Origin of the sequence: Aquirufa avitistagni (assembly GCF_042715545.1) — a bacterium.
GTDB classification, from domain to species: Bacteria; Bacteroidota; Bacteroidia; order Cytophagales; family Spirosomataceae; genus Aquirufa; species Aquirufa avitistagni.
In genome coordinates this window covers 580068-637738 of sequence record NZ_JBBKXZ010000001.1, presented here as the reverse complement: position 1 = coordinate 637738, position 57671 = coordinate 580068, and the positions used below count along the sequence as shown (strand labels likewise).

The following is a 57671-nucleotide window of genomic DNA, read 5'->3' as shown; positions in this document are numbered from 1 at the left end:
GATTTCCTTTTCAGATGAATTAAAAACACTAGCTAAATAAGATGAATCAAGATCCGATCCGTGAACTACAGGCTAAAATCAATCATCAAAAACAATTGATTTCAGAAACACATACAAACAAAAACCAAACAATCGAATTAACGATTAATGGTCATTTCGAAATAACGAAACTGTATATCTTGCCGGAAGTGGCACACGAAACGTTGGCGATGGATTTACCGAGTGTCCTTACCGAAGGAATTAAATCTGTGAGTGAAAAAATTCACCAGGTATTGATGGAATTTCAAGCAGCCAACTCATAAGTTGGCTGCTTACATTAACTCCCGAACATCCACCTTAAAATAATCGGCAATTGCTTGCAATCTCTCTACGCTTAATTTGGTTTTTCCCGCCTCAATTTTAGCATACGTACTTTGCGTGATTTTTAAATTAAACGCAACGGCCTCTTGCGAAATGTGGCGTTCTTCCCGTAAAGTTCGTAGGTTAATGAGTAGCTGGGACATCTTCGATTTGGATAAAAACAAATCTACACGAATCTAGCAGGCATCAAAGCGAAAAAACTGATTATAAAAATCAGTTGACTTATAAATTTAGAAACTCATCCAATGAAACCACAGGGCTTAAACCTAATTTGGCACCTTCACGCACAAGTAAATCCCATCCTGAAGCTAAGTCATTTCGGATATGTCCCTCTAAAATTGCTTCGCGAATAGTGACTTTAATTTGACCAATTTCTTTGCCCGGTCCTAAATCAAACACGTGCATAATGATCTCTCCCGTAATAACAGGCTGGAAATTTCGCAATGAATCGCTCGCTTCAACTTCTTTCAATTTCAACTCGACGATATCGAAATTTCGTAAATACCGTTTGACTTTGTCTCCATTTTTTGATGTTATGTCGGCCCTACAAAGTGTCATTAAAGCCTCCAACTCCTCCCCTGCTTCGAACAACAAACGGCGTAAAGCGGAATCAGTAATTTCTTCTTTGGAGAGGGCAATGGGTCTTAGGTGTAAACGGACTAATTTTTGCACCAACTTCATTTTTTCGTTCAGAGGCAATTTGAAGCGCTTAAAAATCGCAGGAACCTGACGTGCTCCCATTTCTTCATGGCCGTGAAACGTCCAGCCTTTCCCCTGCACAAAACGTTTTGTTTGAGGTTTCGCAATATCATGCAAGATGGCCGCCCAGCGCCACCACAAGTCATTGGTATGTAAGGCAATATTATCCAACACTTGAAGTGTATGGTAAAAATTATCCTTGTGACCCTTTCCATCCTCTGTATCCACCCCCTTCAATTTCATGAATTCAGGAAAAATAAGTGGCAAAATCCCACAGGCATCTAATAACAAAAAGCCATAAGAAGGCTTTTGACATAAAATAATCTTGTTCAATTCATCCGTAATGCGCTCCATAGAGATAATCGACAAACGATCTTTCTCCGTTTGAAGTGCATCAAAAGTCTCCGGTAAAATATCAAAGCCTAATTGACTTGCAAAGCGAATGGCGCGCATCATCCGTAAGGGATCATCCGAAAACGTAATGCCAGGCGCCAAAGGAGTTCGAATGCATTTAGCCTCAATATCCGCTATACCGCCAAATGGATCAAGTAAATGTCCCCAATTAGCCTCATTCAATTGAACGGCTAACGCATTGATGGTGAAGTCTCGCCGATTTTGATCATCCGCTAATGTGCCTTCCATGACGAGCGGTTTGCGCGAATCGCGCTGATAGGACTCTTTTCGGGCACCCACAAACTCAAGCTCCCAATCATCTACCTTTAACATCGCCGTACCAAAATTCTTAAATATAGACACTGCGTGATCAGGCAATTCAAACTCCCGAGCAACTTGCTCAGCGAGTTCAATACCGGAACCAATACAAACAATGTCGATATCCTTACATGGCCGACCTAATATATGGTCTCTCACATAACCTCCTACCACATACGCATCGATGTTCAATCGATCTGCCGCTTGTCCAATCCGTTTAAATATACCTTCCTCGATGATGGCTAATCCCTGCATACTTACGATCTAATCATTGAAAATTCGCCCCCAAGCCCTAATTTGACTATTTTTGAGGGCTTAGTACCTGCTTGCTTCGCCTGAGGAGCTTGTAATATAAAATCAACCTGATCTTTTATTTCGGTTGAAATTGACGCAAAATCAATCGGAGATGGACTCCCAGATATATTGGCCGAAGTCGAAACAATTGCCCGCTGATACCGATACACCAAGCCCTTGCAAAATTCATCTTTCAGCAACCGGATAGCAATAGAGCCATCAGGACCCAATAAATGTTTCGATACATTTTTCCCTTTGGGATAAATAACGGTCAATGGATCCTCCGCAAACTCAACCAAATCCCAAGCAATTTCTGGCACCTCCTCCACATACTCACTTAATTGTTCAATTTTTGATATTAGAACAATCAATCCTTTCTCTGCGGGCCGTTGTTTAATTTGCCAAATTTTCTCAATCGCAGCATCTTGACGCACATCACAACCTATACCCCAAATGGTATCCGTGGGATATAAAATTACTCCTCCAGCTTTTAACGATGCAATGGCATCTTGGTACAGATTTTGCATAATGGGCACAAAGGTAGCAATGTTTACCCGTAATTGGCTACCTTTGCGGTTTCAAAATCAACACGCTATTTGATTTAAATATGTTGCAAATTCAAAATTCCCTATGTGCAAGTATCTGCCTTGGCCTTCGTCAATTGTTCGCTATTGAAGCTAGTGATCTAAGCTTACAAGAGACAAAGAAGGAGTTTGAAGGCACCTACACATTCGTCGTTTTTCCCTACACCAAACAAGCAGGCATGGCACCGCCCATGATCGCACAAAAATTAGGTGAATTTGTGCAGACCGATAATAACCTGGTTAGTGGTTTTCAAGTGGTTCAAGGATTCTTGAATTTAAGTTTAACAGAAGAAACCTGGGTATCAATTTTAGCGGAAAGCTTAGCGGACACCCAAGCGTTCCAGTTGGCTCCTAAAAAGGAGACCGTATTAATTGAATATTCCTCTCCTAACACCAACAAGCCTTTACACTTAGGCCATTTACGCAATAATTTCCTTGGATATTCCGTCGCGCAAATCATGCAAGCGGCTGGCTATGAAGTCATTAAAACTAATTTGGTCAATGACCGAGGTATTCATATTTGCAAGTCGATGCTCGCTTACCAATTATTTGGCCAAGGAGAAACGCCTGAATCAAGTGGTACAAAAGGTGACCACCTGGTGGGTAAATATTATGTAGCTTTTGACAAAGCCTACAAAGAAGAAATTGAAACGCTTAAAAAAGCCGGCAAAACAGAAGACCAAGCAAAGGCAGAAGCTCCAATCCTAGTGCAAGCGCAGGCCATGTTACTTGCTTGGGAACAACAAGACCCGGAGGTACTCGCACTCTGGGAACGCATGAATTCGTGGGTTTTTGCTGGTTTTGAGAAATCATACGCGCAAATGGGTGTTGATTTTGACAAAATTTACCGCGAATCAAATACCTATTTATTAGGAAAACAATTGGTCGACGAAGGCCTGGACCAAGGTGTATTCTATAAAAAACCAGACGGTTCTGTTTGGATTAATTTAGAAGCAGAAGGGCTGGATGAAAAACTAGTCTTGCGTAAAGATGGAACTTCCGTATATATCACTCAGGACATGGGGACGGCCCAGTTAAAATACGGTGATTTTGGCGCTAAACAGTCTATTTATGTCGTTGGTAACGAACAAGACTATCATTTCGAAGTTCTTTTCCACATTCTTAAAAAATTGAATAAACCATTCTCTACAGGCAATTTCCATCTTTCCTATGGGATGGTTGACTTGCCTAGCGGAAAAATGAAGTCGAGAGAAGGCACGGTTGTTGATGCAGATGATCTGATGGCTGAGATGGTTCAAACGGCCAAAGACCGCACCTTGGAACTTGGGAAGATAGATGGGTTTTCGGACGAAGAATCAAATGCTTTATTTAACCAATTGGGCATGGGAGCGCTGAAATATTTCTTATTGAAAGTAGATCCTAAAAAACGCATGCTATTTAATCCGGCAGAATCCATTGATTTTCAAGGGAATACGGGGCCATTTATCCAATATACACATGCCCGCATCAAATCAATTATTCGCAAAGCGACCGAATTGAACCTGAACACAACTTGGGCAGTTGGCCCAACGATTACCCTAGCGGCAGCCGAAAAAGAATTAGTCTATTTAGTTGCTCAATATAAATTGAAAATTGAAGAAGCGGCTACGCAATTAGCTCCTTCGGTCATCGCACAATACGTGTATGATTTGGCAAAGGAATTCAATAAATTTTACAATGAATTGAGCATCATTAATGAAGAAGATGAAACGAAACAAAAGATTCGCTTATCTTTAGTGGAGCTAACCGGCAAAACAATTCAGCAAGCCGCGAAGTTATTAGGAGTAATCGTCCCAGAACGGATGTAAATGAAACGTAAAAAACTAATTTTCACCATTTTAATCATTAGTATTATGATCGTAGGCCTTATGAAAATCGGATCACTATTAACGGCGTTAGCCTTACCATTTACCCAAAACATGGCTAAATCAAGACCAGAAAACACAGTTGCTGTTGCCGGCAAAAATTTCCACTCATTCAAAATGAAAGGAATTGATGGCAAAGAAATTGACTTCAGTCAATTTAAAGGTAAAAAAATCATCGTGTTAAATACCGCATCGAAATGTGGATATACACCACAATATGCTGACTGGGAGAAATTCCACAAAGCGAACAAAGATGTAGTTATTTTAGGTTTCCCAGCTAATGAATTTGGCGGACAAGAGCCAGGTAGCAATTCAGAAATTGCTTCATTTTGCCAACTAAACTATGGCGTTTCTTTCCAAATGATGGAAAAAGTTGTGGTAAAAGGTTCAGCAAAATGTGAACTATATCAATGGCTAACAGATAAATCACAGAACGGTTGGAACGAAAAAGAACCAAGCTGGAACTTCTGTAAATACATCATCAATGAAAAAGGTGAATTAGCCAATTTCTTTGCTTCGGGTGTTAAGCCAACTAGCCCTGAATTTATTGAAGCGTTAAAAAAATAAAAATGAATAGATGGGTGGAAGCGGCTCGACCGCGAACCTTACCGCTAGCTGTGTCTAGCATCTTATTAGGTAATTTTTTAGCATTCGCTCAGGGATCTTTTCACTGGGCGATTGCTATTTTGGCTGTATTAACAACATTAGCCTTACAAATTCTATCAAACTTCGCGAATGATTTAGGTGATTTCAACAATGGGATTGATACCCAAGACCGCAAAGTTGCTCTGCGTGCCGTTCAAACTGGTAAAATTAGCCAGGCCGAAATGCAGTTGGCCGTACGCATCACAGCAATTATTTCATTTATCCTCGGTATTTGTTTATTGGCCGTTGGCCTACAAAACGCTTCAATCCAAACATGGATTGGATTCTTGGGATTAGGCCTTGCCTGTATCGCAGCCGCGATTGCCTACACCGTAGGAAAACGACCTTACGGGTATATGGGTCTTGGAGATTTGTCTGTATTCCTGTTTTTTGGATTGACCGGAACCATCGGAACCTATTTCTTACACACTCATGTGTTCGAATTAGCTACCCTCCTTCCAGCCAGTGGATGTGGACTTTTATCTGTTGCTGTTCTTAACTTAAATAACCTACGCGACTTAGAAAACGACCGCAAATCAGGCAAGAATTCCATTCCGGTACGCATCGGAAAAACATTTGGTTTCTATTATCAAAAAGCTCTTTTGTTCGTAGGCGTTATCTGCTTCGCCATTTATCCCTTATTTCAGTCCTTACCTGTTCATAAAAACCAGAATTTAGTTTTGTTCTTGGGCTATTATCCCATCATCTTAATGATCCGCGAACTCAACGAAAAAATGACACCGGCTGAAATAGACCCCTATTTAAAGAAAACCGCGTTGCGCACCTTACTACTAATTTTAGTTTTTGGTTTCACACAAGTTTTCTTGAGCCGCTGATTTCCCTTATTTTTACAAAAAAATAATTTATGAAAATCAAATTTCTACTTGCTGTCCTTGTGTTCACCTGCCTTCAAACATCTTTGTTTGCGCAAGAAACCGTTGATTATTTGGAGTTCGGGCTTACCCAAAACAAAACAGGAAACTATGCGGATGCTCTTCGCAATTTTAGCTTAGAAATTGAAAAAAATACGGCCAACCCAAACCCAATCGCATTTTATAATCGCGGTTTCGCTAAATATAACTTGAAAGATTTCCGCGGGGCTATCTTGGATTTTGATAAAGCGATTGAGTTAAAGCCCACGTATTTTGAAGCCTTTATTGCCCGTGGACAAAGCTATAGCAAGCAGGAAAATCATAAGGTAGCCATACAAGATTACAATGAAGCTATTCGGTTGAATCCCTTGGAAGCAACGGCCTATTATAGCCGTGGTGTATCAAAAATGAAGCTAGCAAACTACCGCGGAGGACTCTCTGATTTCAACAAATCACTCGAATTAAATCCGGAATATGCACCCGGTTTAGCAGCGAGAGGTGAAGCAAAATCAAAGTTACTTGACTTTAAAGGGAGCATTGAGGACTTTGATAAAGCTATTGAATTAAGCCCTAAACGTTCCGGGTATTTCTCCAATCGGGCATTTGCGAAAATGCAATTAACAGATTACGCCTTAGCATTAAAGGATTATGCCGATGCAATCAAATTAAGTCCTGATAATGCAGACGACTACTATTTTGCCGGATTTTGCAAGACACAATTAGAGAATTTCCGTGGAGAAAATGGCGAAAAAGGCGCGCTTGAGGACTTTTCTAAAGCGATTGAAATGGATCCCGTTAAAGTGGAAGCCTATTATGGACGTGCATTTGTTAAGGCCAAGTTAGGTGATCAACGGGGTGCGATCGAAGATTACAGTAAATCAGCAGACCTAGGGAATAATGAAAATGCCAAAATTTTGTATGACACCAAAATGACGAAAGTGCTTTTGGATGAACTTCGTAATGGCGTGCCTGATAAAGTTAAAATTTCACCATTTAGCACGGAGCGTGCAGAAGTATACTTCAACCGCGGTGTTGCCAAAGCAAAGTCTGGTGATTCAAAACAAGCTATGGACGATTATAACCGAGCTATTGCATTGAATCCAATCTACGCGGAAGCCTATTACTTTAGAGGTGTAGCCAAATCTTCGTTAGGCGATCAACGCAATGCCATTCAAGATTGTTCGAATGCAATTAAGTTGAACCCCAAATATGCAGAAGCCTACTACGTTAGAGGCATCATCAAATTAGCCCTAGGAGATTCCTCAGGTTGCCTTGATTTAAGTAAGTCTGGCGAATTAGGATTTAATCAAGCGTATCAAGTTATCCGCGATCACTGTAATTAATCGAACCTTAAATGCTTCACGGATTCACCTGAACTAGCCAGTTCAATCAATGAATCTATCCCGATCTGCAAATGTGATTCAACATAACTAGTCGTCACTTTTCGATCAGAGACTTCTGTTTTTACACCATCAGGCGTCATGGGATTATCGGATACCAATAACAACGCACCGTGCGGGATTTTATTGACGAAACCTACCGTAAAAATGGTCGCCGTTTCCATGTCAATTCCCATCGCACGGATATCCGACAAATATGTTTTGAATACCTCATCGTGTTCCCATACGCGTCGATTGGTGGTATAAATCAAGCCCGTCCAGTAGTCTAACTCGTGCTTCTTGATCATGGAGGAAACCGCGCGCTGCAAACGAAATGAAGGTAAAGCTGGCACTTCTTTAGGCATGTATTCATCTGAAGTTCCCTCCCCGCGAACTGCGGCAATGGGTAAAATCAAATCACCTAAATTTAGATTTTTCTTTAGTCCACCACACTTACCTAAAAACAAAACAGCCTTAGGACTAATGGCTGAAAGAATATCCATAACCGTAGCGGCCATGGGAGAACCCATACCAAAGTTTATAATCGTAATATTATTTGCTGTGGCTGTTTGCATGGGACGATCTTGCCCGAATATGTCAACCTGGTATTTGGCGGCAAACATGTCCACGTAATTTTTAAAATTTGTCAATAAAATATATTGGCCAAATGATTCAATGGGCGTACCCGTGTAACGTGGCAACCAATTCTGTACAATCTCTTCTTTCGTCTTCATATTTTGATTAGGTGTAATGTAAATAATCAACAAATAGCTTAATTTAGTCCTTTCGTTGGCTAAAAACTATGCGCCCGTCGGCAGAACTGCAATTGCTCTTTCCTGAATTTGAGTATAAATTAACGCAAAAGGATGGAAAACTTTTCATTTATGATGGGATTGCAAAAAAATATAGAGCGTTAACACCTGAAGAATGGGTGCGCCAACACTGTTTAAATTACTTGACCCAACATCTAAATTATCCACCTTCTATTATACAAATAGAACGTGGGCACGAGATAGATCAAATGCAACGAAGAACTGATATTCAGGTTTTCGATAAGCAAGGACAGGTATATATGTTGATCGAATGCAAAGCACCCCATGTGGCGTTGACGGCGCAAACGTTTCATCAAATCAGTCAATATCAAAAGAAAAACGCAGCACGTTTTTTGGTATTAACGAACGGCTTAGAACATCAAATATTTGAAATAGATTACACCCATACAACAACAAACCAATTAACGGAATTCCCCCTTTACCTATGAAAAAAACCAGCTTATTTATCCTAACATTGATGTGTATGACCACATGGACGTACGGTCAAAAAAAATCCACTGAATCAAATCGTCCTGCTTTGGTTGTTGGCATTGTAGTAGACCAAATGCGCTACGATTATTTATACAAATATGCAGACCGCTATTCAAATAATGGATTAAAGCGCCTGATGCGCGAAGGAATGAATTGCCAAGATAACCACTATAATTACGCACCTACGGTAACCGCAGCTGGCCATGCCAGTGTGTATACCGGTACGGTTCCTGCCGTTCATGGTATTGTGGGAAATGAATGGACGGACGTTGCCACAGGCAAAAAGGTATATTGTACAGATGACAGTACCGTTAGTACCGTAGGAACCACAGGAAAAACAGGTTTTATGTCGCCGAAAAATATGTGGACAAGCACGATCACGGACCAATTAAAATTAGCTCAAAACTTCAAATCAAAAACGATTGCTATTGCGTTAAAAGACCGCGGAGCAATTTTACCAGGAGGTCATTCCGCTGATGGAGCCTATTGGTATGACTCAAAAGAAGGACGCTGGATTACTTCCAGTTTCTACATGCAATCACTTCCTAGATGGGTACAAACATTTAATGCGGAACAGCGTGCACAAAAGTATACCAAAGCCGGATGGAACACCCTCTATCCTATTCAAACGTATACGTTAAGCGGACCAGATGATTCGCCTTATGAGTCAAAAATGGCTGGTGAAACTGCGCCTGTTTTTCCACATACCTTACAAGGCGGCAATCCATTGGAATTAATTCGCACAAGTCCTTATGGAAATACCTTAACGAAAGATTTCGCGATTCAAGCGATGACCGAGGAAAAGTTAGGTAAGAATGGGACCACCGACTTTCTAGCGGTGAGTTTTTCTTCTACGGATTATGTTGGCCACAGTTTTGGTCCACAATCCATTGAATTAGAAGATACCTATTTACGTTTAGATCAAGATATCGCTGAAATCTTAACGTATTTGGATAAAAACTATGGTAAAGATCAAGTCCTTGTATTCCTAACCGCAGATCACGCGGTGGCGGAAGTACCAGGTTATTTGAATAGCCATAAAATGCCAGGTGGTGTTTTCGATCGTGTTAAAGCCATGTCTGATATTAAAAAAGCTACTCAAGAGGCTTTTGGCCAAACAGATTTAATCATCGGGGAAGACAACTCCCAATTGTACTTCAATAAAGCTGTCTTATCCAAAATGAATATCGATCGGGAAAAACTAATTCAGGTTGTTAAACAATCGCTTAAGAAACAAGCAGGTTTTCAGGAGTTAGTTGACCTACACAACATCGAAGCATCTACATTAAACAATCTATACACGACAATCATTCGTAACGGATATAACCAAGATCGCAGTGGTGATGTGATGATTTTATTGAAACCACAATGGTTTATTGGATACAAAACGGGTACCACGCATAGCACCTTGTATGCCTATGATACGCATGTACCCTTGTTATTTTATGGCTGGAAAGTGAAGCCTAGCGAAGTAACTGAGCGCACGAGCATTAGCGATATTTCGACTACGCTGGCGAATTGGTTGCATTGCATGGAACCATCTGGAAGTATCGGTCAAATTATCCCTTTAAAAAAGTAGCCGGCAAATTAAAAACTAGCATTAATTGAAGATATTTGGCTAAATTTGCAGTCAATTTTTGAACATTATAAAGAAGTCACTATGAAAATTGCGGTTGTTGGCACAGGGTATGTAGGCCTCGTAACAGGAACATGTTTTGCTGAAACAGGAAATCATGTCACATGCGTTGATATTAATGTAGCGAAAATCGAGCAAATGAAAGCTGGGATTGTACCTATCTACGAACCAGGCTTGGAAGATATGTTTCATCGGAATGTCAATGAAGGCCGATTAGATTTTACAACATCTTTATCTGAGGGAATTGCAGGAGCCAAAGTTATTTTCTTAGCCTTGCCTACGCCTCCGGGGGAAGATGGTTCTGCCGACTTAAAATACATTTTACAAGTAGCGAATGATTTAGGTCCATTATTGACTGAATATACCGTCATCATTGATAAAAGTACCGTACCAGTAGGTACGTCTGAATTAGTCCATGCGGCGATTGCTAAAAAAGCCCAAGTTGATTTTGATGTCGTATCAAACCCAGAATTTTTGCGTGAGGGCGTCGCGGTAGAAGACTTCATGAAACCTGACCGCGTGGTGATTGGGACAGAATCAGATCGTGCGAAAGAGGTAATGACTAGATTATATGCGCCATTGGTTCGCCAAGGGAATCCGATCATCTTTATGGACGAACGTTCTGCGGAGATGACCAAATATGCAGCTAACGCGTTTTTGGCCACTAAGATTACCTTCATGAATGAAATTGCGAATTTATGTGAGAAAGTCGGTGCTAATGTCGATGATATTCGTCGGGGCATCGGAACAGACTCCCGTATCGGAAAGCGATTCTTATTTGCAGGTATTGGTTATGGTGGATCTTGTTTCCCTAAAGACGTGCAAGCATTAGCTAAAACATCGGAGGAAAATGCATACCAATTTCACATTTTGGATTCGGTGATGCGTGTCAATGAATTACAGAAAACGAAGTTAATGCCATTGATTGAAAGTCACTTTAACAATGATTTGGCTGGAAAAACGATTGGAATATGGGGCTTAGCATTTAAACCCTACACGGATGATATTCGGGAAGCACCAGCATTGTATAACATTGAAGCCCTATTGGCTTTAGGTTGCAAAATACGCGTTTATGATCCGGAGGCCATGAAAAATGTCCAAGAGCTTATCGGCGATGTGGTAGAATATTCCAAAAGTCCATATGATGCGATTGAAGGGGCAGATGCCTTATTGATTGTAACAGAATGGCCACAATTCAGAACACCTGATTTCGATCGCATGGACAGCTTATTGAAAAATAAAGTCATTTTCGACGGCCGAAATTTATATGAATTGCCCCAAATGCAAGAATTAGGCTACACGTATTATTCAGTAGGCCGCAAATCTGTTGTTTAACTTATGAAACGAATATTAATTACCGGCGGAGCTGGATTTTTAGGATCCCATTTATGTGATCGATTCATCAAAGAGGGCTACCATGTCATCGCGATGGACAATTTGATCACAGGTGATTTGAAGAATATTGAACATTTGTTCAAATTAGAACATTTTGAATTCTATCACCATGATGTTTCTAAGTTCATTCACGTTCCTGGAGATTTAGATTACATTCTACACTTTGCATCTCCAGCATCACCAATTGATTACTTAAAGATCCCTATTCAAACCCTGAAAGTGGGTTCATTAGGAATTCATAATTGCTTGGGATTAGCGCGTGTTAAAAACGCAAGAGTCTTAATCGCATCTACGTCAGAGGTATATGGAGACCCAACGGTCCATCCACAACCTGAGGAGTATTGGGGAAATGTAAACCCAGTGGGTCCACGTGGTGTATATGATGAGGCCAAACGCTTTCAAGAGGCGATGACGATGGCATATCATACCTACCATGGATTAGAAACACGTATCGTGCGTATTTTCAATACCTACGGCCCGCGTATGCGCCTGAATGATGGCCGCGTACTTCCTGCATTCATCGGTCAAGCCTTGCGAGGTGAAGATTTAACGATGTTTGGTGATGGTTCTCAAACGCGTGCTTTCTGTTATGTAGATGATCTAGTAGAAGGAATTTACCGCTTGTTGCTGAGCGATTATGCCCAACCAGTCAACATTGGTAATCCAGATGAAATTACGATTAAGGAATTTGGTGAGGAGATTATCAAACTAACAGGAACGAGTCAAAAGTTGATTTCATTGCCATTGCCAACGGACGATCCGAAACAGCGTAAACCAGACATCACGAAAGCAAAAGCTTTATTAGGCTGGGAACCTAAAGTTTCGCGTGCTGAAGGACTGAAAATCACCTACGAATACTTCAAGTCATTAAGCCCGGAAGATTTACATCGAATGGCGCATCATAAAGAGTTTTAGTAAAAACCGGGGAAACCCGGTTTTTTTATGCCTTTTGTAGAGACGCGATGCCTCGCCTAAAATCCCCAGCCTTTAGTCTGGGGCTACTAATAACCCTAGGCTTTAGCCTAGGGAATCCTGAAAGGTTTGCCAAAGAAAACAAATAAAAAAGGCTGCTCTTTCGAGCAGCCTTTTTACTTCGGATTAGCAATATCTTAGTTGAAGATATAACGGATACCGAATTGTGCTTGCCAACGAGAACCAAGTCCGAAAGAACGTTGGAAAGTCTCCACTAAAGGCGTAGTACCTGCACGGTAAGGGAATTGGTAAACTGGTCTTCCAGTAGCCGCATCGTTTGTTACATAGTTCAATAAACCTGCACGCAATGGTGTTTGGTTTAAGCCCCACTGTGGAGACATGTAGTTACCGAAGTTAAATACATCCAATGTAAATTGTAAGGTATTCTTCTTACCTGCCACATTGATATAGAAATCTTGGATTACTTTGAAATCAAAGTTTGCAGCCCATGGTAACTCAGCACCATTACGCTCTGCATACTGACCACGACGAGAAGACAAATACTTATCTTGGTTGATGTACTTATCTAAATCCGCCCATTGCTGAGCTGCCGTATACGTTCCTAAATCACGTAATAAAATCTCTGATTGGCTACGTGGAACATAAATCAAGTCATTTGCATTTTGGTTATCTCCATTCATATCACCTGAATAGGTATATGAGAAACGACCTGCTGGAGCTACTGAATACGTGAAACCAAACGTCGTAGACGCTTTTTCATTCAAGTAATTCAAACGGTATGAACCATATGCGTTGATACGGTGTGCTTGCATATATGAAGAATATGAAGCCACATTCTCATTTGGATCACCAGAAACAACACGGTCTCTCCATTGCGATTGAGCAATAGATCCACCATCATTCACTGAACGTGAATCTGAATTCGTGTATGATAACGAAGCAAACAATCCATTATCAAACGCCTTTGATACCGTAGCAGTCAAGGCATATGAATAACCTAAATTCGTATTCTTGATTAAGATAGCATCAGAGATGTTTGGATTGTCTACCGTATTTCCAGTTGCAGGTGCATTCAAACCACGTGTACCACCATAAATTTGGTTGTTACGTGTATTTGTTGGAATACCCGTTGGAGAAGCTGTGAAATAAATAACACGATTGTCTGGACCAACTGCCTTCACCGTAGAATTCGGCAAGTTCACGTTCTCCAAGTATACCGCATTAATATCCTTTGTATAAATACCTTCCAAAGAAACTAACCAGCCATCACCCAATTGCTTATCCATCGCTAAGTTCGCACGGAAAACTTGAGAGAATTTAAAATTCTGATCCGTAACCGCTAAGTTATACGCAGTAGGTTGTAAGTTAGTCAATGTACTTGCGTTTGGCTTATATGCATCTACATTAGGTGTAAATGGATAATTTCTCAATTCTGCCGCCGCAGTAACTAAACGAGATCCGAACAATACACCGTTGTTAGACAACTGGTTCGACAACCATACATAAGGAACACGACCTGAGAATACACCCAAACCACCACGTACTTGAGTCGTCTTGTCATCTTTTACATCCCAGTTAAATCCGAAACGTGGAGACCATAAAACAGTAGTCTCAGGGAATTTGTTGGTAGCCAACTTTACTCCATCACGGAACGTTAAATTAGGAACAAATGAGTTTGTATACTTTGGCTCATCAAATGATGGGAACGAAGTCGCATCTCCACGTAGACCAAAAGTTAATTTCAAACCTTTTGCAGCTGTAATCTCATCTTGACCATAGAATGATAAGGTATTACCCTTCATCTCAGCAAATGGGAAGTCAGCATAATTTGACCATTGAACTTGGTAACGTACAGGTGAAACAGTTAAATCACCACTTGCAGATTTGATAAAGTCATCAATCGAACGGAACTGGTAACCACCATAATAGTTAGGAGCAAAACCATTCTTAAATGCATTTGCTTCATAAGCAGCACCAAACGTATATACATGCTTTCCTTTGTAGATAGTTAAGTTATCCGAGATTTGGAAAATATCAGAGTTCAACAAGTTATTCGCCGAGAATGGTTCGTAACCAAATGCAGTCATTTGGTTTAAGTTGTTATTTCCAATATCAACTGTAGGGAATGGATTGTTATTCACCGGTGACTCACGATAGTCACGCATAGCGGTATAACCAACTGTCAAGTTATTTGAGATTGTATTCGAGAATGTCGAGTTCAATTCAGCAATGTACGAGTCTAAGTTGTTGTTAATACGATACAATGAACCTTGGAAAGGTAACACGTTAACCGATGGCGAACGACCTCCAGATAATGAACCTGAGTTCGAAGGAGAAATATCAGCAAACGAACGTAAGTAGTTATACTTAATGTTCAATTTGTGCTTATCAGAAATGTTCCAGTCTAAACGAACGTTAGCTTTTTGTGAGAATTTCTCTCTGTTGTAGTTCTCGTACGCACCTGGATCATAGTTGAATTTCGACAACAAGAATGATTTCAAACGATCTAAATCTTCAGCTTTCGCGATCGATTTGTTCGGCTCAGTACCTGTACGTGTTGCCACAAAGTTAGAACCTGGATCTGTTTGTGTTTCTTGCTCAAATGATCCAAAAATAAATAACTTATTTTTGATGATTGCTCCACCCACACGTGCACCAAATTGTCCACGGTTGAATTTACCAAATTGAGAAGTTGCATCACCAATTTTATTTCCTACTAAACCTTCGTTTGTACCAAAATAATAACCTGAACCAGTCCAATTATTTGTACCAGACTTTGTTACTACGTTGATGTTTGCACCCGTTGCCATACCTTGACGTACGTCATACGGAGCAATCAATACTTGGAATTGGTCAATCGCATCCACCGAAATAGGCGAAGCACCTGCTTGACCACCAATTGTAGGTGATAAAGCGAACGCATTGTTGAAGAACGCTCCGTCAACAGTTACGTTGTTATACAATGCATTACGACCAGCAAAGTTCAAACCATTCGCACGTGGATCTAAACGCGCAAAATCACCTAATGAACGATTCAAGGTAGGTAATGTCGTAATGGAAGAGTTTGAAACGGTTGTTGCCGCACCCGTACGTCCTGAGTTAATCACCGAACTACGTGAAGCTACGACCTTAACTTCTTCTAACTGTGATTGACTAACTTCTAATTTGAAGTTTTGACGCAATTCAGAAGCCAATGTCAACACAATTCCTGATTGTGCAGATTCTTTGTAACCTACGAATGAAACAGTCACTTTGTAAGGACCACCCACACGCATGTTAACAATATTGTAACGACCATCTGCACGTGTAGACGCACCGTAACGAGAACCCGTAGGCTCATGCACTGCAATCACCGTTGCACCTGGTAGGCCTTCGCCTTTTTCGTCCACTACCGTACCTGCGATGGCAGAAGTAGTTGAACCTTGAGCAAACACCTGCCCAATGGGAAGCATCATTATTAGCGCAAAAAACGCTCCTAATAACACTGAGTGAGTAATAAACCTTCTCTGCATAAATTTGGAATTTAGTTATAAATGAAATAGAAGTATTGAAGCCACAAAATAAACCTAAAAAATCAAATACTCCAAAAGGATTCGAAAAGACTTTTTCTATAATTTGTTGATTGATAGCACTAAAGCCATAAATAATGTACTCTAACACATGAATCCAACCTAGATTAGTCCTAAAACCGTTTAAAATTTAACAGAAACATAATTTTTAATTATTTAAAGAATAATTTTGCAGCAGAAATTATCTTATGCAAGCAAACGAAGAATCCATTAAACTGACTTCCTATTCCCACGGTGCCGGATGCGGATGTAAAATATCTCCCCAAATTTTAGATCAAATCCTACAATCGGATACGCCTAAAAAACATCATCCGCTTCTTTTAGTCGGAAACGAAAGCCGTGACGACGCCGCTGTGTTTGATTGGGAAAACGGAGAAGCAGTTATTTCTACGACCGATTTCTTCATGCCGATTGTCGACAATCCATTCGACTTCGGAAAAATTGCAGCCACCAATGCCATTTCAGATATCTATGCCATGGGCGGCAAACCCCTCATGGCGATCGCAATATTAGGGTGGCCCATCGATAAAATTGCTCCCGAAATTGCCCGTCAAGTTTTAGAAGGCGGCCGTGCCGCATGTGCTGAAGCTGGAATTCCATTGGCAGGCGGACATTCCATTGACTCCCCAGAGCCAATTTTCGGATTGGCCGTAACCGGGAAAGTCAAAAAAGAAAATCTGAAGCAAAATGATCAAGCTTCCGCCAATGCGCTCCTATACTTAACCAAACCTTTAGGTGTAGGTATTTTAACCACTGCACAAAAAAGAGGCATCGTTTCTGATGCCGACTTGGCTACAGCCGTTAAGCAAATGAGTACCCTGAATTCCTTTGGGGCTAAAATCGCACCATTAGCTTATGTGGAATCACTGACGGATGTGACCGGTTTTGGACTGATGGGTCACCTCGTTGAAATGTGTGACGGATCAGGAGTTAGCGCCGAGTTATTTTTCGACCACATACCAACCCTCAATAACCTAGACCATTACTTAGACCAAAAATGTTTCCCAGGTGGAACAAGTCGCAATTGGGCAAGTTATGGTCACCGAGTACAAGAGGGAATTACAGAAAACCAACGACTCATCGGGGCAGATCCACAAACCTCCGGTGGTTTATTAATCGCCATTTCAAAATCATACAAAGACGCCTTTGAAGCTTTCGCTAAAGCCGCAGGCTTTGATTTGAAGCCAATTGGTCAAACAATTCCCCAAAAAGAAAAAGCGATCTACCTGAAATAATGGAACTATATTTTAGAAAAGTAGGTGAACAAGGACCTGCCATGATTATTTTACATGGCATTTTTGGCAGTTCAGACAATTGGCTAGGTATCGCCAAAGTATTCGCCAGCACCCACCAAGTCTATTTAGTGGACCAACGAAACCACGGGCAATCACCCTGGTCCGACGAATTCGACTATCAAGTGATGTCGGAAGACCTGAAAGAATTCATCGATACGCATCAATTGATCAATCCGATCATCATTGGTCACTCCATGGGCGGTAAAGTAGTCATGCAATTCGCATTGAACTATCCAACGCTTTCCGATAGATTTATCATCGTGGACATAGCACCTAAATTTTACCCAGTCCACCACACGTCGATTTTAGCTGGATTAAATAGCATTGACCTAAAAACAATCGCGTCAAGAACGGAAGCCAACGAACACCTCAAACGCTTCGAAGAACAAGAAGGCGTTCGTCAATTTCTATTAAAGAACCTCTACCGCAAAAATGATACGGAATTCGCCTGGCGAATCAACCTGGCTGTCATTACCAAAAATATTGATGTAGTCGGTCATGAATTATGGGTCAAAAACCCCTGCCAAACGCCTATTCACTTTATTAAAGGAGCAAACTCTCATTACATCCAACCGGAAGACGAGCGCTACATCGCTGAAATTTTCCCGAATTTTGACATACATACAGTTGCAAACGCTGGACACTGGGTTCAGGCCGACCAGCCCGAAGCGTTTATTCAAGTAATTCAGTCGATCCTATGAAACTGATACTCATCCCCTGCCCCATTGCAGAAAATACCGCGTCAACTTCCTTAGCGCCGGAGGTACCCGCTTATATTGCGCTATGCCAACATTTTCTTGTCGAGAATGTCCGGACAGCCCGCAGATTTATTTCTGAACTCAAACTCGGAATCACCATTGATTCCTTGACTTTTGAAATTCTAGATAAGGACACCCAGAAAAAGTCAATCTTAGATTTCTTTCAAAAACATCAAAACGAAGCCTACATCGGTGTTATTTCCGAGGCAGGTTGCCCAGGTGTCGCAGATCCAGGCGCCCTAGCTGTAGGAATCGCCCAAGAAATGGGCATTGAAGTTGTTCCACTCGTGGGACCCTCTTCGATCCTACTCGCACTGATGGGGTCTGGTTTTTCAGGCCAAAAGTTTGCCTTTCATGGCTACCTACCTATCGAGAAACCTGCGCGCATTAAGCGCATGGAGCAACTAGTTCAGCTAACCGAAAAAACGGGGGAAACACACATGTTCATTGAGACCCCTTATCGAAATAATGGATTATTGGAGGATATGATCCAGCATCTTCCCGGAAATACCTTAGTAGCCATTGGCGCTAATCTGCAAGGAGAAGGTGGATTTATACAAACAAAAACACTCAAAGAATGGTCGGCACAAAAACCTGAACTGCACAAAATTCCGTGCATTTTCCTTTTTGGCCAAACCAATAATTAATCCGAAATTTGTAGCGTTTATGATACAGCTCGAAGTCTTCCAATTCAATCCCTTTCAAGAAAACACCTACTTATTGTGGGATGACGCCGGAAATGGAATTGTTTTCGACCCAGGCTGCTACAGCTACGAAGAGCGTAAAGAAATCAAAGATTTTATCATCGAGAAAGGTATTCAAATGAAATACATTTTGAATACCCATGCACACATCGACCATGTGCTAGGCGTTTCCTTTTTCCAAACCGAATACCAAATTCCATTTTGCCTACATCTCAAGGACAAACCCCTATTAGATGACGCAGGTAAGCGCGCTGAAGTGTACGGATTCCCACATTATCAGGCGGCAAACGTCGATCAATGGATTAACGAAACCGAACGGATTCAAGTAGGTGAATTTGACATACAAATTTTATTTGTTCCCGGTCATGCACCCGGACACGTGGCTTTTTATTTAGAAAAGCAAGGCTGGGTGATTGGTGGAGACGTACTTTTCAAACGGAGTGTGGGAAGGACCGATTTTCCGTTATGTAATCATGCCGACTTAATGCATAGCATCCAAACGCAATTATATACATTGCCTACAGAGACGCTTGTATATCCTGGTCACGGACCTAAAACATCGATTGGAGAAGAGAAGCAACATAATCCCTATGTAAAAGCATGAAAAAAGAGATCCCCAATCTGTTAACTTTGGCCAACCTGCTTGCGGGCTGTCTGGGTATTTATTTTGTTATTCAGGGCAATTTACTTTGGGCATCGTATTGCATTTTCATTTCGTTGGTTTGTGATTTCTTAGATGGATTTTTAGCTCGACTACTCCATGCCTATTCGGAATTGGGTAAGCAATTAGATTCCCTGGCCGACATGGTTTCGTTTGGTGTTTTACCAAGCTTCATCCTTTTCGCGCTCGTTGAACAAAGTTGTGGTACACAATGCTCGGTGGGTATTTTCGGATTCTACAAACCATTTATGGTTTTTGCCTTAGCGTTAATGTCGGCCTACCGACTCGCAAAATTCAACATTGACACCCGCCAAAGTGACCAGTTCATCGGGGTACCCACACCTGCAAATGGGCTATTAGTGGCTTCTTTGCCATTAATTTTACATTTTCAACCTGAATTCAGTCCGTATATATTACACTTCAAAGGCTTATTGATTTACAGTATTATCATGAGTTATTTATTGGTAGCTGAATTTCCGTTGATGGCCTTTAAATTTAAATCTTGGGGATGGGCTGCGAATCAAATGCGCTACTTATTTCTGATTTATTGTGTTGCTATACTCGTATTGCTTAAATTTGCAGCTTTCCCGATTTTAGTTGTTTCCTATATCGTGTTATCGTTTATCCTTTCGTTACTTAATATCAAACAAAAATGAAATTTATCGCAGAAATCAATGTAATGCCCCAAAAAGAAATTCTTGACCCACAAGGAAAAGCAGTTCGTATCGGCTTACAAAATTTAAATATCACACAGGTTTCTGATGTGCGTATTGGAAAACATATCACATTGCAATTAGAAGCGGCATCTGAGGCCGTTGCTCATGAAATTGTAACGGAAGCGTGTAAGAAATTATTGGCCAACTTGATCATGGAGGAATTCGAATTCACCCTGACTGCCGTATAAATTAAAATTGGCCTGTATGCAACATCACCAGCGTGCAGGCCTCTTCTACTTGCATCCCCTCCGCAGCAAGCTGCTTCATTAAGTCTGGGTTTTCTGTACCTGGATTAAAAATCACCCGTTTCGGCTGAAGACGTATTAGATATGCCAAAAGATCCAACTGATTTTTGGGCCCTACATATAACGTAACGGTGTGAATATCAACCAAGTCCGGTTGGCCCACCTGTATGTCAATTCCCCCAATTTCTCCAGGCTTGTGTCCTACCAAAATCACTTCATGCCCTTTCGAAAGCAATAATTCAGTGGCCATAAAAGCATAACGAGCTGGATTGGTGGATGCACCATAGACTAAAACGCGCATGTAAGTATATCAGTTTTGTGATACAATAATAGCACAAAAACAGGCGTTTTCTAGATTAAAAAGTCGTAATTACGTCACAACCACTAATAAAAAACATGTATTCAACTCCTACCTTACGGATTGAACAATGGAAACGTATTCAATCCCCTGATTGGCCCATCGAAATCCACGTGGAAATTTCGAATTTCGGTCGAATTAAAAGCTTCAAATCCAACCCAAAAGGGAAAATCATTTTGGGTTCCTGCATTCAAAACTATCGCTCGTTGAATATGCGCCATCAAGGCAATTCAATCAATCGATATGTGCACAAAATGGTCGCTGAACTCTTCATTCCGCGTACAAATCCAGAGGCAACGTTTGTTATCCATCGAGATTTCGATAAAAAAAACAACCACGTGGCAAATTTGGATTGGGTCACGCGTGACGCGCTAACGGCCCACAACTTACGTAATCCCGCCATACTGCAAAAAAAGATGCCCTTGCGGACCAAAAATTACAAATTGAGTATCGCGCAAGTCTTACTCATCAAGCAGATGCTACGCACGGGCAAAAACCGCATCAAAATGATCGCCAAGCAATTTGGCGTCACCTCAACGCAAGTCAATCGAATCAAAAATGGATCAAATTGGAAACAAGTGCACTTAAAATAACTGCGAAGCAATGGCATGCACGCTATCCGACTTACTCATCGTATAAAAATGCAAGGCTGGAACACCCGCTTGCATTAATTCGCGACCTTGCTGGACCGCCCATTCCACACCCACCTGCTTAATCGCAGCATTTGTGGTACACGCGCGCACTTCCTTTGCTAAGGCTTCTGGCATTTCTAAATGGAATATTTCAGGTAATATCTCCAACTGACGCACGGTCGCAATGGGTTTCAATCCCGGTATAATCGGAACATGAATATCCATAGCCCGACATTTAGCAACGAAATCAAAGTAGTGTTGATTGTTAAAAAACATTTGGGTTACAATGTAATCAGCACCCGCATCCACTTTTTGTTTTAAATAGCGCAAGTCTTCGTCCAAGGAAGCCGCCTCAAAATGCTTTTCTGGATAAGCGGCTACACCCACGCAAAAGTTCGTAGGCAATGACTCCGTCTCCTCATGTAATAAAATGCCTTGGTTCATCGCATGAACCTGAGCGACTAATTCATTCGCATACGCATGTCCACCTGGTTTTGGAATAAAATGGTCCTCCCCTTTTTCTTGGTCTCCACGCAATACAAGCGCATTTTCAATTCCTAAGTAATGTAAATCAATCAAGAAATCTTCTGTCTCCTCTTTCGTAAATCCACCGCAAATAATATGCGGCACAGCTTCTGTCTTAAACTTCTGCATAATCGCTGCACAAATACCTAAGGTACCCGGACGCTTACGAATAGGAATTCGTTTCAACGCACCGTCTACTAGCTTTTCTACATACTCCTCACGGTGATATGTTACCTCAATAAAAGGCGGATTAAACTCCATCAAGGGCTCAATATGCGAAACTAGTTCACCTAAATGTTGACCTTTCATCGGTGGAATAATCTCAATCGAGAATAAAGTCTTCCCCTTTGCTGCCTCTAAATACTGTGTAATCTTCGTCATAGCTTACGCATCATATGTTAAAACAGGACTTAACCAACGCTCCATTTCCTCCAATGGCATCCCTTTCCGCGCTGCATAATCTACTACTTGGTCTTTGGCTATTTTACCTAAACCAAAATACGTACTCTCCGGATGTGAGAAATAAAATCCAGAAACCGCAGAAGCTGGATACATCGCGTAACTCTCCGTTAATTGAATTCCAATCTGCTTTTCCGCATCCAATAATTCAAACAAACGCTTCTTTTCCGTATGATCTGGACATGCTGGATATCCCGGTGCCGGACGAATACCTTGATATTTTTCCATGATTAATTCTTCATTACTCATGGACTCATCAGCTGCATAGCCCCAGTATTCCCGACGCACACGCTCATGCATTAACTCAGCAAAAGCTTCCGCCAAACGATCAGCTAATGCCTTGACCATGATGGAGTTATAATCATCATGCTGTGCTTCATATTTCGCTAATAAAGCCTCAATACCAATACCCGTCGTCACCGCAAACGCACCCACAAAATCCGTTTCTCCCGTTGATAAAGGAGCAACAAAATCACTTAAGCATCGGTTGGGTAATGATGCCGACTTCTGACCTTGTTGGCGCAAATGATGTAACCATGCAGTTGAATCCGAAGTCTCATCTTTACGCTGAATCGTGTAGGATGCATGCGCATGTGAACCATGTTTTTCACAAGGAACCTCTTGCACACGTTCCTCAAAGTCATGCAAAATCATATCATCTCCGAAAGAATTCGCAGGGAAGAACCCAAGCGCAGCTTTAGCCGTCAACAACTTGCCGTCGATGATTTCTTGTAATAATGCTTGCGCATCATTGAATAGTTTTCGTGCCTCTTGGCCAACGGTCTCATTATCAAAAATCCGCGGATATTTGCCTGATAATTGCCACGTGGAGAAGAATGGTGTCCAGTCGATGTATTTCGCAATTTCGGCCAGCGAATAATCCTGGAAGTATTTTACACCCAAAAACGATGGTTGCTTGGCTTTAAATCCGGTCCAATCGATGCCCGTTGGCTTTTGACGCGCTTGAGTAATCGATAAATAATTTTTCTCTTGTTGGCGCGCCGCATGCGACACCCGCAACTCCGCGTATTCCTGCTTGATCTCAGAAAAAATTTCTTGCGAAGTCAATTCACTTTGCAACAAACGACCGGCCACGGGTACCGAACGCGAAGCATCCAATACGTGAATAACTGGACCACTGTAATGTGGATCAATTTTAACTGCGGTATGAATCCGGGAAGTCGTAGCTCCTCCAATCAATAAAGGAACCGTAAATCCTTGACGCTCCATCTCTTTCGCCACATACACCATTTCATCTAAAGAAGGTGTAATCAAGCCTGAAAGGCCGATAATATCTACTTGATGCTCTTTGGCAGCTGCTAAAATCTTTTCGCAGGATACCATCACACCGATGTCAATCACCTCGTAATTATTACATGCGAGGACAACACCCACAATATTTTTACCGATATCATGTACGTCGCCCTTCACCGTTGCCATTAAAATTTTACCGGCCGAAGAACTCTCCCCTCCTTGCTTTTCAGCTTCGATGAAAGGTAATAAATAGGCAACCGCCTTTTTCATGACACGGGCCGACTTCACTACTTGAGGTAAAAACATTTTGCCTTCGCCGAACAAATCACCTACCACGTTCATACCATCCATCAATGGGCCTTCAATTACTTGAATAGGCTTATCCACATGCTGTCTCGCTTCCTCTACATCTTCATCAATAAACTCAGTCAATCCTTTAATCAACGCATGTTCCAAACGCTTATTCACAGGTAATTGACGCCAAGCATCATCTACAACGGCTTCTTTACCCACCGACTTAACCGTCTCTGCGAAGTGAACTAATTTCTCCGTAGCTTCTGGATTGCGATTCAATAAAACGTCCTCGCATAGATCACGCAAAGGCTGGTCAATTTGATCATACACGCCTAATTGGCTTGCATTCACAATACCCATATCCATACCCGCCTTAATCGCATGGTATAAGAAAACCGTGTGCATCGCTTCACGAACTGGTTCATTTCCGCGGAAAGAGAAGGAAATATTGGATACTCCACCGGATACTTTGGCATGAGGTAAATTTTCCTTGATCCATTTCGTTGCCTTAATGAAATCATTCGCATAGTTATTATGCTCCTCGATTCCTGTGGCAACCGTTAATATATTGGGGTCAAAAATGATGTCTTGGGCAGGAAATTTAACCACGTCCACCAAAATCCGGTAAGCACGTGTACAAATTTCAATCCGACGCTCGTAGGAATCCGCTTGACCATCTTCGTCAAACGCCATCACAACGACAGAAGCACCATATTGCTTGACTTTATTCGCTAATTCAATAAATCGCTCTTCCCCTTCCTTTAAGGAAATGGAATTAACAACCGACTTACCTTGCACGCATTTCAAACCGGCTTCAATAACCTCCCATTTGGAAGAGTCAATCATGATCGGTAAACGGGCAATATCTGGCTCAGCCATCAATAAGTTTAGATATTGTGGCATCATTTTAACGCCATCAATCATCCCCTCATCCATGTTGACATCCAAAATCTGTGCCCCACCATCCACTTGCTCACGCGCTACAGCAATCGCTTCTTCAAAATTTTCTTCCCGAATTAATCGAGCAAATTTCTTGGAACCTGTCACATTACAACGCTCACCAATATTGACAAAATTGGTCAATTCCGTGATTTCCAATGGCTCTAAACCCGATAGTTTCTGATTTAATGAATCTTCAGGAATTACGTGAGGCTTGTATTTCGCTGCTATTTCAGCAATCGCTTGAATGTGTGCCGGTGTCGTACCGCAACATCCACCAATAATATTGACAAAACCATGCTGCAAGAAATCCTCAATCACCTCCGCCATTTGTTCAGGCGACTGATCGTATTCTCCCATTTCATTCGGCAAACCCGCATTTGGGTGTGCAGAAACTAAAAATGGAGATTTATCATGTAGCGTTTTTACGTACGGTCGCATTAAATCTGCCCCTAAAGCACAGTTTAAGCCCACCGACAATAAAGGCATGTGAGAAATCGAGGTTAAAAAAGCTTCCGTTGTTTGACCCGAAAGCGTTCGGCCAGAAGCATCTGTAATGGTTCCGGAAACCATCACAGGAAGATAAGGCTTAGAAGGATTTTCTTTGAAAAATTGATCGATGGCAAATAACGCAGCCTTCGCATTTAGGGTATCAAAAACGGTTTCAACGAGGAGTAAATCAGCACCACCATCCACCAAGCCATGTACCTGTTCCGTATACGCTTCAACCAATTCATCAAATGTCACGGCACGAAAACCGGGATCATTAACGTCTGGAGAAAGGGAAAGTGTCCGATTCGTAGGTCCAATTGAACCCGCCACATAACGTGGTTTTGAAGGATTTTGAGCCGTAAATTCATCAGCTACTTCGCGCGCAATCTTCGCAGATTCGAAATTTAGTTCGTAAACCAATTCCTCCATGTGGTAATCTGCCATGGCAATCGAAGTCCCTGAAAAGGTATTGGTTTCGGCGATATCCGCGCCCGCTGAGAAATACTTTGCGTGAATTTCTTTAATCACATCTGGCCGCGTAATAGACAGCAAGTCATTATTACCCTTAACCTCGTGTGGAAAATCTTTAAATCGTTCGCCCCGGTAGTCGGCATCCGATAACTTATATTCTTGAATCAATGAACCCATGGCACCATCCAACACAAGGATCCGATGGCGCAATTGTTCGTAAATAGATGGCTTCTGCATAATCTTGCAAAGATACCAAAATCATATGAATCGAGGCAAGAATTAGGCGCCTAGAAAGCCCATTTTTTTGATTTTTTCCAAATCCGCAGGACTATCTATCCCAATCGCTTCATATTCGGTTTGGATCGTTTGGATGACATAGCCTTTTTCCAACCAGCGTAATTGCTCCAGAGATTCTGCTAATTCAAGCGCTGAAGGTTTTAATTGACTTAATTCACGTAAAATATCAGCCCGATAGGCATATAAACCGATGTGTTTGAAAAAAGAATGTTGGCTTAACCAATCTTCTTGCGCTACACCTCTAAGAAATGGAATCGTTTGACGCGAAAAATACAAGGCATGGCCTTGTTCGTTTATCACCACTTTAGGGGTATTGATTGAAAATAGTGTGTTTTCGTCTTCTACACGCTTAATTAAGGTCAAAATAGGTGCATTAGTAGCAAAACCTGCCGCCAATTCTGTAAGCTGAGCTGGCTCGATAAAAGGCTCATCCCCTTGAATATTGACGATGTAGTCAACGGGCTCGCCCAAATTTTCCATTACCTCCGCACAGCGATCCGTTCCTGAAACATGATCTTCACGTGTCATACATACTTCTGCCCCAAAAGCTACAGCAGCTTGTTGGATCCGAACATCATCAGTGGCGATAATGATGCGATGCCAGCCGGCAACTGCCGAAACCCGTTCAAAGGTCCGCTGGATCATCGATTTACCACCAATATCTACCAAAGGCTTTCCTGGAAAGCGCGTAGATGCGTACCGAGCAGGAATGACAGCGACAACTTTTTTACCTTGCATCATGGGAATAGAACCGTTTATGCTAAAATTTTCACCAAATTTGCACATAATTTGCGGGGAATCCGTGGGACCAAGGTGGAAAAAATATACACACATACTTTTTCGGGAAATATTTGGAGTACCGGGTATTTCGGTGATGCACAACATCCCAAATGCTGGATCGAGTCGCGTGCGGGTGATGAGGTCCACTGGCACCAAGTAGATTTAACGACCTTCCATTGTCAAGAAATCCCGTTTCCAATAGAAGCCAACAAACCAAAGACGTGGCTTATTGGCATTGATTCCATTGCGGTATTTCTTTGTTTACACACCGGAAAAAACCCAGGAATTGAGGCAATTGAAGGCTACGATTTAACTACTGGCAAAAGAATTTATCGGATTGAAATGACCAGTTGGTTAGCCATCGATGGAACCTATTTGCAGACCTCATCTGGAGATATAAATCTTCGAACTGGCGTTTACGAATCGAAACAAGTAGATCATTGGCAAGGTGTCACGTTTGAATCACCACAACATTTCGAGGAAAGCCAACCGGGTTTAGAGGCCTTTCAGACGCTTTTTAAGCAAAAATTTGGAGAAAATATTGTGAAGGGATTGGATTACTGGGAAGGTACGGATAAGCTAATATTTTCTTATTATCTTTACGACCATGGCTGGAAAAATCGCTTGCGCATTTGCTCATTTGATTTCCAGACACTCCACGAGGAAACGCTAGTAGCCAGTGAAAAAATTGGATTCCAAACATTTCAACTAGTACACGGACATTTAGTATATATACGAGATAAACAAGAATTAGTGATCTATGCGCACATTTAAACTACTCTTTTTCTTGGTTTTTGGGTTTACTCTTGCGACAAAAGCCACCACACTCGATTCCTTAGGACTTAAGAAAGAGAGCAACAAAACGTATATCGTATACAAGGTGGGCAACAAGCAAACCCTGTTTTCAATTTTAAAAAAATACAACCTTTCGCTGACTGAGTTTAAGCAGGTCAACCCTGAAATCAGCATCCCCGTAAATTCAGGTGAAATCGTCTTCATTCCGGTTCATTACTTAGATGAAAGCACGAATAACTTATTATCCGTAGCTAAACCCATCGAGAAAGCACCTGAAGAAAAACCTAGCAATTCGACAGGTATGCACATCGTTGCCGCTAAGCAAAGTTTATTGACAGTGGCCAACTTGTACAAAGTGACGATGGCAGATTTGCGCAAGTGGAATAATTTAACGTCTGATGTCTTAAAAGAAGGCCAACGCTTACTAATTTCTGCTCCTGCATCCGTGGACAAAACGACCTTAATGCCCAGCAAAACGGCTGAACCGGTTAAAACAGAAGCCGACATTAGCAATAATGATGGCCTGCGCAAAACGATTGAAACAGGAATTGCTGAATTGATCGATGTGCCAGATAATTCAGGAAAATACCTGGCTTTGCATAAATCTGCGCCCATAGGCACGTTGGTGTTAGTCAAAAACTTAGCCAATAATCAAAGTATTTGGGTGAAGGTCATCGGACGTTTACCGAGTACAGATGGCAAATTAATTATCAAGTTATCACCCAAAGCATTTGAGCGATTGAACGCGGTAGACAAACGTATTCGTGCTGAAATCAGTTATCTAGTTCAATAATGCCCAAACGTAAAAGACCCATCACGGCCGGAACCGTAGCTTTTGAGATTCTATTTATCCTCTCATACCCATTTATTGCAGCATTTTCAGCTACAGTAACCGTGCTCGTTTGGGTATTGTCGATTCCCTCTCGATTGATGGCATTTTTCGGAAATAAATAAGCGAAATGGAGCAACACGTCCAAAATCTTTTGGATTCCAAGTATGCCTTTTTCAATCATCCTCGATTTATCGAGCATGACCCGATTCAAATTCCACACGCTTTTAGTCAACAACAAGACATTGAAATTATGGGATTCTGGGTGGCGATGTTGGCCTGGGGCCAACGGAAAACCATCATATCGAAGGCCAACGAGTTAATCCAACTATTTGATGGCGCTCCATACCAATTCATTATGGAACATCAAGCCCATGATTTGAAACGCTTGGAGACGTTCAAACATCGGACTTTTAATTATACCGACACCTTGTATTTTATCCGCTTTTTCAATCGGCATTATACCTCAAACCAAAGCTTAGAAACTGCATTTAGCCAGGCCTATAATCCAGACGAATTGACTATAGAAGCAGCAATCAATCGCTTTTACCGCCATTTTTTTAATGATGAATTTGCGCCGTCAAGGACCCAAAAACATATTTCGGCACCCTTTAAGAAATCGGCGTGTAAACGAATTTGCATGTTTCTGAGATGGATGGTCCGGAAAGATGAACATGGGGTCGACTTTGGATTGTGGAACAATATGCAGCCATCTCAGCTCGTTTGTCCCTTAGATGTGCATGCACAACGGACCGCAGAAAGTTTACAATTAGTTACTCCGGGGCCTGCAAACTGGAATAAAGCATTGGAATTAACTGACGCACTGCGCCGATTAGATTCAACAGATCCGGTAAAATATGATTTCGCCCTGTATGGCATGGGCATTGAAGAAAAAACGATTTGGCAATGATTATAGAACAAAACGAAAACCAAATTTCTTTAGTCAATCCGACTAACCAATCGCGCGTGGATATTGATCTGGCGGCAGGTGGATTATTGACGCGCTTTGACGTACACGTTGAAAATGAGCTTATCAATATCGTAAAACTGCCCTTTTCCGACCGATACCCCTTAGCTTCCAACCCGTACCATCCATCGGCTGTATTAACGCCTTGGGTAAATCGTGTTCGCAATGGGAATTATTCCTTTGAAGGCAGAAATTATCAATTGCCCATCAATGAACCCAATTTAGGGAATGCGATACACGGGCTATTAGCACGTGCTTCATTTACAGTAAGTGCATCCGAGTCAACACCAAATTCAGCCTACGTTCGCATCAGCCATTCCTATCTAGGTGATGAAAAAGGATATCCTTTCCCCTTCGACTTTTCGATTGATTATACGTTTGAAAAAAGTGGAGGGTTGCGGGTCAACTTCCATTCGATGAATACAGGAACTGTAAATATGCCATTTGCTTGTGGCTGGCACCCCTATTTCGGATTCCCGGGAAGCACATTAGAAGATCTTCAAATTAGTTTTGCCTCCAAATCACGCTTTTTGTCCGACTCCCAAATGATTCCTTTACAAGAAGAATCGTTTGATCGAAAGGAACCAATATCATTAGGAAATGAGCAATTAGATCATGTTTTTTTATTAAAACCGCTGGCAAATCACCGAACGGAATTGCATGATACACGACGGAATATCAGTTTTTACTTAGAACAATCAAGTATCCAATTTCCTTACCTCGTCGTATTTGCACCAGGAGATCAGGATGCGGTGGCGATTGAGCCGATGACCGCAAATACCGATGCATTCAATACCGCTGAAGGGCTACAGGTTTTAGCGCCAGGTGCCCAGTTTGACGGAGAAGTTTATTTATGGGTAGGAAAAGCAGGTCAGACCACTCGGAAGGCCAAATGATTTTTGTACATTTGTCGAAATGAAATCACTATTTACCTTCATTTTTTGCTTACTAATTTCTTCCACTAAGCTATTGGGCACGGTTGAAGCAGATAGTTTGGCTCAAAAATGGAAAAAGGATTTCAACACAGGGGTCAACTTAAATCAATCCAGTTTTAGTGATAACTGGAAAGGTGGAGGTAGCAATACCTTCGCAATTGGCTGGTTTTTAAACCATTCTGCCAAAGTTGTCAATAACAATTGGCGCTTAAATAGTGATCTAAATCTTCAAGTTGGTTTTCTACAAAACAGAACACAATCGCTCCGCAAGAACGTCGACAGGATTTTTTACGAATTTAAAGCTGGTTACCGCATAAGTCCAAAATGGGATTTTTATGGATCGACCAACTTTCAATCCCAATTTTTCAAAGGTATTGAATATAGCAAAAAGAATAAATTAGGGATTCCCATCGATTCACTCGTTTCAAATATCTTCGCTCCTGCCTATCTGACGACGTCCATGGGTTTGGAATACCATCCACAGAAATCATTCTACACCCGAATTGGTATCGGTAGTTTACGCCAAACATTCGTATTTGATGAGCGTATTTCCCGTGCAGGGCTGTATGGATTGCAACGTCCGGGAGATAATATCAGAAATCAATTCGTATTTCAATACTTGATGAACATTGAGAAGGATATCTTTCAAAATATCAATATGAAAGCACGTTATTCCGCACTAATAGATTACTTCAGAATCGGAAGAACAGATGGAATTGTACACCGCTTGGATGCCAACTTCACCATGAAGGTCAATAAATATGTATCTACGAATTTGCAGGCGGTTCTATTTCGAGATTATGACCAAGATCCCAATTGGCAATTCTCCCAAATTCTCGCCATGGGGGTTTTATACCGCTTAGGCAACTAGGTATTTGCGCGTCTCCTCGCTTGCATACGCTCATGCAGCATTTGAATAATTCCGTCTTTCAAACCCAAATCTGGAACAAATATGGTCTCGCAACCAGCTAATTCCATCGCAGTCAAATAAATCGAGGCAGCAGGTACGATAACGTCAGCACGGTCCGTGTTTAAGCGTAATTTATTGACACGTTCCTCATACGTAAAGGAGCCTACAAATTCTGAAATCCGCTTTAGCTCCGTAAAATCCATCGTCTTATGCTCGTCAACTTGTGTGGACAAATTGTACAGCTTACTAATATTCCCACCAGTTCCCACGGCATAAACAGGGCCTTTAATTTCACTTTTTTGTTGGCTTATCCAATTCTGCATTTTCTCCCAATCCCCCGCCTTCTCTTTGCCTTCAAGCAAACGTACAGATCCAATTTTAAAGGATTTGGTTGCGAATTTTTCCTGATTTTTATAAAAATTCAACTCCGTAGATCCACCACCCACATCGATATGTAAGTAATTTTTCTTCGGATTAAGTGATTTAACGACAACATCGTTGATTAACTCAGCCTCGCGCGTCCCATCGATCAGATGAATTTTCATATCCAAAATTTTATGCACCCGCGTAATGATTTCGGATGAATTGGAAGCCTCACGCATCGCTGAGGTGGCACAAATGGAGTAATCTTGCACTTCATGCAAATCCATTAATAGTTTATAGGCGTGCATCAGCTTGAATATCCGAACCTCAGATTCAGGACTAATGGTCCCATCCGTGAACACGTCATGCCCTAATCGAAGCGCAAATCGAACATATTCAACCCGCTTAAAACTGATCATCCCTTCATTATCCAGTACAGAAGAAATCTGGAGACGTGCGGCATTGGAGCCTATATCAATGGCGGCGAATTTCATACGTTGGTTTTCGGTTTATGCAAATAAAATCCATTGGCACCTGGATCAAAATCAATTTCAGTCCCAACAACGAATAACATTTGTCGTTTGTCGATGACCACCGGAATTTCGGCAATTAGGTATTGGTCATCAAATTCCGTTTTTTGGTCAAAGCCTAAAACATAGGTTCCTCCACATGCACCACCCCGCATACCCACGCGAACAAAAGGTTCAGGCATGGATCCATTTTCAATAATGCTACGCAAATTTTCACGTGCAATGTCAGTAAATGAAATAGGAGAATTATTTGACATACAAAAAACGATTGCCTGCGCAAAAATAGTTAAATTTAGCCTGCTATTTTACGAATTAGGCGTTAACAAATTTTAATTTTTACGCACACAATAATTCGTTCGCAAATTAAGTTTAGGTTAAAAACGCAAGCATGATTTATTCCATTCTTTGGGCAGACGACGAAATCGACTTACTTACACCCTACATTATCTTTCTAGAAAATAAAGGGTACCAAGTCACAACCGCTAATTCAGGCGCTGATGCGTTAGATTTAGTCAATAATCAAAAATTCGACGTCTTATTTTTAGATGAAAACATGCCGGGCATGTCGGGCCTTGAAGTCCTCATTTCGATCAAACAGATTCGCCCAAACCTCCCTGTCATCATGATTACCAAATCGGAGGAAGAGGAATTAATGGAAGATGCGATTGGTTCAAAAATTGCCGACTATCTCATTAAGCCACTCAATCCCAATCAGTTACTACTTTCGGTGAAGCGGATATTTGATAAGAAACGTTTAGAGGAAGAGAAGACTAATTTGAATTACCAGCAAGAATTCAGGGAGCTATCGATGCGCTATCAAGATCGCTTGAACGCGGAGGAATGGGCTGATATTTACAAGAAATTAACGTATTGGGAATTAGAGATTGATCAGACAGAAAACAAATCAATGTCAGAGGTTTTGATCAATCAAAAATCAGAAGCCAATGTGCACTTTTCGAAATTCATCGAAAATTCCTACGAAGGTTGGTTGCAACATCCTGATGCTGATACACCGATTTTATCGCATTTGATGATGCGTAAATTTGTGTTTCCTCGCATCAATGACAAATCGCCCTTATTCTTTATCCTTATCGATAATCTCCGGTATGACCAATGGAAAACATTGGAGTTATTCATCCAGGAGTATTTCCAAATGGAGGAAGAGCGTACCTATTATTCTATTTTACCTACCACTACAGCGTATGCCCGAAATTCCATTTTTGCGGGAATGATGCCATCCGAAATCCATAAAAATTATCCCGATAAATGGGTGTTTGATTTAGGGGATTCAGAGGATGAAGAGGGGTACAATAAGCATGAGGAATTCTATTTAAATGAACAATTGAAGCGTCTACGTATTCCGGCAAAAGCTTCGTATCATAAGATTATCCATCAATACCAAGGAAAGCAGTTGGTGGACAACTTCAACAAACTCCTTACCAATCAGCTAAATGTGATCGTTTACAACTTTGTGGATATGCTTTCGCATGCACGTACGGACATGGCGATGATTAAAGAATTGGCACCTGATGAGTCTGCGTACCGCAGTTTAACGGCGAGCTGGTTTCAGCATTCGCCCCTATTTGATTTATTGAAGCGTATTTCGGAGAAAAAGGGACGGGTGATTATCACGACCGATCACGGTATGATTCGGGTTCAAAATCCGATAAAGATCATTGGAGATCGCAGTACAAACACGAATTTACGCTATAAGCAAGGGAAGAATTTAAACTGGGATCCGTCGAATAAAATGTTTGTGAGTCGCAAACCGGAGCAATTGTTTCTTCCGAAACCAAATATGTCAACGACCTATGTATTTGCGAAAGATGATCACATGTTTGCCTATCCAAATAACTACAATCAATACGTAAACCATTATCGCAATACCTTCCAGCATGGAGGGATATCCTTGGAAGAATGTATCATTCCAGTGGCGTATTTAGTTGGCAAATAGCTTAGATCCCAGCAGTCAACTCAATTTTACCACCTTCACACTTCAAGAATTTACCAGGTATTTGGCGCATGGTGTTATAATCGTGGCTTGCCATGATGATTGCTGTTCCTTGTGCCGTTAATTCTTTGAATAAGTGCATGATTTCCAACGAAACCTCTGGGTCTAGATGACCTGTGGGCTCATCGGCCAATAACAATTGAGGTTTATTTAAGATGGCACGCGCAATGCAGATGCGTTGTTGTTCACCGCCAGATAATTTGTGAACGCGTTTGTGAATGGCATTTGACATACCCACACGAGCAAGCACATCTTCAATACGTGATTTAATTTCTGCTTCATCCGTATGCCCCGTTGCCTCAAGCACAAACGAAAGATTTTTTTCTACGTTGCGGTCGGTAAGTAACTGGAAATCTTGAAAAACAAATCCCAATTTACGGCGCAAAAAAGGAATGTCCTTGCGCTTGATTGTGGCCAAATCATAGCCAACAACCTGTGCTTGACCTTCATCGATGGCTAACTCAGCAAAGATTGACTTAAAAAATGTACTTTTCCCACTACCGGTCCGACCGATTAAATAATAAAAATCACCTGCCTCAACTGAAAGATTGATATCCGTTAAGGTTGGGATTCCTTCATGGGAAATACTTACGTGTTCAAAAGACAAGATCGACATAGACTTATGAATTTGCTTTGGCGTGATCAGCTAAGAAAGTGGCAAGGCCAGAATCTGTCAATGGGTGTTTTGAAAGTGCTAAAATGGCCGACAAAGGACCAGTCATCACATCAGCAGCAGCTTCCGCGCATTTAATGATGTGCATTGGATGACGAACAGATGCCGCAAGGATTTGGGTATCGAATTCGTAGTTATCATAGATCAAACGAATTTGCTCGATCAATTCAATCCCGTCGAACGAAATATCGTCTAAACGACCAATGAAAGGAGAAACGTAAGTAGCCCCTGCTTTCGCCGCTAAAAGCGCTTGTCCTGCAGAGAAAACTAACGTACAATTTGTTTTGATACCGCGATCAGAGAAATATTTCAACGCTTTGATACCATCTTTGATCATTGGAATTTTTACGACGATTTTTTCGTCTAATTCGGCTAGTTCTTCGCCTTCGCGAATCATGCCTTCGAAATCTGTAGCAATTACTTCGGCTGAAACATCGCCATCGACGATATCACAAATAGCCTTATAGTGGCGTAAAACATTATCTTTTCCACTAACACCTTCCTTTGCCATTAACGATGGATTGGTTGTAACCCCATCCAAAACCCCAAGATCTTGGGCTTCCTTAATTTGTGCCAAATTTGCTGTATCAATAAAAAATTTCATGCTTGTACGATTTAGATGAACAAAAAAATGGCAAATTCACCGCTACGACCTACCTACCCTTGCTTCGATCAAGACCTGGGGGATTCAGAGGGAGCTGGTAATTTGCCGTTGCAAAGATGCGACAATCACCGCTTTTTTCAAAATATATGCCAATAATTTCCAATTTGACCGTAACTTTAATGACTATTCAAAAAACATGCGATTTACATATTTCTTCCTCCTTTGTTTCCTAGCCCTCTCCTGCTCTTCTGATGCCGATTCATGGCTTGAAGAAGCTAAAAAACGTTTAAAAGCTGGGGAGACCGTTTCCGCAAAAGAAGCGATTCAAAAAGCGATTGAGAAAAATCCGGGTTTAGCTGAAGCCTATAATCTCCAAGGCGTTATTCTATTTCAAGAAAAAGATTTAGTGGGTGCTGAAGCGCAATACAGAAAAGCGATTTCGTTAAAGCCTTCGCTGGTGCAAGCCCAACTCAACCTAGGAGCTTTATTGATGGAAAACGGAAAATGGAAAGACGCATTTGAACCCACGAATAAGGCCGTTACCCTTCAACCAGATTCAAGTGCAGGGTATCTTCAACGCGGCATTGTACTGGCTGCTTTAGGAAAACCCGCTGAGGCTAAAGCTGATTTTACAGCTTGTCTTAAGATTGCACCTAACGACATAAATGCACACTATAACCGAGGAAACATCTTTTTCCAAGAATTAAATTATCCCGAAGCCATTAGAGATTTCGAAGCAAGCGTAGGCGTTGATCCTGAATTTGCCAAAGGTTACTATGCCTTAGGCCTATCCTATTACTATTTTAAAGCAAAGGACAAAGCCTGCTTAGCGCTCCAACAAGCTAAAAAACTAAAGTATCCAGGCGCATCACAAGCTGTAAAAAGCTTGTGTGATGAATAATTAAACGGACTATGAAACAAACCTTATTTATTTCTGGAATCCTATTTACAATCATTTTTACCCTTTTTGCCTATTGGCAATTAAATGACCCGGACCCGATTCTTTGGGTTCCCGTGTATGGCTCCGTCGTATATGTTTCGGCTCAGGCTATCCGTGGAAAAGTTAATCGTGAATTGATCAGCGTCCTTTTTGTATTAAGTCTCATGGCTGGCATTCAGCTTTGGAGCGAAATGACCGCATGGGAAGGATTTATGACGGATGGCTTGGCGATGAAAACAATGAACCAAGAATTAGCGCGTGAAGCGGTAGGTCTTTGGATCTGCTCAGCCGCACTTGCCTTATTTTACAGCGTAGATAAACTAAAATAACATGCTTGATCTCGGACTAAATTCTGCCATTTTACCTGACTTGACTTTAGAGCAAGTACTCGATTATGCGCATCGTGCGCAGTTCGCCTGTGTCGAAGTGATGTGCTGGCCTTCCACAAATTCGGATACCCGTAGGTACGCTGGTGTTTCACATATTGCGGTAGACCAAATGGACTCTTTGGGACTTTTAAATTTAAAGACCTACCTGAAGCAACATCCCGTAAAAATCTCAGCATTAGGATATTACCCGAATCCCATGGATCCGGACGAACAACAAGCATCCTTTTATCGGAATCATATTAAAAAAGTAATTCAAGCAGCTGCTGTACTTGAAATACCCGTAGTCAACACGTTTATTGGCCGTGATTACACCAAAAATGTTGCGGATAATATTGCGAAATTTTCTGAAGTATGGCCAGAAATTATTGCCTTGGCCGACTCCCTGAATATTAAGATTGGAATAGAAAATTGTCCGATGTTTTTCACCGACGATGAGTGGCCGGGCGGAAAAAATCTAATGACAACACCGAAGATTTGGGATCAATTATTCAGCATTATCTCATCGGCAAATTTTGGATTGAATTACGATCCATCGCACATGGTTTGGCAACAAATGGATTATTTATTCCCTATTCACCATTATGCGGATCGCCTGCACCACATCCATTTAAAAGATGTAAAAGTATATACGGATAAGTTAAATCGGGTCGGCATTCTTGCTAATCCATTAGAATACCATTCACCTAAAATACCAGGCTTAGGAGACATCCATTGGGGAAAATTCATATCAGCTTTACACGATGTGCGTTACCGTGGGCCTATTGTGATTGAAGTAGAAGACAAGGCCTTTGAGGGATCTCCTGAGGATATTAATAAGGCGATTCATACAGCCAGGAACCACATCAACACCTTTTTACCTTAATCAAAAACGGGAGCTAATTAGCTCCCGTTTTGATTTTATTTACTTGGCTTTTTAAACAAGCTCGGATCGACAGGAACATTTAATTCCACTGAGGTCGTATCCACTTGCATCATACCGCCCATGGGGCTAGCGGCCTCTACCGTAAATGGAAAATATAAACCATCTACTGCTTTATAATTTGAGTAATTCACTTCGGTATCGACTGTTTGTCCATTCGCCTGCACTTTCGCAATCGTCTTAATGACGTAATAAGTAGAAGCTGAAACATACACTTGTGATTCTTCACCACCTGCCTTCGACACCTTAAATAAATACGCATCAGCACCATCTAATTTTTCTTTGCTTACTAGCTCGATTGTTGCACCAGCTTTCTGTGCCTGAACTAAAGCAGAACCTAAATTCTTTTGTGTTCCTGCTAATTTTACTTGCTCGCCGGGCATATCTTCAGGTTCTCCTGTTCCACCCATCATCGCTGGACGAATCATCCAACCCGAATTTTCATCCACTACCGTAATGATTTTGTTACCCATTACCTCAACCTCCGTACGGAAAGCCTTACCTATAGACATCGAAGTTTTTGATTCAATATCCATACCCTGCACACTAAACTTATTCTTCACAACCGCTGATTTTAATGCAGCCCATTTTTCAGGACTACCCATAGCCGTTTGATGTTTAGCTAAAATTTCTTCTGTGCTTTGTCCAAAAGCAATCGCTGAACTAAATAGTAATAAGCCCGCGATCATGTGTGTAAAATTTCTTTTCATCTCTTTGTTTTTTTTGAAAGGTAAATAAATATCCGATTGTAACGCACAAATCGAACACAATTATCAGTTTACTGATTATTTTTTGGGATAGATCGCATGATAATTGCCCAAGCTAGAAACCCAACAACCCCTGCCGCCAAAAATGCAGCCCCTGGAAAATTGTGTTCCTTCGTTGTGAAATAGGCAAATAAATTAGAGGCAAATAAAGGCCCTAATATCGTTGTAATCGATTGTAAACTCGTTAAACCACCTTGCAGTTCTCCTTGTTCATTAGCACCCACCTGCTGCGTAATCAAACTTTGAAGCGCCGGGCCCGCTAATCCCCCCAGTCCAAAAGGGATCATAAATGCATACATCATCCACGATTCGGTCGCAAAAGCAAATAACAAAAAGCCTGAGGCCCATAGCAATAAACCATAGGATATCGCTTTGCGCTCACCGATTTTAGGCGTAATTACACGCGTCAAACCACCTTGAACGACGGCTACGATTAGGCCAACAAAAGCTAAGGAATATCCCACCTCGTCTGGAGTCCAATCAAATACTTTCATCGTAAAATACGACCACGTACTCGGATGCGCCTGACTAGCTAATTGCACACAAAAATAACCACCCACTAAGCCCAGCACCATCGGTTGATACTTCGACATGTGCTTCAACGAACCAAAAGGATTAGCTCTTTTCCAATCAAATGGACGGCGATTCTCCAAGGCAAGCGATTCCGGCAACACAAAATATCCGTACAACGCATTAACCATCGTCAATACCGCAGAAGCATAAAAGGGTAAATGCACATCAATATTTCCCAGTAAACCACCGATGGCAGGTCCAACGATAAATCCTAGACCAAAAGCGGCACCCACCATACCAAAGTTTTTAGCTCGATTTTCTGCCGTCGATACATCGGCAATATAGGCTTGTGCTGTGGTGAAACTAGCTCCTGTAATTCCGGCGAGTATTCGGCCCACAAATAACCAGGTGATATTGGGCGCATTGGCTAGTAATAAATAGTCCAATGAGAACCCAAATAATGAAGCTAAAATAATAGGCCTACGACCGTACTGATCCGAAAGTCCGCCTAAGACTGGCGAAAAAATAAATTGCATAATGGCATACGAGGCCATGAGCCAACCGGAATATTGGGAGGCGGTACTTAAATCACCCCCTGTAAATCCGCGTATCAATGTAGGCATCGTTGGAATAATGATTCCAATACCCATGACATCAATCAATAACGTAACAAATATAAAACCGATCGCTGCGCTGCGCTTCTTCTGTGACATGCAAATTAATTTGTTCGCAATTTACTAAAATTGATAGGCTTTCTTTGCCAACAGAAAATCTTTACTGATTTGAGCGCATTGTTTTGGCGTTTTGGCCTTGTCAGGTACCCCATCTAATTCAACAATGGCCCATCCTGCAAATTTTATTTTATCTAAAGCTGCAAAAACACCCACTAAGTCAACGTTTCCTTGACCTAATTCAACAAATTTATATGACTTTGGATTCGCATTTCCAACGATCGGGCATTCCACATCCTTCACGTGCAAACTATGTAACACTTTTTTATACTTAATAACTGCCTCAGCAGGTTTTCCGCCACCTTGGTGGTAATGAGCTACATCTAACAATAAACGGATATAGTTCGGATCCATCGCCTTCACTAACGCATCCACCTCCTCAGGAGTCTCTCCATATTGATTCATGTGGTTATGGTAGGTAGCTTGAATGCCAATTTCCTTTGTCAATTTACCTATTTCATTCATCGCGGCTCCCAATCGCGTCAATTCATCTGCGGTAGGTGGCACATTATTTTTACGTAAACTGTTTGTCAATTGTATGGATGTTCCTCCCAATGCTTTGACAAAACGCGCATGATTTAAGTGCATGGCTGCATTGGCTTCTTTTTTTGCTGGATCTATCTCCACATTTCCACTTGAAAACATGACTAATGAAAGTCCTTTCGCATCTAATAAAGCTTTGATTTCAGCCGGATTGTCCTTGTATTTCGCGTAGGTATTCGCCCGTAATTGGATTCCCTTGTAACCTAATTCTGCTAATTCTTCAATGGCTTGTTCATCTTTTCCGCCCCACGTAATGGCCGAATAGCCCATACGGTACGTTTTTGATTTGGCAGAAGGGACAAATGCAGCTAATGCCAAAAGTGAATTTTGTGCAATAAATCGACGACGTGAAAGCATAAATGAGAGGTTAGAGGTTTGAGGTAAGAGTTAAGAGGTTTATTTTCAAAACAACAAAAAAAAATAGAAAGAAAAAAGTGATTAGTCCGGAGGAGTTTAGTCAGAAGGAAAGTAGTCCGTAGGAAAAGAGTCCAAACTTCGGACTACTTCCATCCGGACTTCAGACTATTTTCCTTCGGACTTCGGACTATTTCCCTGCGGACTACTTCCCACTTGCCTTCAAATACCCCGCCAAGTCCGCCAAATGATCCGTTCCGATGTAATCCACCCCTAAGTCCAATAAAGTCTGATAAGCAATCATCGTATCTGGTGTTGCCCATAAACGAAGTTTGCGGCCCGCAGCGTGAACTCGATCTACGTAAGCTTGCAGTTTTTCACGTAAGGCTGGGGCCATAGGCACATTGCCACTCCACACCCCAAACTTGTAAAATGCCTCACTTTCAAGCTCCACATGCGAAGCTAAGAAAGAAGGAACTGGCTCATTGGACCGACCGTCAAACGTTATCCAATTCGGATATTTGACATAATCAGCCACTTTGGGACGATTACCCGATATGACAATCCGTAATTTATGCTTTAGAATTAAATCCTTATGAGGCTCCAAAGCCTGAATAATTATTGGCAACGTTGAGTCCGAAGAGGTCTTGCAATCAATCAAAAATTGGTGAAAATTTCCAGCCTTCCCAGCTTTCAACACCTGGATAATCGGCTCCAAATACAGATTCTGTAAGGTACGAGACGCTTTCAAATCCTTCACATCATGGGCAACCAATAATTGGCCATTCACCGCATACACATCCGATTCAATCGAACCAAAACCCAACGAAAAGGCCTCGTAAAAAGGCTTCTCATGTTCATAATCATTATGTGCATGTGCCTTGGAGACAATCGATTGCGCCCACACACCTGTCGAGCACAAAAGCAAAAACAAAATCGCGACTTTTTTCATCCTATGGTTTCATGTAGTCACCCGATACAATCCGCGTCTTCGGATCCGTCGGACGGTTATAGATATACGCATACGTAGTTATCTTCTTTCCCTTCAACGTTACCTCAACCTGCTCCCGAATAAATAGACTTGCCTCCGGACGATCCGTTTCATATTCTTCATATTCATCTAACACGTTCAACAACTTGACGGTATTCGATAACAAATATAATTCACCTACTACCTTATCAGCCGGGTTTTCAGATGGAATAATTCCCGGATATTCAGCCACCTGGAACATTTGACCTTGATAATTCGCCATACCCACATAATCCGAATTTCGCGCAATTAAACGATGTAAATCATTTCCGCAATCGCGACGCAAGGTTCCATACACGAAGATGTATTCCTCCACATCTGGCTCTGGCAACTTCGCCTCTTCCAAGGTCAAGACCAAATCCTCTTGTTCAACGACCGTTCCCTCATTCAGCACCACGTTTCCAATGATACCCTCAAACGGTGCCGAAACAATCGACTCCATTTTCATCGCCTCAATGATATACAACGGTGCATTTTTCTTCACTTCCTCCCCCGGCTTCACTAAAATACGACTCAATCGTCCCTGCAACGGAGCACCAATATCTCCTTTGCCAGTCGCCTTCGCATGTTGCGCCCGCTCAACCTTAATATTCTTATCTAATATTTTCAAGCGACGCGCCTGACCATTCAAATCAAATGTGATATTTCGTAATCCTGATTCATCTGGGTCCGACATGTATAAGTACTTGACAATGATCGTCTTACCGGGCTCAATCGTAATCATAATCTCCTCATCCTGCTTCAAACCATAGAAGAAAGCCGGCGTAGGCATCATCGTCAAATCTCCATAAAGTGCCTGATTCTTGTAGAAATCTTCATACACTTTCGGATACATTTTGTACGATAAATAATCGTAGAACCCACCTTCATGATCCGGGAATTTCACTTTGAAATTCGCATAATCCGTATCAAAATCAATCGGATCTAAGTGATCATTCGGTCGGCCTTCGTACGGCACCTCTCCCTTCAACACAATCTCTTGCAACTGTTTCGGGAATCCTTGATACGGCTGACCCAAGCCTCCTTTAAAGAAATCTTTCACCGATTCTGGGAAAGATAAGGTTGAGCCTTTGGCATAGACATCCTCCGCAGTCAAACTATTCGCGGTCATAAAGATGGCCATATCGCCCACCACTTTAGAAGATGGTGTCACCTTCACAATATCACCAAACAAATTATTCGCCTCCGAGTAATTCGTTTTCAATAACTCAAATTTATCTCCCACACCTAACGCGATCGCCTGACCCCGTAAGTTGGTATACTGCCCACCCGGAATCTCATTATTGTACACCTCAGCCGTCCCTGCTTTCAATTCAGATTCAAACGGGAAATACATGGCACGCACCGCTTCCCAATAATTCGAATATTGATTCAGCTTATCCAAATCCAATTTTGGATCTTTTTCGTGGCCTTTTAACATGGCCACCAACGAGTTTAAGTTGGGCTGCGAAGTCAATCCCGACATCGAACCGATCGCTCCATCCAAAATATCCACACCGGAATCAATGGCCTTCAAATACGTAGCCGACTGCACCGAAGCCGTGTCGTGGGAGTGTAAGTGGATCGGAATGTCGACTGCCTTCTTTAGTTCAGCCACCAATTTCTCCGCTTGGAACGGACGTAAAAGACCTGCCATGTCTTTGATACAAAGTATATGTGCGCCTTCATCTTCCAGCTGACGCGCCATATCCACGTAATATTGCAGGTTGTATTTTTGGTTCGTAAATACATCACCTGTATAACAAATCGAAACTTCCGCTAATCCAGGCGTGCGCTCACGCACCGCGCGTATCGACACTTTCATCGCCTCGATCCAGTTTAACGAATCGAAAATCCGGAATACATCAATACCCGCTTCGGATGATTTCTCCACAAATTTTTCAATCAAATTATCCGGATAGGCTGAATATCCCACAGCATTTGATCCTCTAAACAACATCTGCAAAAGCATATTCGGCATCGCCTCTCTAAACTCTTCCAAACGCTTCCAAGGAGACTCCTGCAAGAAACGCATCGCCACATCAAACGTCGCACCGCCCCAAACTTCCATCGAGAATAAATTCGGGAAAGATTTAGCGAAGCCAGAGGCTACGGTCAACATATCTTGTGTCCGCACACGGGTGGCCAATAAAGATTGGTGCCCATCGCGGAAGGTCGTATCGGTAAATAAAACTTGCTTGGTGTCACGAATGTGCTTAGCAAATTTCTCTGGGCCGAGCTCCATCAATAACTGCTTGTAGCCAGCTGGATATTCCGCAACATCCGAAATAATCGGAATGATTGGTTGGCGAAATGGAGCACTAGGCTTCACTTTAACATCTGGATTTCCATTCACAATCACCTCACCTAAATAGCGAAGGGCCTTCGTCGAACGGTCACGCGTAGGTTTGAAATTGAATAATTCAGGATGATTCGCAATAAAAGGAACCGTACAATTTCCCTCCTGGAACACGGGATGGGAAATTACGTTCCGCAAGAAAGGGATATTGGTTTTTACGCCACGAATACGAAATTCTGTCAATGCTCGATTTAAGCGTTCAGCAGCACCGCGAAGCGTCCGGCCTTTGGCAGAAATCTTCACCAGCATAGAGTCAAAATAAGGCGAAATTTTCACCCCAGGATAGGACGAACCCTCATCTAAACGAATTCCAAAACCAGCCGCATTCCGATAGGCAATAATGGTTCCAAAATCCGGTTTAAACCCATTGGCTGGATCTTCTGTCGTAATCCGACACTGAATCGCAAAGCCATTTAACGGTATTTTATCTTGTGATTGAATGAATATACCAGGATCAGATAACTTATAATTTTGGGCAATCAAAATCTGCGTCCGCACGATATCAATTCCCGTCACCTCTTCCGTAATCGTGTGCTCCACCTGAATACGTGGATTCACCTCAATGAAATAGATATTTTCATCCTTGTCGACCAAGAATTCAACCGTCCCCGCATTATAATAATTTACCGCCTTACCAATCGATAACGCGTATTGATATAATTTCTGCTTCGTTTCTTCCTTTAAGCCAAACGAAGGTGCCACCTCCACGACCTTTTGAAAACGACGCTGAACAGAACAATCACGTTCATATAAATGAACTAAGTTGCCATGCTGGTCGCCCAACAACTGAACCTCGATGTGCTTAGGTTCATTGATGAATTTCTCAATAAATAAAGTATCGTCACCAAAGGCATTTTTAGCCTCATTTTTAGCTTCCGAATGCGCTTTTTCTAATTCTGCCTCGGAATAAACAACCCGCATTCCACGACCACCACCACCAGCAACAGCTTTCACCATGACAGGGAACGTTATGCGACGCGCTTCTGCCAGGGCGTTTTCGTACACCGACATGTCCCCTTTCGAATCAAGGATCATGGGCACATTAGCTTTGAGTGCAGCAACTTTGGCAGCTACTTTATCACCAAGCGCATCCATCGCTTCTGGAGATGGGCCTACGAATACAATGCCTTCCTCTCGGCACCGACGGGCTAACACGACGTTTTCAGATAGGAAACCGTAGCCCGGGTGAATCGCATCAATTTTTTTAGATTTACATAAAGAAATCAAACATTCGATATCCAAATAGGGCTTCAATGGTTCATTCTCTTTACCTATTTGGTAGGCTTCATCCGCTTTGTAACGGTGAAGTGAATAACGATCTTCGAAGGTGTAAACGGCAACCGTTCTGATTCCTAACTCAGAAGCGGCACGCATGATACGAATAGCGATCTCACCGCGATTCGCGATAAGTAGGCTGTTGATTTTGTTAACGTAGGATTTTGGCATTCGATTAGATTTAATGCAGTCTAACAAAAATGATAAAAATATTGGGATTTCAACACCCTGAGCCATATAAAATTTGGCAAATATTGAAATTTTACAATTATTATTGGGTTCGATACTAAAAAAAGGCAGGTTCAAAAAAATCCTATTTCCTTGATTCGAAAATTGTTAACTTGCGAACCCTAATTTTACCTAGCATTCATGAGCGCATCGAAACCTTTTATCGGCATCACCCTTGGAGATTATAACGGCATCGGACCGGAAGTCATTCTCAAGGCATTGGGTAGCCAGCGTATTTTGAAATGGTGCACGCCAGTCATTTACGGTTCAAAAAAAGTGCTTGAATTCACGCGCAAACAATTAGAATTGCCTGAATGGTCCATCAAAGAAATTAAGGAGTTAAGTGAAGCTGGGACAGATCAAAGCTATGTAATTACTTGTTGGGACGACTCAAACACCCTAGTCGAACCCGGAAAAGTGACCCTGGAGGCCGGTAAAGCAGCTTTTGCTTGCTTAGATCGCGCTGCCAAAGACCTTGATTCTGGTGTTCTTTCAGCTATTGTTACGGCACCCATCAACAAGCATAATATCCAATCGGAAGACTTTAAATTTCCGGGACATACCGAATATTTAACTGAACGTTTCGAAGCAAAATCATCGTTGATGATGCTCGTAAGCGACGAATTGCGCGTGGGAGTTGCCACAGGCCACTTGCCACTTTTAGAAGTAAGCAAAGCATTGAGCAAGGAACTTATCCGCGAAAAAATCACCACGTTTTTACAGAGTTTACGCGAAGATTTCGCGATCGACAAACCTAAATTAGCTGTGTTGGGATTGAATCCTCACGCAGGTGAAGCAGGGCTGTTGGGCCAGGAAGAATTGGAAATTATCCAACCGGTCATCGATGAATTTAGAAGCAAAGGCAACCTCGTTTTTGGTCCTTATCCGGCGGATGGATTCTTCGGAAAAGCGCAATTCAAAGAATTTGATGGCGTTTTAGGGATGTACCATGACCAAGGATTAATTCCATTCAAATACATCGCATTCGAAACAGGCGTTAACTTCACAGCAGGTTTGCCGATCATCCGCACCTCTCCTGACCATGGAACGGCCTATGATATCGCAGGAAAAAATGAAGCTGATCCAAGCTCATTCTTGCATGCCTTCTTTTTGGCCATCGATTTAGTTAAAAATAGAATGAACGCATAGTATGGTGAAACGCGTCTTAATCATCGATGAGGTACACCCTTCCCTAGCGAAGGAGTTGCGCGCATTGGGTTTTGATGTGGATGAAAAGCCCTATTTAAACGCGTCAGAGGTAGACATCCAAGGATACCAAGGTTTGGTACTACGTTCCAAATTACCGCTTACAGCTGAATTTATCTCCACCGGAACTTTGGAATTCATTGCCCGCGCAGGGGCAGGATTGGACTTAATCGATCTTGTGTTTTGCGAAGCGCAAGGGATCGCTGTATTTAGTGCCAATGAAGGCAATCGGGATGCGGTGGGTGAACATGTGATCGGCCAATTATTGAGTATCGCACGAAAAATTAACACAGCAGATAGCGAAGTACGGGCAGGAAACTGGAATCGCGAAGGAAATCGCGGTTGGGAATTACAAGGAAAGACACTCGGTATTTTCGGCTATGGTAACATGGGCCAAAGCCTCGCTAAAAAATTGCAAGGTTTTGATATGCAAATACTAGCCTATGACAAATATGCCCCAGCTACGCATAGCTTGGAGGATATTTTTGACCAGGCCGACATCCTTTCGTTGCATGTGCCACTCACGGATGAAACGCGCGACATGGTGAACCTCGATTTTATCTCGAAATTTAAAAAGCCTATCGTCCTGATGAATAGCTCGCGCGGAGCCGTTTGCTCATTGGACGCTATTTTAGCGGGATTGCAATCAGGTAAACTAATTGGACTAGCCTTGGACGTATTGCCTAATGAGCAAATCGCAGGGTGGTCAGACGCGGAAAAGGCACGTTTTAATGCTATTTCGGAATTTCCTCAAACTATTTTCAGTCCGCACGTTGCCGGCTGGACCCGCGAAAGTTATTGGAAAATAAACGACGCACTCATCGAAAAAATTAAAGCCTTTTATCAGCTATGAATTACCCCGAAAATATTGCTGAAAAATTAGGTTTTGACCACATACAGCGAGATATCTCGCAGGCTTGCCTCAGCCCCATGGGTGCTGAATTCGCAGCCAAAATGAAATTTTCCACCCGCCATTCCGTCGTTACATCTTGGGTTACGCAAGTACATGAGATGAAACAAATCATGGCGGAACATGGTGGCGAATGGCCCCAACAAGATTATTACGATTTGCGTGCTTGGTTCGCGCCATTGAGTTTAGAAGGACATTATTTGACGCCGGAAGACTGGCGGGATTGGCATCGCGGACTGGATATTTTAGTGCAGATGATTCGCTTTTTCACGAATCTAGATGCGGAAAAATTCCCTGAAATCAAGCGGATAACCCAGCAATACCAAGCGAAAGAAACGGAGATGGGATTAGATTTCCGTCAAATTATTCCGCTTATCCAAGAGCTCGACCGTGTTTTTGACGTGAATGGTCAAATCAAAGAAACGGCCTCTCCTGCCCTGGGTGACTTGAGACGGAAACGTTTTGCAGAAGAACAAAACCTGCGTAAAAAATTAGATTCATATATCCAACAAGCCTACAAGGAAGGCTGGGTGAGTAAAGACTTTTCGTTGACCTTGCGGAATGGCCGGATGGTTATCCCATTAGCTGCCGAGCACAAACGAAAAATCAAAGGATTCGTGCAAGACGAGTCGGATACAGGGAAAACTGTTTACCTGGAACCTGCCGATGCCCTTGTTTTAAACAACGAAATTAAGTCACTCGAGTCTGCGGAACGACGTGAAATCATTCAAATATTAAGCCGATTATCGGATCGCGTGCGCCCATTAGTTCCCATGCTCGCTGCATGGTTTCAATGGTTAGGCGTGATTGATTTTGTCCGCGCAAAAGCAGTTTGGGCGATTGAACACAACGCTATTTTGCCACATATTCAAGCGACACCTCATGTCGAATGGCGTGCGGCGAGACATCCGATTTTAGAGGAATCGCTTGCGAAAATTGGCAAAAAAATCAAACCGTTAGACATTACCTTGGATGCACAAAAACGCATCATGGTCGTTTCAGGACCGAATGCGGGAGGTAAATCAGTTACCTTAAGTACCATCGGACTGTTGCAATATTTGTTTCAAGCGGGTTGTTTAGTACCTGTGGCTGAAGGATCAACCATGGGATTCTTCGATCAAATATTTCTAGATATGGGCGATGAGCAAAATCTAGAAAACGAGCTTAGTACGTATAGCTCGCACTTGAGCAACATGCGCTATTTCTTACAACATGCGCAAGAGAAAACCTTATTGCTAGTTGATGAATTTGGAACAGGAACAGAACCGTCGTTGGGCGGGGCGATTGCGGAATCGATCTTAGAGAAGTTGGCCGACAAAGGTTCCTATGGTGCCATAAACACGCACTTTGGCAATTTGAAGAGTTTGGCAGATCGAAAAGCTGGTTTATTTAATGCGGCCATGCGTTATGACACGACCCATTTAGAGCCTCAATTCATTTTGGATATGGGGAAACCGGGTAGCTCCTTTGCCTTTGAAATAGCCCAAAAAATAGGATTACCCGCTCAGATCATCGAAAATGCGCGAAAAAAACTGGGAAAAAACCAAGTGGATTTCGATAAACTGTTGATGGAAACGGAGACGGAAAAGCAAATTTGGGAAAGTAAAAACAGTAGTTTAGCGGCCCAATTAGCGCAAGCAGAACGCATCAAAGAACAATATGCTAGCCTTAAACAATTACTAGAGGAAGACCAAAAACGCCTGCTTAATTCCGCCAAAGCGGAAGCGAAACAACTCATTAAAGATGCCAACCAAAAGATCGAACAAACCATTCGGGAGATCAAGGAGAAATCTGCAGAGAAAGAAGCCACGAAGGCAATTCGAAACACATTGACTGAATTTGCTACGGAGAAATTGGCCAATCCAGTGAAGAAAATAGAACCGAAGCAGATCATAACTAAGCCAACTGGCATCATTGAGGTAGGTTCTTGGGTGGCGATCAAGCAAGCGGATGGCGAAGGGGCCGTAGGTCAGGTACTCGAATTAAAAGGCAAAGATGCCGTGGTTGCCTTAGGTTCCATCCGAAGTACGATCAAGTTAAATCGTTTGGAAAAGACAGCCACACCGAAAGCTGAAAAGGCAACGCGCGTTGCCATGAAGGGCATTGATATGAATAGTCGGATGGCTCAATTCACATTAACGCTCGACGTGCGCGGAAAACGCGGCGAAGAAGTCTATGTGATTTTAGACCAATACATGAACGACGCCATATTATTGGGCGTTCCGGAAGTACATATTTTACACGGTAAAGGCGACGGCATTTTACGTGCGCTAGTCAAGGAGCAACTCAAACGCTACCGCGAAATTAAGTCGGTGCAGGATGAGCATGCCGACCGGGGTGGCGCGGGAATTTCAATTATTCAATTTAGGTAGCATGCGATTCATTGGGATTTTATTAGTCATCAGCTTACTGTTCGCTTGCCAGTCGGAATACAATCTAGGCATCCGTCAGCTCAAGGAGGGTCAATACAAAGAAGCCATTGAATCCTTCAACTTTGCATTAGATCGAAATCCACGTAATTCAGATATATATTATGCGCGTGGATTGAGCCGAGGTTTTTTAGATAATTATACGGGAGCGATTGCGGATTTGACTCGAGCGATTAAGTTGGATTCGGAGCAACCGAACTACTATTTTTACCGGGCCTACTTCAAATCCTTGTATGGAAATAATCGGGGCTCGATAGATGATTTTTCGCGCGCCATTGAATTAGAACCCTACTGGCGCGAAGCCTATTATAATCGTGGCGTGAAGCTCGTGCACGTCGGGCTGTTTGACGAAGCTTGTGCGGATTTTGAAACGGCCAAGTATTTCGGAGACACGCTTTCGAACAGCTACCTAAATCTTTATTGTCGGCCTATTTCCTCTATGAAAAAGGAAAAAAATTAGTGAACTTTACGGCTTATGTTCGACCCAAGAGGCTAGAGACTTGAGTCCATTTCAATTACTACTCATTAATATGCTTAGGGTCTAGCGCCTAAGGTCAAATTTACATTTATGTCATTAGCTAAAACGGGCGACAAGGTTGCCGTACATTACACAGGAAAACACGATGATGGTTCTATTTTTGATTCATCGGTTGGTCGCACTCCATTAGAATTTCAATTAGGTTCGGGTATGGTCATCAAAGGATTTGATGATGGTGTGACGGGCATGAGCATTGGTGAGAAAAAAACAATTGTGATCCCTGCGGCAGAAGCGTATGGTGAGCATTCGCCAGAAAATACCTTGACTATTGAGCGCACGCAAATTCCTCCACATATTGAATTGGAATTAGGTGCTTCATTGAGCATGCACCAAGATGGTGGCCAGGTGGTTGAAGTGATGATTACTGATTTGACAGAAACACATGTGACGTTGGACGCGAACCACCCGTTGGCTGGTCGTGATTTAACATTTGAATTGGAATTAGTAAGTATTCAATAGCATCCTATGAAAATTGATTTGCGCTCCTTTGTCCCCCATGGACTCGTTATTCTTGGCTTTATCGTCATTGCCTTTATTTACTGCGGACCTATTTTGCAGGGGAAGGTATTAGTTCAGCACGATATTCAGCAGGCTCAGGCGGCGGCACAGGAGAGCATTCAATTTAAAAAATCGTCGGGTACGGATGCGTGGTGGACAAATTCGATGTTTGGGGGCATGCCTACCTACCAAATTTCCGGATCTTATCCGTACAGTATTTCGAGTTATCTAGGCGGTTTTATTACCAATCTATTCCCAACTCCGGTCAATTTATTGATTCTCCAGTTATTGGGCATGTATTTATTCCTCTGGGCCCTGGGAGCGTCACCCCTACTCGGATTCGCTGGAGCGGTATTTTACGCCTTTGCGACTTATAATTTGGTCATTATCCCGGCGGGACACACGTCTAAAGTATTGGCATTAGCTTATGCACCGATGGTCCTAGCTGGAATTCGGATGTGTTGGGGCAAATATAAATGGCTTGGCGCTGCGGTTTTTGCGTTAGCTATGGCGTTGGAATTATATGCCAACCACGTCCAGATTACCTATTATTTATTCTTCATCATCGGGGCATATAAACTATATATGTTGGTGCATTCATTTCAGAACAAAACACTGAAAGACTGGTACTCCCGCGGATTATTGCTAGGCCTCGGCTTAATTTTAGCGATTGGAACACACGGTATGCGTCTTTGGAATAACTATGATTATGCCAAAGAGACAACCCGTGGAAAATCTGAATTAGCAGCCAATGCCAAACGTGGAGATGGATTAGACAGTGGCTATGCGTTCGATTGGTCGTATGGTTTATCGGAAACAGGGACATTATTAATTCCTAATTTCAAAGGTGGGGCGTCCCAAGGTGAATTAGGAGGAACGAAATCTGCCACCTACAAAACGATGGTGGATGCGGGATTTCCGGAAGATCAGGTATTGGGATTTGTGGAAAAAGCGCCAACCTATTGGGGTGAGCAGTCGTACACGGCTGGTCCAGCGTATGCCGGTGCCTTGGTGATTTTCTTGTTTTTATTCGCGGCCTTTTATGTCAAATCAGGCGAAAAATGGTGGATTCTAGGAATTACCACCTTGTTTTTAACGATGGCATGGGGCAAGAACTTTTCGTTGAATTACGTTTGGTTTGACTACATCCCGATGTTCAATAAGTTCCGTGCGATCACGATGGTCTTGTCGTTTGTGCAGTTTGGGATGGTGAGTTTGGGATTGATGGGCTTGATTCAATTAGCGAAACACAAACCAACTCTAGCTGAAATTAAGAAACCACTACTTTATGCGCTGGGACTTAGTGGTGGCTTATGTTTGTTGTTCGGGATGCTGCCTGATTTATTTTTTGATTTCAAAGGAGCGCAGGATGGAGCAGCCATCATTCAAGATGCCGCGTTGAATTCAGCCATTTGGAATAGCATACGTTTGGATCGGATTGATTTGTTTCAATCGGATGCCTTTAGAAGTTTGATTATTATTTTGTTAGGCGCCGCACTCGTATACAGTGCGAGTATGGCCAAGGTTAAGAAATCTGTTTGGGTGATTGGAATTGTATTTTTGGGCATCTTTGACCTAACTCCAGTAGCCAAACGGTATTTTGGTAAAGAGGCATTTGTTTCAAAAAGTACGTTGGAGGAGCAAGTTTTGCCAACGGCCGCAGACCAACAAATATTAGCGGACAAAGGAACATTTCGTGTCTTAAACTCGACGGTATCATTTATGAATGATGCAACAACGAGTTATTATCATCAATCATTAGGCGGTTATCACGCGGCGAAATTACGCCGTTACCAAGAATTGGTCGAGAAATATTTCGCGGGTAATCCAGGCCAAATGAACGTATTGAACATGTTGAATACTAAGTATATTATTGGCGCGGATTCAGCTGGCCAACCGGCTGTTCAACTGAATCCGGGTGCCTTGGGTAATGCTTGGTTTGTGCAATCGATTCAATGGGCGAAAAATGCGGATGAGGCCTTGAATGGCATTGAAAAAATCAATCCAGCATCGCAAGTCATTTTAGAAGAGCAGGATCGTGCGGTCATTGGTGCAGTGGTTTTGGATTCATCAGCGGTGTCCACGATACAGCTTCAAACCTATCAACCGAATCACTTGACCTATACAGCTAATGCGTCTAAAACTGGTTTAGCTGTATTTTCGGAGATTTATTACCGCGGCAATAAAGATTGGAAGGCCTATATAGATGGCAAAGAAGTGAAGCATGCACGTGCGAATTACGTATTGCGCAGCTTGGTGATACCGGCGGGAAAACATACCATTGAATTTAAATTTGAACCCTATTCAGTTGAAATGGGTCAAAAAGTCGACGGATTCGCATCCATCGGATTAATCTTATTTATCGCTTTGGCCATAGGTCTTACGGTAAAAAAACAAACAAAAACAGAGGCATGATCTATTCAATGACAGGTTTTGGGAAATCCCAAAAAGAGGCGCAAGAGTTACAAATTCGGGTTGAGGTTAAAACCTTAAATTCGAAGTTTACGGATATATTTTGTCGGCTTCCCAAATCCATTTCTGCACGCGAAATCGAAATTCGTAATTTCTTAACACAACAACTCGAGCGCGGAAAGATTGAATTAAGTGTACAGATTCAAAAGAATCATGATGGCGCTGAGGTGAGCATTTTACCTCAGGGTCAGATTGCTTTGTATTATGCGGAATTAAAGCGTGTCGCTACGGAATTGGGTGTATCCAATGTAGATGAAGGTGCCTTGTATTTACAGGCATTGAATGTGCCATCTAGTATTTCACAAGAAACGAAAGAAGAATCTGAAGAGGAAATTGAAGCCTTATGGCAGGTGATTTACGAAGCGATTCAAGAGGCGGTAGCCGAGTGTAAAGCGTTTCGTGCGCGTGAGGGTAAGATTGTCGAGGATAAATTCAGAGAATACATTGCTTCCATCGCCTCAGGTTTACAACAGGTAACGGAACAAGATTTAGTACGCATGCCGGGTATCCGGGAGCGCATGAAAAAATCTTTGTTGGAGCTAGGCCTAAACGAAGATTTCGACAAAAATCGTTTTGAACAAGAAGTCGTTTATTACATCGAAAAGTTCGACATATCTGAAGAAAAAGTACGTTTAAATACGCACTTAGGCTACTTCATCGACATCCTAGCGGAAGGAAATGGCAAGAAGTTAAACTTCATGGCGCAGGAGATTGGTCGGGAAATTAACACGATCGGATCTAAGGCGAATGACTCGCAGATTCAGCACCTTGTGGTGAACATGAAGGATGAGTTGGAGAAGATCAAGGAGCAGACGGCGAATGTGCTCTAAATGAGGTGAGAGGTAAGAGATAAGAGATAAGAAATGAGAGGTGTTTTCTTTGGCAAACCTTTCAGGATTGCCAAAGTTTGAGGCGTTTTTCACGCCGATTTCCCCTGAAACTCTAGACGCAAGGTATCGCGTCTCTACAAGAAAAATCTGGACTTCGGACTAAAGACTTCGGACTTACAACCCATTCAACAGCGCAATCCCCACACAACCCACCGCCAAACCTAGCCATTGCTTGCGCGTTAAACGCTCCTTGAAAAACACATAGGCCGTAACGGCACTCAATAAAATCACGCTCAAATTGTACATGGTCAATACCACTGCCGCATTATTTTGGTATGCGTCCAATGCCTTCAATAGGAAATAGAAGGAGAAGAAATTGGGTAAGCCCAACGGGATAGAAGCTAAAACGGAATTGCGATTCCAGTTGAGGGTGCCGTTTACCGACTTCCAAACAAGCACGATCAATGAACTAGCCATCGAGCCGATCAACAACATCATGATGAAGGGAAGTGTACCGCCAACTTGCACAGTCAAGGTGCTATTCAAATAACTAAAAAGTGTGTTCGTAAGCCCGTAAGCTACAAATACGGCTAATAACAACGCAACAACTGGTTTCGTATCGCTCGACGCATCCACCTGCGGACTACAGAAATAAATCGCCGCGAATGAGAACGCTAATCCCGCCGCAATCGACCAGGTGATTTCACCACCCGTTTTTAGAATAAACAAATTGATGAGCACCGGAATTACCAACGATATATTATTGGCCAGCGACGTAGGCGCCATACCATTCTTCTGTGTCGAGAATCCTGAAAGTAAAAACGTAATCACAAAGCCAATGCCCATCGCCATTAATAAAGCTGTATCTGAAGCAGCAGGCCAATGAAACGGAATGGCAGACGGTTGGTGAAAGTAGGCCGTCAAAAAACAAACCGGATAGTTCAACAAAATAGCTATCCGTGTATCCACCTTAAAGCGTGCGTGTGCTCTAAAATTCACCAGCAACAGCACAGAGAAAATGACACTTAAAATTAAATACAACATGTTATGATTTTTTAACCAGGTCCTCTAAAATACCAACCCATTCAGGGGAATTGTTGAGGCTTTCCACCAACTGCCAATGTTCTCCGCCCGCTTCCTCAAACAATTCCTTGTACTCCTCTCCTACTTCAATCGTCGTTTCCAAACAATCTGCCACGAAGGCTGGTGAGAACGCAAGAATCTTCTTTTTTCCCTCGGCAACGAGCTTCTTGATGGTATCATCCGTATAAGGCTGTAACCACGGATCACGACCTAGTCGGCTTTGAAAAGCAGTACTATATGTCCCTGGCTTTAAGCCCATCTCGGCAGCAATCCGACGGGTTGTTTCGTGGCATTGCGCACGATAACAGCCATGGTTTTTCTCGGTGATAGTTTCGCAACATGTACCAAAAACACAGGTATTCTTCGTATAATCTCCTTTGCGAATATGACGCTCAGGAACTCCATGATACGAGAATAAATAATAATCGAAATCAACATCCTTTTGGTAGTTGGCCGCTTTGGCTGCAAAATACTTGGCAAAATCAGGATGATCGTAAAAATAGCTAACCATCGAAAGCGCCGGCATCACTTGCCAGTCTTTCATTAATTCCATCACACGCTCATAAACAGATCCTGTTGTAGCAGAAGCATACTGCGGAAAGAATGGAATGACAATTAATTTCTTGAGGTTTTTAGACTGCATGTCGGCTAAGGCCGACTTCATATCTGGAGACTGATAGCGCATCGCTAATCGCACATAGTACGCATCGCCAAGCTTTTCTTGCAAATCTACGGCGACATCTTCCCCATAATATTTGAGGGGTGAACCACGCTCATCCCACAATTCTTGGTAGATCTTAGCGGATTTTGGCGCACGAAAAGGTGCAATAATTCCATTTACTAGAATCGTACGAAAGATGTAAGGAAAATCGATTACCCGACCATCCATTAAAAATTCACGTAGATATTTACGTACAGCTGGGGTTTTCGGATTATCCGGCGTACCCAAATTCACAAGTAGAACTCCAATCATAGCGCAAAGTTGGCCTATTTTATCTGAACACCCAACCTTCTGGAGTGATTTTTGTTCGCGTCGGACCTTCTACACAAGGTGTTTTATCTTGGCAATTAGCTGTCCCCGGAGGACAAGCATAGGTATCGCCTGGAATCGGAAAGGTAATGGGCGTATATCCAGCTGGAATATTTTTCGTTCGATCAATGTTAAAAATTCGCTTCCGAACAGAGAACACATTAAAAATACCTAATACACGTTCATTTGGCTTAGTTATTGATTTAATGTTTAAGCTAAAACGCGTTTCAGCAGGAACATCAAACAAGGAACCGCTAGATTGTACCGATGAAATCAAAGATTGGTAAAAATTATAGGTGTTTTTTGTCACCGAACGCTGCTCTAAACGAAAATAATAGGAGCCATATCCATCAAAAGGCAACCGCGCGACTTGTCGGCCTACCACCCGCTGCCCATTCGTCAGCACATCAGCAAACACATTCAAATCATTATTGGTCGTGATATCCCAGCAATTACCATCGCAGCGGTAATTTAAAATAGCAGTACTTGGAAAACGTGGCGTCACACAATCAAGCGTACGAACGAAGTCAAATCTGCCTCCATCGGTACACGTGGCACAAAATTGTGTAGCCTCGTAATGTCTCCAATTCCACATATAGTAATCACCTTCCGTAGGCAAATCCTTGAAATCTAAATAAACAGTGAAACCTGCTCGGCGTGGGTCAACTTTGGCATATTGTTCAAATGCTTCAAACCGAACAATCGTATTTTCAATCTCAGGAACCGCTTTCATTGTTTCCACGGTACTCTCATATTGATCCCCCACCAGCGTCCGCACAAATAACTTATACGAGCCACCCACTTTTCCTTTAAATCCAGCTGGAGGCAAATACACGCCCAAAGGCTTCACTACCTCTTTAAAGACCGTTTTAACCCCATTATTATCCATGATGTACACTTCGGCT

Annotated in this window: 55 protein-coding genes (2 of these 55 cut by a window edge); 34 read left to right on the top strand and 21 right to left on the bottom strand. The window is 42.2% G+C overall.

Annotation, left to right across the window (positions count from 1 at the left end; translation table 11 throughout):
* Together U0R10_RS02655 and U0R10_RS02650 are read left to right on the top strand one after the other, a co-directional pair.
* Positions 1–40 carry the end of a hypothetical protein gene (locus tag U0R10_RS02655; RefSeq protein ID WP_377982220.1) on the top strand. It extends 137 nt beyond the left edge of the window, so 40 of the gene's 177 nt are visible here — the last part of the coding sequence; its start codon lies beyond the left edge, outside the window; it ends in the stop codon at positions 38–40.
* Position 41: 1 nt separating this feature from the next.
* The gene (locus U0R10_RS02650) at positions 42–302 is read left to right on the top strand and encodes a hypothetical protein (RefSeq protein WP_377982218.1); all 261 of its coding nucleotides are present in this window, start codon (positions 42–44) and stop codon (positions 300–302) included.
* A 9-nt stretch (positions 303–311) separates the two neighbouring features.
* On the opposite strand, the gene U0R10_RS02645 is transcribed toward U0R10_RS02650, so the two are convergent.
* From U0R10_RS02645 to U0R10_RS02635, 3 genes are all read right to left on the bottom strand, one after another.
* A complete protein-coding gene (locus tag U0R10_RS02645) occupies positions 312–503 on the bottom strand; it encodes a helix-turn-helix domain-containing protein (RefSeq protein ID WP_377982216.1) in 192 nt (63 codons plus the stop codon).
* A gap of 79 nt (positions 504–582) precedes the next feature.
* Entirely contained in the window at positions 583–2025 is a 1443-nt protein-coding gene (locus U0R10_RS02640) for a CCA tRNA nucleotidyltransferase (protein ID WP_377982215.1), read from the bottom strand.
* Positions 2026–2027: 2 nt separating this feature from the next.
* Positions 2028–2591: an L-threonylcarbamoyladenylate synthase gene (locus U0R10_RS02635; RefSeq protein ID WP_377982213.1), complete on the bottom strand. Its 564-nt coding sequence runs from the start codon at positions 2589–2591 to the stop codon at positions 2028–2030.
* An 83-nt stretch (positions 2592–2674) separates the two neighbouring features.
* On the opposite strand from U0R10_RS02635, the gene argS reads away from it, so the two are divergent.
* Genes argS through U0R10_RS02615 form a run of 4 tightly spaced genes read left to right on the top strand, consistent with a single transcriptional unit; the run spans position 2675 to position 7373 of the window.
* Positions 2675–4456 (top strand): arginine--tRNA ligase, encoded by a 1782-nt coding sequence (gene argS, locus U0R10_RS02630; protein ID WP_377983005.1) that lies wholly within the window; start codon positions 2675–2677, stop codon positions 4454–4456.
* Between the two features lie 45 nt (positions 4457–4501).
* Complete coding sequence (locus tag U0R10_RS02625; RefSeq protein WP_377982211.1) at positions 4502–5080, top strand: glutathione peroxidase; 579 nt, start codon at positions 4502–4504, stop codon at positions 5078–5080.
* Positions 5081–5082: 2 nt separating this feature from the next.
* Entirely contained in the window at positions 5083–5994 is a 912-nt protein-coding gene (gene menA / locus U0R10_RS02620) for a 1,4-dihydroxy-2-naphthoate octaprenyltransferase (RefSeq protein WP_377982209.1), read from the top strand.
* Between the two features lie 29 nt (positions 5995–6023).
* A complete protein-coding gene (locus tag U0R10_RS02615; RefSeq protein WP_377982207.1) occupies positions 6024–7373 on the top strand; it encodes a tetratricopeptide repeat protein in 1350 nt (449 codons plus the stop codon).
* On the opposite strand, the gene U0R10_RS02610 is transcribed toward U0R10_RS02615, so the two are convergent.
* The gene (locus U0R10_RS02610) at positions 7370–8143 is read right to left on the bottom strand and encodes an AMP nucleosidase (RefSeq protein WP_377982205.1); all 774 of its coding nucleotides are present in this window, start codon (positions 8141–8143) and stop codon (positions 7370–7372) included. The genes U0R10_RS02615 and U0R10_RS02610 overlap by 4 nt on opposite strands.
* A gap of 68 nt (positions 8144–8211) precedes the next feature.
* Here U0R10_RS02610 and U0R10_RS02605 point away from each other — a divergent pair, with 68 nt between their 5' ends.
* The 4 genes from U0R10_RS02605 to U0R10_RS02590 all read left to right on the top strand — a co-directional run bounded on the left by U0R10_RS02605 (position 8212) and on the right by U0R10_RS02590 (position 12659).
* Positions 8212–8670, top strand: a complete 459-nt coding sequence (locus U0R10_RS02605) for a type I restriction enzyme HsdR N-terminal domain-containing protein (RefSeq protein ID WP_377982203.1) — start codon at positions 8212–8214, stop codon at positions 8668–8670.
* Positions 8667–10292, top strand: coding sequence for an alkaline phosphatase PafA (gene pafA, locus U0R10_RS02600; protein ID WP_377982201.1), 1626 nt, complete (start codon positions 8667–8669; stop codon positions 10290–10292). Before U0R10_RS02605 ends, pafA begins: the two co-directional genes overlap by 4 nt.
* An 81-nt stretch (positions 10293–10373) precedes the next feature.
* Entirely contained in the window at positions 10374–11684 is a 1311-nt protein-coding gene (locus tag U0R10_RS02595; RefSeq protein WP_377982199.1) for a UDP-glucose dehydrogenase family protein, read from the top strand.
* 3 nt (positions 11685–11687) lie between these two features.
* Positions 11688–12659, top strand: coding sequence for a UDP-glucuronic acid decarboxylase family protein (locus U0R10_RS02590; RefSeq protein ID WP_377982197.1), 972 nt, complete (start codon positions 11688–11690; stop codon positions 12657–12659).
* 194 nt (positions 12660–12853) lie between these two features.
* On the opposite strand, the gene U0R10_RS02585 is transcribed toward U0R10_RS02590, so the two are convergent.
* The gene (locus U0R10_RS02585; RefSeq protein WP_377982195.1) at positions 12854–16132 is read right to left on the bottom strand and encodes a TonB-dependent receptor; all 3279 of its coding nucleotides are present in this window, start codon (positions 16130–16132) and stop codon (positions 12854–12856) included.
* Positions 16133–16434: 302 nt separating this feature from the next.
* Here U0R10_RS02585 and selD point away from each other — a divergent pair, with 302 nt between their 5' ends.
* From selD to purS, 6 genes are read left to right on the top strand one after another with little or no spacing between them, the layout of a single operon-like run.
* Complete coding sequence (gene selD / locus U0R10_RS02580) at positions 16435–17481, top strand: selenide, water dikinase SelD (RefSeq protein WP_377982193.1); 1047 nt, start codon at positions 16435–16437, stop codon at positions 17479–17481.
* Positions 17481–18242, top strand: coding sequence for an alpha/beta fold hydrolase (locus tag U0R10_RS02575; protein ID WP_377982191.1), 762 nt, complete (start codon positions 17481–17483; stop codon positions 18240–18242). The genes selD and U0R10_RS02575 overlap by 1 nt, the downstream gene beginning before the upstream one ends.
* Positions 18239–18946 carry an SAM-dependent methyltransferase gene (locus tag U0R10_RS02570; RefSeq protein WP_377982189.1) on the top strand — a complete coding sequence of 236 codons (708 nt, stop codon included), beginning with the start codon at positions 18239–18241 and terminating at the stop codon, positions 18944–18946. Before U0R10_RS02575 ends, U0R10_RS02570 begins: the two co-directional genes overlap by 4 nt.
* 19 nt (positions 18947–18965) lie before the next feature.
* Positions 18966–19607, top strand: a complete 642-nt coding sequence (locus U0R10_RS02565; protein WP_377982187.1) for an MBL fold metallo-hydrolase — start codon at positions 18966–18968, stop codon at positions 19605–19607.
* Positions 19604–20320: a CDP-diacylglycerol--serine O-phosphatidyltransferase gene (gene pssA, locus U0R10_RS02560; RefSeq protein WP_377982185.1), complete on the top strand. Its 717-nt coding sequence runs from the start codon at positions 19604–19606 to the stop codon at positions 20318–20320. Before U0R10_RS02565 ends, pssA begins: the two co-directional genes overlap by 4 nt.
* The gene (gene purS, locus U0R10_RS02555) at positions 20317–20568 is read left to right on the top strand and encodes a phosphoribosylformylglycinamidine synthase subunit PurS (RefSeq protein ID WP_377982183.1); all 252 of its coding nucleotides are present in this window, start codon (positions 20317–20319) and stop codon (positions 20566–20568) included. Before pssA ends, purS begins: the two co-directional genes overlap by 4 nt.
* A 1-nt stretch (position 20569) precedes the next feature.
* Here purS and U0R10_RS02550 read toward each other — a convergent pair whose 3' ends face one another.
* Positions 20570–20926, bottom strand: coding sequence for a CoA-binding protein (locus U0R10_RS02550; protein WP_377982181.1), 357 nt, complete (start codon positions 20924–20926; stop codon positions 20570–20572).
* Positions 20927–21021: 95 nt separating this feature from the next.
* On the opposite strand from U0R10_RS02550, the gene U0R10_RS02545 reads away from it, so the two are divergent.
* Entirely contained in the window at positions 21022–21576 is a 555-nt protein-coding gene (locus tag U0R10_RS02545) for an NUMOD4 domain-containing protein (RefSeq protein ID WP_377982179.1), read from the top strand.
* Here U0R10_RS02545 and metF read toward each other — a convergent pair.
* The 3 genes from metF to kdsB are packed head-to-tail and all read right to left on the bottom strand — an operon-like array spanning position 21568 to position 27087.
* Positions 21568–22521, bottom strand: a complete 954-nt coding sequence (gene metF, locus U0R10_RS02540; protein WP_377982177.1) for a methylenetetrahydrofolate reductase [NAD(P)H] — start codon at positions 22519–22521, stop codon at positions 21568–21570. The genes U0R10_RS02545 and metF overlap by 9 nt on opposite strands.
* A 3-nt stretch (positions 22522–22524) precedes the next feature.
* Positions 22525–26286 carry a methionine synthase gene (gene metH, locus U0R10_RS02535; RefSeq protein ID WP_377982175.1) on the bottom strand — a complete coding sequence of 1254 codons (3762 nt, stop codon included), beginning with the start codon at positions 26284–26286 and terminating at the stop codon, positions 22525–22527.
* A 42-nt stretch (positions 26287–26328) separates the two neighbouring features.
* Positions 26329–27087, bottom strand: coding sequence for a 3-deoxy-manno-octulosonate cytidylyltransferase (gene kdsB / locus U0R10_RS02530; protein WP_377982173.1), 759 nt, complete (start codon positions 27085–27087; stop codon positions 26329–26331).
* A gap of 72 nt (positions 27088–27159) precedes the next feature.
* Between kdsB and U0R10_RS02525 the strand changes: the two genes are divergently transcribed.
* The 6 genes from U0R10_RS02525 to U0R10_RS02500 are packed head-to-tail and all read left to right on the top strand — an operon-like array spanning position 27160 to position 31523.
* Positions 27160–27900 carry a hypothetical protein gene (locus U0R10_RS02525; protein ID WP_377982172.1) on the top strand — a complete coding sequence of 247 codons (741 nt, stop codon included), beginning with the start codon at positions 27160–27162 and terminating at the stop codon, positions 27898–27900.
* Positions 27887–28714 (top strand): LysM peptidoglycan-binding domain-containing protein, encoded by an 828-nt coding sequence (locus tag U0R10_RS02520; RefSeq protein ID WP_377982170.1) that lies wholly within the window; start codon positions 27887–27889, stop codon positions 28712–28714. The genes U0R10_RS02525 and U0R10_RS02520 overlap by 14 nt, the downstream gene beginning before the upstream one ends.
* Positions 28714–28875, top strand: coding sequence for a hypothetical protein (locus U0R10_RS02515; RefSeq protein ID WP_377982169.1), 162 nt, complete (start codon positions 28714–28716; stop codon positions 28873–28875). The genes U0R10_RS02520 and U0R10_RS02515 overlap by 1 nt, the downstream gene beginning before the upstream one ends.
* Before the next feature lie 5 nt (positions 28876–28880).
* A complete protein-coding gene (locus U0R10_RS02510) occupies positions 28881–29660 on the top strand; it encodes a TIGR02757 family protein (protein ID WP_377982167.1) in 780 nt (259 codons plus the stop codon).
* Positions 29657–30613 (top strand): aldose 1-epimerase, encoded by a 957-nt coding sequence (locus tag U0R10_RS02505; protein WP_377982166.1) that lies wholly within the window; start codon positions 29657–29659, stop codon positions 30611–30613. Before U0R10_RS02510 ends, U0R10_RS02505 begins: the two co-directional genes overlap by 4 nt.
* 19 nt (positions 30614–30632) lie before the next feature.
* Complete coding sequence (locus tag U0R10_RS02500) at positions 30633–31523, top strand: DUF3078 domain-containing protein (protein ID WP_377982164.1); 891 nt, start codon at positions 30633–30635, stop codon at positions 31521–31523.
* On the opposite strand, the gene U0R10_RS02495 is transcribed toward U0R10_RS02500, so the two are convergent.
* Entirely contained in the window at positions 31520–32419 is a 900-nt protein-coding gene (locus U0R10_RS02495; RefSeq protein WP_377982162.1) for a Ppx/GppA phosphatase family protein, read from the bottom strand. The genes U0R10_RS02500 and U0R10_RS02495 overlap by 4 nt on opposite strands.
* Positions 32416–32712 carry a HesB/IscA family protein gene (locus U0R10_RS02490; RefSeq protein ID WP_377982161.1) on the bottom strand — a complete coding sequence of 99 codons (297 nt, stop codon included), beginning with the start codon at positions 32710–32712 and terminating at the stop codon, positions 32416–32418. The genes U0R10_RS02495 and U0R10_RS02490 overlap by 4 nt, the downstream gene beginning before the upstream one ends.
* Before the next feature lie 131 nt (positions 32713–32843).
* On the opposite strand from U0R10_RS02490, the gene porX reads away from it, so the two are divergent.
* On the top strand, positions 32844–34409 hold the full coding sequence (gene porX, locus U0R10_RS02485) for a T9SS response regulator signal transducer PorX (RefSeq protein ID WP_377982159.1): 1566 nt from the start codon (positions 32844–32846) through the stop codon (positions 34407–34409).
* Position 34410: 1 nt separating this feature from the next.
* On the opposite strand, the gene U0R10_RS02480 is transcribed toward porX, so the two are convergent.
* Together U0R10_RS02480 and fsa are read right to left on the bottom strand one after the other, a co-directional pair.
* Entirely contained in the window at positions 34411–35082 is a 672-nt protein-coding gene (locus U0R10_RS02480; protein ID WP_377982157.1) for a cell division ATP-binding protein FtsE, read from the bottom strand.
* Between the two features lie 4 nt (positions 35083–35086).
* Positions 35087–35743 carry a fructose-6-phosphate aldolase gene (gene fsa / locus U0R10_RS02475; RefSeq protein ID WP_377982155.1) on the bottom strand — a complete coding sequence of 219 codons (657 nt, stop codon included), beginning with the start codon at positions 35741–35743 and terminating at the stop codon, positions 35087–35089.
* Between the two features lie 196 nt (positions 35744–35939).
* On the opposite strand from fsa, the gene U0R10_RS02470 reads away from it, so the two are divergent.
* Genes U0R10_RS02470 through U0R10_RS02460 form a run of 3 tightly spaced genes read left to right on the top strand, consistent with a single transcriptional unit; the run spans position 35940 to position 37934 of the window.
* A complete protein-coding gene (locus U0R10_RS02470) occupies positions 35940–36644 on the top strand; it encodes a tetratricopeptide repeat protein (RefSeq protein ID WP_377982154.1) in 705 nt (234 codons plus the stop codon).
* Positions 36645–36655: 11 nt separating this feature from the next.
* Positions 36656–37012: a transmembrane 220 family protein gene (locus tag U0R10_RS02465; protein ID WP_377982152.1), complete on the top strand. Its 357-nt coding sequence runs from the start codon at positions 36656–36658 to the stop codon at positions 37010–37012.
* Position 37013: 1 nt separating this feature from the next.
* Positions 37014–37934, top strand: a complete 921-nt coding sequence (locus tag U0R10_RS02460) for a sugar phosphate isomerase/epimerase family protein (RefSeq protein ID WP_377982150.1) — start codon at positions 37014–37016, stop codon at positions 37932–37934.
* Positions 37935–37969: 35 nt separating this feature from the next.
* Here the strand turns inward: U0R10_RS02460 and U0R10_RS02455 are convergent, their stop codons facing one another.
* The 5 genes from U0R10_RS02455 to U0R10_RS02435 all read right to left on the bottom strand — a co-directional run bounded on the left by U0R10_RS02455 (position 37970) and on the right by U0R10_RS02435 (position 45713).
* Positions 37970–38701, bottom strand: a complete 732-nt coding sequence (locus U0R10_RS02455) for an outer membrane lipoprotein-sorting protein (protein ID WP_377982149.1) — start codon at positions 38699–38701, stop codon at positions 37970–37972.
* Positions 38702–38769: 68 nt separating this feature from the next.
* Positions 38770–39984, bottom strand: coding sequence for a TCR/Tet family MFS transporter (locus U0R10_RS02450; protein ID WP_377982147.1), 1215 nt, complete (start codon positions 39982–39984; stop codon positions 38770–38772).
* 24 nt (positions 39985–40008) lie between these two features.
* Positions 40009–40902 (bottom strand): sugar phosphate isomerase/epimerase family protein, encoded by an 894-nt coding sequence (locus U0R10_RS02445; RefSeq protein WP_377982145.1) that lies wholly within the window; start codon positions 40900–40902, stop codon positions 40009–40011.
* A 202-nt stretch (positions 40903–41104) separates the two neighbouring features.
* Complete coding sequence (locus U0R10_RS02440; protein WP_377982143.1) at positions 41105–41851, bottom strand: PI-PLC domain-containing protein; 747 nt, start codon at positions 41849–41851, stop codon at positions 41105–41107.
* Between the two features lies 1 nt (position 41852).
* Positions 41853–45713: a pyruvate carboxylase gene (locus U0R10_RS02435; RefSeq protein WP_377982141.1), complete on the bottom strand. Its 3861-nt coding sequence runs from the start codon at positions 45711–45713 to the stop codon at positions 41853–41855.
* A gap of 198 nt (positions 45714–45911) precedes the next feature.
* On the opposite strand from U0R10_RS02435, the gene pdxA reads away from it, so the two are divergent.
* From pdxA to U0R10_RS02400, 7 genes are all read left to right on the top strand, one after another.
* Positions 45912–46919: a 4-hydroxythreonine-4-phosphate dehydrogenase PdxA gene (pdxA, locus tag U0R10_RS02430; protein WP_377982140.1), complete on the top strand. Its 1008-nt coding sequence runs from the start codon at positions 45912–45914 to the stop codon at positions 46917–46919.
* A gap of 1 nt (position 46920) precedes the next feature.
* Positions 46921–47829, top strand: coding sequence for an NAD(P)-dependent oxidoreductase (locus U0R10_RS02425; RefSeq protein ID WP_377982139.1), 909 nt, complete (start codon positions 46921–46923; stop codon positions 47827–47829).
* Complete coding sequence (locus U0R10_RS02420) at positions 47826–50258, top strand: endonuclease MutS2 (protein ID WP_377982137.1); 2433 nt, start codon at positions 47826–47828, stop codon at positions 50256–50258. The genes U0R10_RS02425 and U0R10_RS02420 overlap by 4 nt, the downstream gene beginning before the upstream one ends.
* A complete protein-coding gene (locus tag U0R10_RS02415) occupies positions 50206–50775 on the top strand; it encodes a tetratricopeptide repeat protein (protein ID WP_377982135.1) in 570 nt (189 codons plus the stop codon). The genes U0R10_RS02420 and U0R10_RS02415 overlap by 53 nt, the downstream gene beginning before the upstream one ends.
* A 108-nt stretch (positions 50776–50883) precedes the next feature.
* Complete coding sequence (locus tag U0R10_RS02410) at positions 50884–51312, top strand: FKBP-type peptidyl-prolyl cis-trans isomerase (RefSeq protein WP_377982133.1); 429 nt, start codon at positions 50884–50886, stop codon at positions 51310–51312.
* A 6-nt stretch (positions 51313–51318) separates the two neighbouring features.
* Positions 51319–53766: a YfhO family protein gene (locus U0R10_RS02405; RefSeq protein WP_377982131.1), complete on the top strand. Its 2448-nt coding sequence runs from the start codon at positions 51319–51321 to the stop codon at positions 53764–53766.
* Positions 53763–54653 carry a YicC/YloC family endoribonuclease gene (locus U0R10_RS02400; protein WP_377982129.1) on the top strand — a complete coding sequence of 297 codons (891 nt, stop codon included), beginning with the start codon at positions 53763–53765 and terminating at the stop codon, positions 54651–54653. Before U0R10_RS02405 ends, U0R10_RS02400 begins: the two co-directional genes overlap by 4 nt.
* A gap of 174 nt (positions 54654–54827) precedes the next feature.
* On the opposite strand, the gene U0R10_RS02395 is transcribed toward U0R10_RS02400, so the two are convergent.
* The 3 genes in view from U0R10_RS02395 to U0R10_RS02385 are tightly spaced (at most 19 nt apart) and all read right to left on the bottom strand, a layout consistent with a single transcriptional unit that may run on beyond the window.
* Positions 54828–55697, bottom strand: a complete 870-nt coding sequence (locus U0R10_RS02395; protein WP_377982128.1) for an EamA family transporter — start codon at positions 55695–55697, stop codon at positions 54828–54830.
* A 1-nt stretch (position 55698) separates the two neighbouring features.
* Complete coding sequence (hemH, locus tag U0R10_RS02390) at positions 55699–56709, bottom strand: ferrochelatase (RefSeq protein WP_377982126.1); 1011 nt, start codon at positions 56707–56709, stop codon at positions 55699–55701.
* A gap of 19 nt (positions 56710–56728) precedes the next feature.
* On the bottom strand, positions 56729–57671 hold the 3' portion of the coding sequence (locus U0R10_RS02385) for a DUF4249 domain-containing protein (protein WP_377982125.1). The gene runs 200 nt beyond the window's last position; the window shows 943 of its 1143 coding nt (coding positions 201–1143); its start codon lies off the right edge, out of view — the gene reads right to left on this strand; its stop codon occupies positions 56729–56731.

Bases quoted from the DNA above. Each gene is read 5' to 3' on its own strand.
- U0R10_RS02625 (WP_377982211.1), top strand. From the start codon at position 4,502: ATGATCGTAGGCCTTATGAAAATCGGATCACTATTAACGGCGTTAGCC.
- U0R10_RS02570 (WP_377982189.1), top strand. From the start codon at position 18,239: ATGAAACTGATACTCATCCCCTGCCCCATTGCAGAAAATACCGCGTCA.
- pssA (WP_377982185.1), top strand. From the start codon at position 19,604: ATGAAAAAAGAGATCCCCAATCTGTTAACTTTGGCCAACCTGCTTGCG.
- U0R10_RS02415 (WP_377982135.1), top strand. From the start codon at position 50,206: ATGAGCATGCCGACCGGGGTGGCGCGGGAATTTCAATTATTCAATTTA.
- U0R10_RS02435 (WP_377982141.1), bottom strand. From the start codon at position 45,713: ATGCCAAAATCCTACGTTAACAAAATCAACAGCCTACTTATCGCGAAT.
- U0R10_RS02510 (WP_377982167.1), top strand. From the start codon at position 28,881: ATGGAGCAACACGTCCAAAATCTTTTGGATTCCAAGTATGCCTTTTTC.
- U0R10_RS02410 (WP_377982133.1), top strand. From the start codon at position 50,884: ATGTCATTAGCTAAAACGGGCGACAAGGTTGCCGTACATTACACAGGA.
- U0R10_RS02490 (WP_377982161.1), bottom strand. From the start codon at position 32,712: ATGTCAAATAATTCTCCTATTTCATTTACTGACATTGCACGTGAAAAT.
- U0R10_RS02605 (WP_377982203.1), top strand. From the start codon at position 8,212: ATGCGCCCGTCGGCAGAACTGCAATTGCTCTTTCCTGAATTTGAGTAT.
- U0R10_RS02445 (WP_377982145.1), bottom strand. From the start codon at position 40,902: ATGCTTTCACGTCGTCGATTTATTGCACAAAATTCACTTTTGGCATTA.
- U0R10_RS02495 (WP_377982162.1), bottom strand. From the start codon at position 32,419: ATGAAATTCGCCGCCATTGATATAGGCTCCAATGCCGCACGTCTCCAG.
- U0R10_RS02545 (WP_377982179.1), top strand. From the start codon at position 21,022: ATGTATTCAACTCCTACCTTACGGATTGAACAATGGAAACGTATTCAA.
- U0R10_RS02610 (WP_377982205.1), bottom strand. From the start codon at position 8,143: ATGAAGACGAAAGAAGAGATTGTACAGAATTGGTTGCCACGTTACACG.
- kdsB (WP_377982173.1), bottom strand. From the start codon at position 27,087: ATGATGCAAGGTAAAAAAGTTGTCGCTGTCATTCCTGCTCGGTACGCA.
- U0R10_RS02480 (WP_377982157.1), bottom strand. From the start codon at position 35,082: ATGTCGATCTTGTCTTTTGAACACGTAAGTATTTCCCATGAAGGAATC.
- U0R10_RS02400 (WP_377982129.1), top strand. From the start codon at position 53,763: ATGATCTATTCAATGACAGGTTTTGGGAAATCCCAAAAAGAGGCGCAA.
- U0R10_RS02460 (WP_377982150.1), top strand. From the start codon at position 37,014: ATGCTTGATCTCGGACTAAATTCTGCCATTTTACCTGACTTGACTTTA.
- pafA (WP_377982201.1), top strand. From the start codon at position 8,667: ATGAAAAAAACCAGCTTATTTATCCTAACATTGATGTGTATGACCACA.
- fsa (WP_377982155.1), bottom strand. From the start codon at position 35,743: ATGAAATTTTTTATTGATACAGCAAATTTGGCACAAATTAAGGAAGCC.
- U0R10_RS02440 (WP_377982143.1), bottom strand. From the start codon at position 41,851: ATGAAAAAAGTCGCGATTTTGTTTTTGCTTTTGTGCTCGACAGGTGTG.
- U0R10_RS02470 (WP_377982154.1), top strand. From the start codon at position 35,940: ATGCGATTTACATATTTCTTCCTCCTTTGTTTCCTAGCCCTCTCCTGC.
- U0R10_RS02395 (WP_377982128.1), bottom strand. From the start codon at position 55,697: ATGTTGTATTTAATTTTAAGTGTCATTTTCTCTGTGCTGTTGCTGGTG.
- selD (WP_377982193.1), top strand. From the start codon at position 16,435: ATGCAAGCAAACGAAGAATCCATTAAACTGACTTCCTATTCCCACGGT.
- hemH (WP_377982126.1), bottom strand. From the start codon at position 56,709: ATGATTGGAGTTCTACTTGTGAATTTGGGTACGCCGGATAATCCGAAA.
- U0R10_RS02645 (WP_377982216.1), bottom strand. From the start codon at position 503: ATGTCCCAGCTACTCATTAACCTACGAACTTTACGGGAAGAACGCCAC.
- U0R10_RS02425 (WP_377982139.1), top strand. From the start codon at position 46,921: ATGGTGAAACGCGTCTTAATCATCGATGAGGTACACCCTTCCCTAGCG.
- U0R10_RS02515 (WP_377982169.1), top strand. From the start codon at position 28,714: ATGCCCAAACGTAAAAGACCCATCACGGCCGGAACCGTAGCTTTTGAG.
- U0R10_RS02500 (WP_377982164.1), top strand. From the start codon at position 30,633: ATGAAATCACTATTTACCTTCATTTTTTGCTTACTAATTTCTTCCACT.
- U0R10_RS02585 (WP_377982195.1), bottom strand. From the start codon at position 16,132: ATGATGCTTCCCATTGGGCAGGTGTTTGCTCAAGGTTCAACTACTTCT.
- menA (WP_377982209.1), top strand. From the start codon at position 5,083: ATGAATAGATGGGTGGAAGCGGCTCGACCGCGAACCTTACCGCTAGCT.
- U0R10_RS02450 (WP_377982147.1), bottom strand. From the start codon at position 39,984: ATGTCACAGAAGAAGCGCAGCGCAGCGATCGGTTTTATATTTGTTACG.
- U0R10_RS02590 (WP_377982197.1), top strand. From the start codon at position 11,688: ATGAAACGAATATTAATTACCGGCGGAGCTGGATTTTTAGGATCCCAT.
- U0R10_RS02520 (WP_377982170.1), top strand. From the start codon at position 27,887: ATGCGCACATTTAAACTACTCTTTTTCTTGGTTTTTGGGTTTACTCTT.
- U0R10_RS02640 (WP_377982215.1), bottom strand. From the start codon at position 2,025: ATGCAGGGATTAGCCATCATCGAGGAAGGTATATTTAAACGGATTGGA.
- U0R10_RS02405 (WP_377982131.1), top strand. From the start codon at position 51,319: ATGAAAATTGATTTGCGCTCCTTTGTCCCCCATGGACTCGTTATTCTT.
- U0R10_RS02420 (WP_377982137.1), top strand. From the start codon at position 47,826: ATGAATTACCCCGAAAATATTGCTGAAAAATTAGGTTTTGACCACATA.
- U0R10_RS02650 (WP_377982218.1), top strand. From the start codon at position 42: ATGAATCAAGATCCGATCCGTGAACTACAGGCTAAAATCAATCATCAA.
- U0R10_RS02615 (WP_377982207.1), top strand. From the start codon at position 6,024: ATGAAAATCAAATTTCTACTTGCTGTCCTTGTGTTCACCTGCCTTCAA.
- porX (WP_377982159.1), top strand. From the start codon at position 32,844: ATGATTTATTCCATTCTTTGGGCAGACGACGAAATCGACTTACTTACA.
- U0R10_RS02550 (WP_377982181.1), bottom strand. From the start codon at position 20,926: ATGCGCGTTTTAGTCTATGGTGCATCCACCAATCCAGCTCGTTATGCT.
- pdxA (WP_377982140.1), top strand. From the start codon at position 45,912: ATGAGCGCATCGAAACCTTTTATCGGCATCACCCTTGGAGATTATAAC.
- purS (WP_377982183.1), top strand. From the start codon at position 20,317: ATGAAATTTATCGCAGAAATCAATGTAATGCCCCAAAAAGAAATTCTT.
- metH (WP_377982175.1), bottom strand. From the start codon at position 26,286: ATGCAGAAGCCATCTATTTACGAACAATTGCGCCATCGGATCCTTGTG.
- U0R10_RS02565 (WP_377982187.1), top strand. From the start codon at position 18,966: ATGATACAGCTCGAAGTCTTCCAATTCAATCCCTTTCAAGAAAACACC.
- U0R10_RS02505 (WP_377982166.1), top strand. From the start codon at position 29,657: ATGATTATAGAACAAAACGAAAACCAAATTTCTTTAGTCAATCCGACT.
- U0R10_RS02635 (WP_377982213.1), bottom strand. From the start codon at position 2,591: ATGCAAAATCTGTACCAAGATGCCATTGCATCGTTAAAAGCTGGAGGA.
- U0R10_RS02455 (WP_377982149.1), bottom strand. From the start codon at position 38,701: ATGAAAAGAAATTTTACACACATGATCGCGGGCTTATTACTATTTAGT.
- U0R10_RS02575 (WP_377982191.1), top strand. From the start codon at position 17,481: ATGGAACTATATTTTAGAAAAGTAGGTGAACAAGGACCTGCCATGATT.
- metF (WP_377982177.1), bottom strand. From the start codon at position 22,521: ATGACGAAGATTACACAGTATTTAGAGGCAGCAAAGGGGAAGACTTTA.
- U0R10_RS02465 (WP_377982152.1), top strand. From the start codon at position 36,656: ATGAAACAAACCTTATTTATTTCTGGAATCCTATTTACAATCATTTTT.
- U0R10_RS02595 (WP_377982199.1), top strand. From the start codon at position 10,374: ATGAAAATTGCGGTTGTTGGCACAGGGTATGTAGGCCTCGTAACAGGA.